At 56.7% G+C, this 57,233-nt stretch carries 52 protein-coding genes, 3 tRNA genes and 1 other annotated feature (1 of these 56 running past the window's edge); of the genes, 30 read left to right on the top strand and 25 right to left on the bottom strand.

The features are described from left to right. Positions 1-2 precede the first annotated feature (2 nt). The gene (locus F3I44_RS09305) at positions 3-1,100 is read right to left on the bottom strand and encodes a diguanylate cyclase (RefSeq protein ID WP_150010963.1); all 1,098 of its coding nucleotides are present in this window, start codon (positions 1,098-1,100) and stop codon (positions 3-5) included. A gap of 231 nt (positions 1,101-1,331) precedes the next feature. Here F3I44_RS09305 and F3I44_RS09300 point away from each other — a divergent pair, with 231 nt between their 5' ends. Continuing rightward, positions 1,332-1,616: a DUF1435 domain-containing protein gene (locus F3I44_RS09300; RefSeq protein WP_150010961.1), complete on the top strand. Its 285-nt coding sequence runs from the start codon at positions 1,332-1,334 to the stop codon at positions 1,614-1,616. 147 nt (positions 1,617-1,763) lie between these two features. Here F3I44_RS09300 and F3I44_RS09295 read toward each other — a convergent pair. From F3I44_RS09295 to rsmC, 4 genes are all read right to left on the bottom strand, one after another. Further along, positions 1,764-1,850, bottom strand: a tRNA-Leu gene (locus F3I44_RS09295). Between the two features lie 28 nt (positions 1,851-1,878). Further along, positions 1,879-1,965 (bottom strand) — tRNA-Leu (locus tag F3I44_RS09290). Between the two features lie 30 nt (positions 1,966-1,995). Next, positions 1,996-2,082: transfer RNA gene (locus F3I44_RS09285), tRNA-Leu, on the bottom strand. 151 nt (positions 2,083-2,233) lie between these two features. Further along, positions 2,234-3,265 (bottom strand): 16S rRNA (guanine(1207)-N(2))-methyltransferase RsmC, encoded by a 1,032-nt coding sequence (gene rsmC / locus F3I44_RS09280; RefSeq protein ID WP_150010959.1) that lies wholly within the window; start codon positions 3,263-3,265, stop codon positions 2,234-2,236. Between the two features lie 106 nt (positions 3,266-3,371). On the opposite strand from rsmC, the gene F3I44_RS09275 reads away from it, so the two are divergent. From F3I44_RS09275 to yjjG, 3 genes are read left to right on the top strand one after another with little or no spacing between them, the layout of a single operon-like run. Beyond that, positions 3,372-3,782 carry a DNA polymerase III subunit psi gene (locus tag F3I44_RS09275; RefSeq protein WP_150010957.1) on the top strand — a complete coding sequence of 137 codons (411 nt, stop codon included), beginning with the start codon at positions 3,372-3,374 and terminating at the stop codon, positions 3,780-3,782. Continuing rightward, a complete protein-coding gene (gene rimI, locus F3I44_RS09270) occupies positions 3,754-4,194 on the top strand; it encodes a ribosomal protein S18-alanine N-acetyltransferase (protein ID WP_150010955.1) in 441 nt (146 codons plus the stop codon). The genes F3I44_RS09275 and rimI overlap by 29 nt, the downstream gene beginning before the upstream one ends. 18 nt (positions 4,195-4,212) lie before the next feature. Beyond that, positions 4,213-4,893, top strand: a complete 681-nt coding sequence (yjjG, locus tag F3I44_RS09265) for a pyrimidine 5'-nucleotidase (RefSeq protein ID WP_150010953.1) — start codon at positions 4,213-4,215, stop codon at positions 4,891-4,893. 90 nt (positions 4,894-4,983) lie between these two features. On the opposite strand, the gene F3I44_RS09260 is transcribed toward yjjG, so the two are convergent. Beyond that, positions 4,984-5,634, bottom strand: coding sequence for a YtjB family periplasmic protein (locus tag F3I44_RS09260; RefSeq protein ID WP_150010951.1), 651 nt, complete (start codon positions 5,632-5,634; stop codon positions 4,984-4,986). Positions 5,635-5,741: 107 nt separating this feature from the next. Here F3I44_RS09260 and serB point away from each other — a divergent pair, with 107 nt between their 5' ends. The 3 genes from serB to nadR all read left to right on the top strand — a co-directional run bounded on the left by serB (position 5,742) and on the right by nadR (position 9,425). Continuing rightward, positions 5,742-6,719, top strand: a complete 978-nt coding sequence (gene serB, locus F3I44_RS09255; RefSeq protein WP_150010949.1) for a phosphoserine phosphatase — start codon at positions 5,742-5,744, stop codon at positions 6,717-6,719. Between the two features lie 13 nt (positions 6,720-6,732). Continuing rightward, entirely contained in the window at positions 6,733-8,115 is a 1,383-nt protein-coding gene (radA, locus tag F3I44_RS09250) for a DNA repair protein RadA (RefSeq protein WP_150010947.1), read from the top strand. Between the two features lie 71 nt (positions 8,116-8,186). Beyond that, complete coding sequence (nadR, locus tag F3I44_RS09245) at positions 8,187-9,425, top strand: multifunctional transcriptional regulator/nicotinamide-nucleotide adenylyltransferase/ribosylnicotinamide kinase NadR (RefSeq protein WP_150010945.1); 1,239 nt, start codon at positions 8,187-8,189, stop codon at positions 9,423-9,425. A gap of 44 nt (positions 9,426-9,469) precedes the next feature. On the opposite strand, the gene F3I44_RS09240 is transcribed toward nadR, so the two are convergent. Further along, on the bottom strand, positions 9,470-10,471 hold the full coding sequence (locus tag F3I44_RS09240) for a zinc-binding alcohol dehydrogenase family protein (protein WP_150010943.1): 1,002 nt from the start codon (positions 10,469-10,471) through the stop codon (positions 9,470-9,472). A 204-nt stretch (positions 10,472-10,675) separates the two neighbouring features. Between F3I44_RS09240 and F3I44_RS09235 the strand changes: the two genes are divergently transcribed. Then, complete coding sequence (locus F3I44_RS09235; RefSeq protein ID WP_150010941.1) at positions 10,676-11,572, top strand: LysR family transcriptional regulator; 897 nt, start codon at positions 10,676-10,678, stop codon at positions 11,570-11,572. Here F3I44_RS09235 and F3I44_RS09230 read toward each other — a convergent pair. The 12 genes from F3I44_RS09230 to atzF form a co-directional block, all read right to left on the bottom strand. Next, positions 11,553-12,155, bottom strand: coding sequence for a putative adenosine monophosphate-protein transferase Fic (locus tag F3I44_RS09230; RefSeq protein WP_150010939.1), 603 nt, complete (start codon positions 12,153-12,155; stop codon positions 11,553-11,555). The genes F3I44_RS09235 and F3I44_RS09230 overlap by 20 nt on opposite strands. Before the next feature lie 12 nt (positions 12,156-12,167). After that, on the bottom strand, positions 12,168-12,332 hold the full coding sequence (locus tag F3I44_RS09225; protein WP_150010937.1) for a YhfG family protein: 165 nt from the start codon (positions 12,330-12,332) through the stop codon (positions 12,168-12,170). 63 nt (positions 12,333-12,395) lie between these two features. Then, positions 12,396-14,063, bottom strand: coding sequence for an energy-dependent translational throttle protein EttA (gene ettA / locus F3I44_RS09220; RefSeq protein WP_150010935.1), 1,668 nt, complete (start codon positions 14,061-14,063; stop codon positions 12,396-12,398). 180 nt (positions 14,064-14,243) lie between these two features. After that, on the bottom strand, positions 14,244-15,008 hold the full coding sequence (deoR, locus tag F3I44_RS09215; protein ID WP_150011013.1) for a DNA-binding transcriptional repressor DeoR: 765 nt from the start codon (positions 15,006-15,008) through the stop codon (positions 14,244-14,246). Positions 15,009-15,386: 378 nt separating this feature from the next. Further along, entirely contained in the window at positions 15,387-16,085 is a 699-nt protein-coding gene (gene urtE / locus F3I44_RS09210) for an urea ABC transporter ATP-binding subunit UrtE (protein WP_150010933.1), read from the bottom strand. Position 16,086: 1 nt separating this feature from the next. Continuing rightward, entirely contained in the window at positions 16,087-16,878 is a 792-nt protein-coding gene (gene urtD, locus F3I44_RS09205) for an urea ABC transporter ATP-binding protein UrtD (protein WP_150010931.1), read from the bottom strand. Then, on the bottom strand, positions 16,875-17,948 hold the full coding sequence (gene urtC, locus F3I44_RS09200; RefSeq protein WP_150010929.1) for an urea ABC transporter permease subunit UrtC: 1,074 nt from the start codon (positions 17,946-17,948) through the stop codon (positions 16,875-16,877). The genes urtD and urtC overlap by 4 nt, the downstream gene beginning before the upstream one ends. Further along, a complete protein-coding gene (gene urtB / locus F3I44_RS09195; protein ID WP_150010927.1) occupies positions 17,948-19,513 on the bottom strand; it encodes an urea ABC transporter permease subunit UrtB in 1,566 nt (521 codons plus the stop codon). The genes urtC and urtB overlap by 1 nt, the downstream gene beginning before the upstream one ends. 99 nt (positions 19,514-19,612) lie before the next feature. Continuing rightward, positions 19,613-20,881, bottom strand: a complete 1,269-nt coding sequence (urtA, locus tag F3I44_RS09190) for an urea ABC transporter substrate-binding protein (protein WP_150011011.1) — start codon at positions 20,879-20,881, stop codon at positions 19,613-19,615. A gap of 27 nt (positions 20,882-20,908) precedes the next feature. Next, positions 20,909-21,610, bottom strand: a complete 702-nt coding sequence (locus tag F3I44_RS09185; protein ID WP_150010925.1) for a GntR family transcriptional regulator — start codon at positions 21,608-21,610, stop codon at positions 20,909-20,911. 9 nt (positions 21,611-21,619) lie between these two features. Then, on the bottom strand, positions 21,620-25,237 hold the full coding sequence (gene uca, locus F3I44_RS09180) for an urea carboxylase (RefSeq protein WP_150010923.1): 3,618 nt from the start codon (positions 25,235-25,237) through the stop codon (positions 21,620-21,622). A gap of 2 nt (positions 25,238-25,239) precedes the next feature. Next, positions 25,240-27,036 (bottom strand): allophanate hydrolase, encoded by a 1,797-nt coding sequence (gene atzF / locus F3I44_RS09175; RefSeq protein ID WP_150010921.1) that lies wholly within the window; start codon positions 27,034-27,036, stop codon positions 25,240-25,242. 270 nt (positions 27,037-27,306) lie between these two features. On the opposite strand from atzF, the gene sltY reads away from it, so the two are divergent. Next, positions 27,307-29,226, top strand: coding sequence for a murein transglycosylase (sltY, locus tag F3I44_RS09170; protein ID WP_150010919.1), 1,920 nt, complete (start codon positions 27,307-27,309; stop codon positions 29,224-29,226). A gap of 45 nt (positions 29,227-29,271) precedes the next feature. Beyond that, positions 29,272-29,592, top strand: coding sequence for a trp operon repressor (trpR, locus tag F3I44_RS09165; protein ID WP_150010917.1), 321 nt, complete (start codon positions 29,272-29,274; stop codon positions 29,590-29,592). On the opposite strand, the gene yjjX is transcribed toward trpR, so the two are convergent. Next, on the bottom strand, positions 29,593-30,111 hold the full coding sequence (yjjX, locus tag F3I44_RS09160; protein WP_150010915.1) for an inosine/xanthosine triphosphatase: 519 nt from the start codon (positions 30,109-30,111) through the stop codon (positions 29,593-29,595). Between the two features lie 203 nt (positions 30,112-30,314). Between yjjX and gpmB the strand changes: the two genes are divergently transcribed. Beyond that, a complete protein-coding gene (gene gpmB / locus F3I44_RS09155; RefSeq protein WP_033731471.1) occupies positions 30,315-30,962 on the top strand; it encodes a 2,3-diphosphoglycerate-dependent phosphoglycerate mutase GpmB in 648 nt (215 codons plus the stop codon). 39 nt (positions 30,963-31,001) lie between these two features. On the opposite strand, the gene robA is transcribed toward gpmB, so the two are convergent. Further along, entirely contained in the window at positions 31,002-31,883 is an 882-nt protein-coding gene (robA, locus tag F3I44_RS09150; RefSeq protein WP_150010913.1) for an MDR efflux pump AcrAB transcriptional activator RobA, read from the bottom strand. A gap of 194 nt (positions 31,884-32,077) precedes the next feature. Between robA and creA the strand changes: the two genes are divergently transcribed. Next, the gene (gene creA / locus F3I44_RS09145) at positions 32,078-32,551 is read left to right on the top strand and encodes a protein CreA (protein ID WP_150010911.1); all 474 of its coding nucleotides are present in this window, start codon (positions 32,078-32,080) and stop codon (positions 32,549-32,551) included. A gap of 72 nt (positions 32,552-32,623) precedes the next feature. Here the strand turns inward: creA and arcA are convergent, their stop codons facing one another. Next, positions 32,624-33,340: a two-component system response regulator ArcA gene (gene arcA, locus F3I44_RS09140; protein ID WP_010253677.1), complete on the bottom strand. Its 717-nt coding sequence runs from the start codon at positions 33,338-33,340 to the stop codon at positions 32,624-32,626. Between the two features lie 609 nt (positions 33,341-33,949). Here arcA and F3I44_RS09135 point away from each other — a divergent pair. The 5 genes from F3I44_RS09135 (at position 33,950) to thrC (ending at position 39,676) form a co-directional block, all read left to right on the top strand. Continuing rightward, positions 33,950-34,654, top strand: coding sequence for a tRNA/rRNA methyltransferase (locus F3I44_RS09135; protein ID WP_150010909.1), 705 nt, complete (start codon positions 33,950-33,952; stop codon positions 34,652-34,654). Positions 34,655-34,842: 188 nt separating this feature from the next. Beyond that, positions 34,843-34,911: a thr operon leader peptide gene (gene thrL / locus F3I44_RS09130; protein ID WP_071822204.1), complete on the top strand. Its 69-nt coding sequence runs from the start codon at positions 34,843-34,845 to the stop codon at positions 34,909-34,911. Continuing rightward, positions 34,850-34,968, top strand: a sequence feature (Thr leader region). (Overlaps the previous gene by 62 nt.) 26 nt (positions 34,969-34,994) lie before the next feature. Further along, positions 34,995-37,457: a bifunctional aspartate kinase/homoserine dehydrogenase I gene (gene thrA, locus F3I44_RS09125; RefSeq protein WP_150010907.1), complete on the top strand. Its 2,463-nt coding sequence runs from the start codon at positions 34,995-34,997 to the stop codon at positions 37,455-37,457. A 2-nt stretch (positions 37,458-37,459) separates the two neighbouring features. Further along, on the top strand, positions 37,460-38,389 hold the full coding sequence (gene thrB, locus F3I44_RS09120) for a homoserine kinase (protein ID WP_013356712.1): 930 nt from the start codon (positions 37,460-37,462) through the stop codon (positions 38,387-38,389). A 3-nt stretch (positions 38,390-38,392) separates the two neighbouring features. Then, a complete protein-coding gene (gene thrC, locus F3I44_RS09115; protein WP_150010905.1) occupies positions 38,393-39,676 on the top strand; it encodes a threonine synthase in 1,284 nt (427 codons plus the stop codon). Positions 39,677-39,736: 60 nt separating this feature from the next. On the opposite strand, the gene yaaA is transcribed toward thrC, so the two are convergent. Then, the gene (yaaA, locus tag F3I44_RS09110; protein WP_150010903.1) at positions 39,737-40,510 is read right to left on the bottom strand and encodes a peroxide stress protein YaaA; all 774 of its coding nucleotides are present in this window, start codon (positions 40,508-40,510) and stop codon (positions 39,737-39,739) included. 209 nt (positions 40,511-40,719) lie between these two features. Between yaaA and tal the strand changes: the two genes are divergently transcribed. The 3 genes from tal to F3I44_RS09095 all read left to right on the top strand — a co-directional run bounded on the left by tal (position 40,720) and on the right by F3I44_RS09095 (position 43,799). Beyond that, complete coding sequence (tal, locus tag F3I44_RS09105; protein WP_013356716.1) at positions 40,720-41,673, top strand: transaldolase; 954 nt, start codon at positions 40,720-40,722, stop codon at positions 41,671-41,673. A 125-nt stretch (positions 41,674-41,798) separates the two neighbouring features. Then, complete coding sequence (mog, locus tag F3I44_RS09100) at positions 41,799-42,386, top strand: molybdopterin adenylyltransferase (RefSeq protein WP_150010901.1); 588 nt, start codon at positions 41,799-41,801, stop codon at positions 42,384-42,386. A 105-nt stretch (positions 42,387-42,491) separates the two neighbouring features. Beyond that, positions 42,492-43,799, top strand: a complete 1,308-nt coding sequence (locus F3I44_RS09095) for an MFS transporter (RefSeq protein ID WP_150010899.1) — start codon at positions 42,492-42,494, stop codon at positions 43,797-43,799. Positions 43,800-43,838: 39 nt separating this feature from the next. Here the strand turns inward: F3I44_RS09095 and satP are convergent, their stop codons facing one another. Next, positions 43,839-44,408, bottom strand: a complete 570-nt coding sequence (gene satP / locus F3I44_RS09090) for an acetate uptake transporter (protein ID WP_150010897.1) — start codon at positions 44,406-44,408, stop codon at positions 43,839-43,841. A gap of 304 nt (positions 44,409-44,712) precedes the next feature. Here satP and dnaK point away from each other — a divergent pair, with 304 nt between their 5' ends. From dnaK to nhaR, 4 genes are all read left to right on the top strand, one after another. Continuing rightward, the gene (gene dnaK, locus F3I44_RS09085) at positions 44,713-46,623 is read left to right on the top strand and encodes a molecular chaperone DnaK (protein WP_150010895.1); all 1,911 of its coding nucleotides are present in this window, start codon (positions 44,713-44,715) and stop codon (positions 46,621-46,623) included. 104 nt (positions 46,624-46,727) lie between these two features. Beyond that, on the top strand, positions 46,728-47,873 hold the full coding sequence (gene dnaJ, locus F3I44_RS09080) for a molecular chaperone DnaJ (RefSeq protein ID WP_135910149.1): 1,146 nt from the start codon (positions 46,728-46,730) through the stop codon (positions 47,871-47,873). A gap of 206 nt (positions 47,874-48,079) precedes the next feature. Then, complete coding sequence (gene nhaA / locus F3I44_RS09075; RefSeq protein WP_150010893.1) at positions 48,080-49,258, top strand: Na+/H+ antiporter NhaA; 1,179 nt, start codon at positions 48,080-48,082, stop codon at positions 49,256-49,258. A 31-nt stretch (positions 49,259-49,289) separates the two neighbouring features. Further along, the gene (gene nhaR / locus F3I44_RS09070) at positions 49,290-50,198 is read left to right on the top strand and encodes a transcriptional activator NhaR (protein WP_150010891.1); all 909 of its coding nucleotides are present in this window, start codon (positions 49,290-49,292) and stop codon (positions 50,196-50,198) included. A 36-nt stretch (positions 50,199-50,234) separates the two neighbouring features. On the opposite strand, the gene rpsT is transcribed toward nhaR, so the two are convergent. Then, a complete protein-coding gene (gene rpsT / locus F3I44_RS09065; protein WP_008925553.1) occupies positions 50,235-50,498 on the bottom strand; it encodes a 30S ribosomal protein S20 in 264 nt (87 codons plus the stop codon). Between the two features lie 306 nt (positions 50,499-50,804). Here rpsT and ribF point away from each other — a divergent pair, with 306 nt between their 5' ends. From ribF to dapB, 6 genes are all read left to right on the top strand, one after another. Continuing rightward, positions 50,805-51,734, top strand: coding sequence for a bifunctional riboflavin kinase/FAD synthetase (ribF, locus tag F3I44_RS09060; RefSeq protein WP_150010889.1), 930 nt, complete (start codon positions 50,805-50,807; stop codon positions 51,732-51,734). Between the two features lie 29 nt (positions 51,735-51,763). Beyond that, a complete protein-coding gene (ileS, locus tag F3I44_RS09055) occupies positions 51,764-54,580 on the top strand; it encodes an isoleucine--tRNA ligase (RefSeq protein WP_150019380.1) in 2,817 nt (938 codons plus the stop codon). Continuing rightward, positions 54,580-55,086 (top strand): signal peptidase II, encoded by a 507-nt coding sequence (gene lspA / locus F3I44_RS09050; protein WP_150010885.1) that lies wholly within the window; start codon positions 54,580-54,582, stop codon positions 55,084-55,086. The genes ileS and lspA overlap by 1 nt, the downstream gene beginning before the upstream one ends. A 3-nt stretch (positions 55,087-55,089) precedes the next feature. Then, positions 55,090-55,560 (top strand): FKBP-type peptidyl-prolyl cis-trans isomerase, encoded by a 471-nt coding sequence (gene fkpB / locus F3I44_RS09045; protein ID WP_150010883.1) that lies wholly within the window; start codon positions 55,090-55,092, stop codon positions 55,558-55,560. Beyond that, positions 55,541-56,494 carry a 4-hydroxy-3-methylbut-2-enyl diphosphate reductase gene (gene ispH, locus F3I44_RS09040; protein WP_150010881.1) on the top strand — a complete coding sequence of 318 codons (954 nt, stop codon included), beginning with the start codon at positions 55,541-55,543 and terminating at the stop codon, positions 56,492-56,494. Before fkpB ends, ispH begins: the two co-directional genes overlap by 20 nt. Before the next feature lie 222 nt (positions 56,495-56,716). Next, positions 56,717-57,233, top strand: partial view of a 4-hydroxy-tetrahydrodipicolinate reductase gene (dapB, locus tag F3I44_RS09035; protein ID WP_150010879.1) — the 5' portion only. It continues 299 nt past the right edge of the window; the window shows 517 of its 816 coding nt (coding positions 1-517); its start codon is at positions 56,717-56,719; its stop codon lies beyond the right edge, outside the window.

The following is a 57,233-nucleotide window of genomic DNA, read 5'->3' as shown; positions in this document are numbered from 1 at the left end:
ACTCAGGCATGTTCGCTGGAAGTCTGAGGCTGCTGTCGGGGCAAATCATCCCAGGCAAGAATGGTATTGCGACCCTGATTTTTAGCCACATATAACGCGCTGTCCGCATTGGCGACCGCCAGATCGAACTCATTATCATAAATGGGTGCGATACCCGCACTAATGGTAACGTGGGTTGAAACGGTCTCATTGAATAGGTGAGGGATTTCTAAATCCAGCACATACTGGCGGATTCGCTCTGCCAGCTTCATGGCGATGGAACTGTTCACATTGGTCATCAGCACCAGGAACTCTTCGCCACCGTAGCGGGTGACGACATCGCGCGAACGCACTGCATCACGAATCGCGACAGAGACCCGCGCCAGCGCCTGATCGCCCATCGCATGTCCATAGTTATCGTTGTAAGCCTTGAAGTGATCGATATCGAGCAGCAGCACGTAGTGGCTGCCGGCATGGTTTTCCAGAATATTATCGAGCCGGTTCTTCAGGCCGCGGCGGTTGTAGAGTCCGGTCAGCGGATCGAGCATGCTGAGATCGCTGAATGTCTCTTTCTCTTCATAGAGCTGATGCATCAGGCGCAGGGTAAAGTTGTCGGCACGGCGGCGCATCAGATGCTGCAGGGAGAAACCGATCAGGGGCAGGGTGATGGTCAGCAGGATCAGCGGCAGATGCTGTCCATCGTCGAGCAGTAATACGGTGAACACCGGCGGCGCGACGTGCAGACAAAATGCACCCAGATAATCGCTCAGTGCGATGGCACTGATAAATAACACACTGATCAAACTGATAATAAGAAAGCCACCATCAAAATAGAACACCTGATGAAAGCGATAATTAATGTGCCAGGCCCAGAGCATGCCCAGCAGAAGTGCCACAGGATTTAACAGGGGAAGTTTTAGTCTGGGCCATATTAAATAGGTAATTAACATGATGCCGCTGAAAGCCGCGACACAAATTACCGGCAGAGTCGCGTCATTGGTCTCATTGCTCATTACGGGCAGCAGATAAAATAGTGAAACGGCGATATTTAAAAAGAGAAAAAGCATCACTGAAAGCCGGTATTTACTCTGTTTCAGTTCTTCATATGATTGTAATTTCATTATAAATACTCGTGACGGCCCTGAAATACCAAAGCGCAAGCCGGCAAAAAAAGATTCTGCCAGAGAGTGAGCAAATTATTGCTGTTGCTGTTATTAAAAGTGTTATCGGCCGCAATCTAGCATTTTCCAACTGGTCTGTCATCTTCGTTGCCGGACGTGAGAAAAACAGGCTGCAAGGCTGTTAAAACTGTCATATGATAATGGGAATGCTTATCATTTGAGGTTTTCGTCATGGGGATAGCGATTATTGCGGCCTGCAGCCTGTGGGGAGTCAGCTGGGCATTGGGTAAAAAACTGGATAGCGCGTGGGGCGTATTGCTGCCCTGCATCGCACTGCCGCTGTTCGCCTTATGGGAACCGAGCTTCAGTCAGTGGCGGATGGTGATGACGGTTGCCCTGCTGCTGACGGTCGTAATGCTGTTCAGCCCGCGTCTGCGTCACTATCTGCTGCTGCCATCCTGTCTGGCGTTAGCAGGCGGACTGGCGGCTATCTCTGTGAATTTTCATCTGATTTAATCAGGGCGGAGCGGCTGAAAATCGTGGTACAGCGTCAAGCGACTGGATGAGCGAAACAGGGCTGAAAAACTAAAGTGAGCAGGGGATAAAACGATACTGCAAGGGAAGCAGAAAGGCATTGCAGGAAAAAACAGAGGATGACAACGTTGGTGCGAAGAGAGGGACTTGAACCCTCACGTCCGTTAAGACACTAACACCTGAAGCTAGCGCGTCTACCAATTCCGCCACCTTCGCATCGAGTTGTCCGTTCATATCACCGCAATGGTGCGAAGAGAGGGACTTGAACCCTCACGTCCGTTAAGACACTAACACCTGAAGCTAGCGCGTCTACCAATTCCGCCACCTTCGCGCAGTGCTCGCGATATGAAACATGTGATTTTGGTGCGAAGAGAGGGACTTGAACCCTCACGTCCGTTAGGACACTAACACCTGAAGCTAGCGCGTCTACCAATTCCGCCACCTTCGCATACCCGTAACACCCTGAGAATGTTACAACCACGGAGGCGCATTCTAGAGATTTTACTCTTTGCGTCAACAACTATTTCGTCGGGCTGAAACGATCGCTGTAAAAAGCAACGTTTTCAGCCCGGCAACGCGGTTGACGGCGGGAAAAGCGCTTAGCGGGTTTTGGCTCCGCGACCGTAGACGGCACGATAAACTTTGAAACGGCCGGTCTGCGCGATAACTTCGTGGCTGCCAAAGGCTTCATCCAGCACCTGTGGGTAGGGCAGGAAGGTGTTTGCGACGATACGCAGTTCGCCACCGGTGTTCAGGTGTTTCACTGCGCCACGGATCAGCGCCTGGGCAGCATCGAGGCTGGTCTGGGTACCTTCATGGAACGGCGGGTTCGAGATAATCATGTCGAAACGACCCGTTACGTCAGAGAAGACGTTGCTGGCGAAGACTTCGCCTTCGATGCCATTGGCGGCCAGCGTCAATTTACTCGCTTCGATGGCAGCCGCGTGCACGTCACACAGCCACAAACGCACTTTAGGCGAACGGGCCGGCAGAGAGGCGGCAATCACGCCTGCGCCACAGCCCATATCCAGCACTTTACCTTTGGTATGCGCAGTAAAGGTCGAGAGCAGCAGGGCACTGCCGCTGTCCAGGCCGTCACGGCTGAAAACGCCAGGCAGGGTATGGATTGTCAGACCATCCAGCTGATACTGATGACCAAAGCTGCTGGCATCAAACTCAGGCTGTTTGTCCAGGCGACCATGGTAGAGACCACAGCGACGCGCGCTGTCGATTTTCTCCAGTTTCACCCACGACTCCACCATGCCTTCGGCACTGCGCACGCCGCTGCGGTTTTCACCGACCACGAACACGTCACAGCCGACCGGCAGCAGAGAGAGCAGGTTCTGTAGCTGGAACTGCACTTCCGGCTTATTCTTGGTCCAGAAGTAGACCAGGGTATCGCAGCCCTGCACATCTTCTGCCTGCGCAACCATGCCGTAACGCGCCTGCTCGCCCATACGGCGGCTCAGGTTTTGCCAGTGATGATATTGCTGGGTGTGAACGCGCGACGAGGCGGTTTCCAGCTGAGCGGGCAGGTCATCCTGCAGATCGCCAGCAAATAAAACATGGCGGGCGGTAAATTCATCACTGTGGCGCAGAATGACTTCGCTGGCCGGGGTTAAAGCAGACATGTAGGGCTCCTGTAAGATCTGAGCGGGGATTATAGAGGTTTGTTGGCGCATGTTCGATGGGTTTGCTAGCATAGCGTCGCATTCAGGCAGCAGAACAGGTAACACCATGACGTCCAGGCGCGACTGGCTTTTACAGCAAATGGGAATTACACAGTACCAGCTGCGCCGCCCGCGCGTGCTTCAGGGCGAAATTGCCGTCACGCTGGCACCGGATACGCAGTTAATTATTGTCGCTGACGCACCGCCCGGTCTGCATGAACCGCTGATGCGCGACGTGCTGCATGCTCTCAATCTGCAACCCGCACAGGTCATGACCGTGACGCCGGATCAGCTGCAAATGCTGCCAGAGACGCTGAACTGCGCGGGCTGGTTACTCGGGGTGGAGAGCGAACAGACTTTCAATGGCGTGGCATTAACCAGCGCCTCTTTCAATGAACTCATCAGCAGCGGCGTCGCCAGACGCGCGCTCTGGCAACAGATGTGTAACCATGACAGCCATCTCTTTACTCACCCCTGACGATCTGGCGCAGGCCTACGCCATTGAGTGTCGTAGTCACGCGTTTCCCTGGAGTGAAAAGACGTTTGCCAGCAATCAGGGCGAGCGCTTTATCAATTTACGTCTCGATGTCGACGGCAAAATGGCCGCTTTTGCCATTACCCAGGTGGTGCTGGACGAAGCCTCGCTGTTTAACATCGCGGTCGATCCCGCCTTTCAGCGCCGGGGATTGGGTCGCGAGCTGTTGCAGCATCTGATCGATGAGTTGATCAAACGCGACGTGCTGACGCTGTGGCTGGAAGTGCGGGCCTCGAACCTGCCCGCCATTGCGCTCTATGAGCAGCTTGGATTCAATCAGGTCAGTCGTCGTCCCAACTATTATCCCACCGCCAGCGGCCGTGAAGATGCCCTTCTCATGGCCCTGACGCCGTAGTGGTGTTAAGGAGCTTTAATGATCGATAACTGGGATTGCATCCTGTTTGATGCGGACGATACCCTTTTTCATTTCGACGCCTATGCCGGTTTGCAGCGCCTGTTCGCCGGATATGACGTGCAGTTCACCGACCAGGATTACAGCGATTATCAGGCGATCAACAAACCGCTGTGGGTCGATTATCAGAACGGCACTATCTCAGCGTTACAGTTGCAGACTCAGCGTTTTAACCACTGGAGCGAAAAGCTCAGCGTGGCGCCAGAGATCCTTAACAGCGGCTTTCTCTCCGCAATGGGGGAGATCTGCACGCCGCTGCCGGGTGCGGTTAGCCTGATGAATCAACTGCATGGCAAGGTAAAGATGGGGATCATTACCAACGGCTTTACCGCGCTGCAGCAGACGCGTCTTGAGCGCACCGGTTTCCGTGATTACTTTTCGGCGCTGGTAATCTCTGAGCAGGTCGGCGTGCCAAAACCGGCGGCAGAGATCTTTGATTATGCGCTGAACCTGATGGGCAATCCGGATCGTCAGCGGGTGCTGATGGTCGGGGATACGCCGGAATCCGATATTCTCGGCGGCATGAATGCCGGGGTGAAAACCTGCTGGCTCGATCATGGCACCCGGCCGTTGCCGGAACATATCAAACCGACCTGGCAGGTCAAATCGCTGGCTGAGCTGGAAGCGCTGCTGATCGGCTAAGGGAAGCTGTCTCGCAAATCCGCAACGTTCCCATAAAAAAGGCCCGCACAGCGGGCCTTTCTCGTTTTATCCTTTCAACAGAGCCGGACATTACTCTTTCTTCGGGTCATCTTCATCCCGATCCTCCTGCACCGGCGTGCTGGCGGTGAGCAGGAACGGTGACTGCTGCCAGCGGGTGCGGCGGTGGCGCAGCAGAGTACGGGAGAGAATAATGCCGATGGCCAGCGCCAGCAGCATCATCAGACGCAGAATATTGGTGGTGTTATCGACCTGATGTGAGTCGGTGACCAGCACATGGGTATCCAGCGTTACGCGCAAAAAGCCCAGCGGGCCATCGGTTCCGGCCAGCGGCTGCACAATCTGGTGGTTGAAATAGCTGCCCGCGCGCTTGCCATCGAGCGCCAGCCGGTCGCGGACATTGATGTTTTCACCGCTGTGCGCCACCAGGCTGCCGTCTCCGTCATACACGGATGCATCCAGAATACGGCTGTTCGCCGTCATCTGATTAAGAATGGCTTCAATCTGATTCCGGTTATTTTCACTGTTGTCCATCAACGGCTTAAGGCTGAACGCCACCTGGCTGGTCAGCGTATGCGCCAGCTCCTCGACCTGCTCAGAACGCGCCGTCTGATGGCCGAGACTGAACCAGGAAGCACCCTGCATCAGCACGACCAGCAGCGCCATCGAGATAAGAACGATCACGGTACGGTGTAAGCGAAATTTCAGTGCGGTTTTAGCCATTAATCATCCGGGTCATATCACAACAGAAAGCCTGGAGATTATGTTGCCAGAAGCGGCGCAGACAAGGTAGCCTCTTGCGTGGTTTTGTTGTCCCTACAGGAGCTCTGATGCCAAATCGTTTAACCTGGTGCGATCTTCCCGCCGATGTCTCCCTCTGGCCGGGTTTGCCCCTTTCTCTTAGCGGTGATGAAGTGATGCCGCTGGATTATCGCGCTGGCCGTACCGGCTGGCTGCTGTATGGCCGCGGGCTGGATAAGCAACGGCTGACCGATTACCAGCACCAGCTGGGTGCGGCGATGGTGATCGTCAGCGCCTGGAACGTCGATGAGTATCAGGTGATTCGCCTGGCGGGATCGCTGACGCCATTTGCCAGCAAGCTGGCGCACGACGCCGGGCTGGACGTAGCGCCGCTGGGCAAAATCCCGCATCTCAAAACGCCAGGCCTGCTGGTCATGGATATGGACTCGACCGCGATTCAGATCGAATGCATCGACGAAATCGCTAAACTGGCGGGCTGCGGCGAGCAGGTAGCGGAAGTGACGGAGCGCGCAATGCGCGGCGAACTCGACTTCACCGCCAGCCTGCGTCAGCGCGTTGCCACGCTGCAGGGCGCAGACGCCAATATTCTCAAACAGGTGCGCGATGCGCTGCCGCTGATGCCCGGCTTAACGACGCTGACGCAGAAATTGCAGGCACTGGGCTGGCAGGTTGCCATCGCGTCCGGCGGCTTTACCTACTACGCCGAATACCTGCGCGACAGGCTGCATCTGTCGGCGGTGGTGGCCAATGAACTCGAAATTCGCGACGGCAAACTGACCGGCAACGTGCTGGGTCCGATTGTCGACGCACAATACAAAGCCGATACCCTGAAGAAGCTGGCGCAGCGTTTTGACATCGCGCCGGAACAGACGGTGGCAATCGGCGACGGGGCCAATGACCTGCTGATGATCAAAGCCTCAGCGCTGGGCATTGCGTTCCATGCTAAACCTAAAGTGAATGAGCAGACTGCGGTCACCATTCGTCATGCCGATTTAATGGGTGTGTTCTGCATCCTCAGCGGCAGCCTGATCCACGAAGAGCGTTAACAGAGGTATTGATTTGGCCAAAGCGGCAAAACGCGCATTTGTCTGTAATGAATGTGGCGCAGATTACCCACGCTGGCAGGGGCAATGCAGCGCCTGTCATGCCTGGAACACCATCACCGAGGTGCGCATCGCCGCCTCGCCCGCCGCTGCACGTAACGAGCGCCTGAGTGGTTATGCCGGCAGCGCTGGCACCAGCCGGGTGCAGAAGCTCTCTGAAATCAGCCTGGAGGCGTTACCGCGTTTCTCGACCAGCTTTAAAGAGTTTGACCGGGTACTGGGCGGCGGCGTCGTGCCGGGCAGTGCCATTCTGATTGGCGGCAGTCCGGGCGCGGGCAAATCCACGCTGCTGCTGCAGGTGATGTGCCGCTTGTCAGAAGGGATGAAAACCCTTTACGTCACCGGAGAAGAGTCACTGCAACAGGTAGCAATGCGCGCCCATCGTCTGGGATTACCCACCGAAAATGTGAATATGCTGTCGGAAACCAGCATTGAGCAGATCTGCCTAATCGCCGAACAGGAGCAGCCGCAACTGATGGTGATCGACTCGATCCAGGTCATGCACATGGCGGAGATCCAGTCATCACCGGGCAGCGTGGCTCAGGTGCGTGAAACCGCCGCTTACCTGACGCGTTTCGCCAAAACGCGCGGCGTGGCGATCATCATGGTCGGCCACGTCACCAAAGATGGCTCGCTGGCCGGACCGAAGGTGCTGGAGCACTGTATTGACTGCTCAGTGCTGCTGGATGGCGATGCCGATTCCCGCTTTCGCACGCTGCGCAGCCATAAAAACCGCTTCGGCGCAGTGAATGAGCTGGGTGTGTTTGCCATGACCGAGCAGGGCATGCGTGAAGTCAGCAACCCGTCCGCTATCTTCCTGTCGCGTGGCGAAGAGGTTACCTCGGGCAGTTCGATTATGGTGCTGTGGGAGGGAACGCGTCCGCTGCTGGTAGAGATTCAGGCGCTGGTCGATCACTCAATGATGGGCAATCCTCGTCGCGTGGCAGTGGGTCTGGAACAGAACCGTCTGGCGATTCTGCTCGCCGTTTTACACCGCCACGGCGGATTGCAGATGGCGGACCAGGATGTGTTCGTCAACGTGGTTGGTGGCGTTAAAGTCACCGAAACCAGTGCGGACCTGGCGCTGATGCTGTCGATGGTGTCGAGCTTGCGCGATCGTCCGCTGCCGCAGGATCTGGTGATCTTCGGCGAAGTGGGGCTGGCCGGTGAGATCCGTCCGGTGCCCAGCGGTCAGGAGCGCATCTCTGAAGCGGCGAAGCATGGTTTCAAACGCGCCATTGTACCGGCGGGGAATGCACCGAAAAAACCGATTGCCGGGATGCAGGTTTTCAGCGCGAAGAAGCTGGCCGATGCGCTGGCGATTCTGGACGATCTGTAACGCGCCTGCGGCCAGCCTGCGTCGCGGGCTGGCCGCTCCCACCTTAACCGCATTGATGCAGGAGGCATGACATGTCGTCGTTTGATTATCTGAAAACGGCCATTCGCCAGCAGGGTCATACGCTGCAACAGGTTGCTGATGCCAGCGGCATGACCAAAGGCTATCTGAGCCAGTTGCTCAATGCCAAAATTAAAAGCCCCAGCGCGCAAAAGCTGGAGGCGCTGCACCGTTTTCTCGGACTGGAGTTTCCGCGCCGCGATAAAACGGTGGGCGTGGTATTTGGTAAATTTTATCCGTTGCATACCGGCCATATCTATCTGATTCAGCGCGCCTGTAGCCAGGTGGATGAGCTGCATATCATTATGGGTTATGACGAGCCGCGCGACCGTGAGCTGTTTGAGAACAGCGCAATGTCACAGCAGCCGACGGTCAGCGATCGCCTGCGCTGGCTGCTGCAGACCTTTAAGTATCAGAAAAATATTCGCATTCACGCCTTTGATGAAGAGGGGATCGAACCCTATCCGCACGGCTGGGATGTGTGGAGTCAAGGCGTCAGCGCGTTTCTCAGCGAGCACGGCATTGCGCCGGACTGTATCTACACCAGCGAAGCGCCCGATGCGGAGATGTACCAGCAGCACCTGGGCATTCAGACCGTGCTGGTCGATCCTAACCGATCCTTTATGAGTATCAGCGGCGCGCAGATTCGTCAGGATCCGTTCCGCTTCTGGGATTACATTCCCACGGAAGTGAAACCGTTCTTTGTGCGTACCGTGGCGATCCTCGGCGGAGAGTCGAGCGGTAAATCGACGCTGGTGAATAAACTCGCCAACATCTTTAACACCACCAGCGCCTGGGAATATGGCCGCGATTATGTCTTTTCCCATCTGGGTGGTGACGAAATGGCGCTGCAATATTCCGATTACGACAAGATCGCGCTGGGCCAGGCGCAGTACATCGATTTCGCCGTCAAATATGCTAATAAAGTGGCGTTTATCGACACCGACTTTGTGACCACGCAGGCGTTTTGTCTCAAATATGAAGGGCGTGAACATCCCTTTGTGCAGGCGTTGATCGATGAATATCGCTTTGATCTGGTGATTCTGCTGGAGAACAACGTGCCCTGGGTTGCGGATGGATTGCGCAGCCTGGGCAGTTCGGTAGATCGGCGGGAGTTTCAGTCGATGCTGGTCACGATGCTGCGGGAAAATAACATCGAATTCCTGCATGTGCAGGAAGATGATTATGACACCCGTTTCCTGCGCTGCATTGAGCTGGTAAAAGCGATGCTGGGCGAGAAAAACGCCCAGTAACGCAAGCTATGACCCGGCTGCTATGCGGTAGCCGGGTCAGGGCATTAATAGACCATCACCACTTTGCCGCGCATGTGGCCTTCCAGCACACGCTGATGGGCGGCGGTTAAGGTCTCAACGCTCAGGCCGTGCAGCGTTTCGCTCAGCGTGGTCTGCAGCTTCCCTTCGTCCAGCAACGCTGATACCGCATCCAGAATCTCGCCCTGACGCGCCATATCCGGTGTATTGAACATGCTGCGGGTATACATCAGCTCGAAGTGCAGTGCCGCACTCTTCAGCTTCAACTGGTCCATCGACAGGGGATGTTCGTTTTCCACGATGGTGCAGATATGACCCTGCGGAGCGATCAGTTTTGCCATAGTTTCCCAGTGACCGTCAGTGTCATTGAGGCAGAAGATATAATCGACCTGCTTGATGCCCTGTTTCTCCAGCTCACCGATCATATCTTTGTAGTTGATCACCAGATCGGCACCGCGATCGCTGCACCACTGCGCGGAATCTTCACGCGAGGCCGTCGCAATGATCTTCACCTTGCTGCGCAGCTTCGCCAGCGGGATCGCCAGCGATCCGACACCGCCTGCACCGCCGACGATCAGCAGAGTCTGATCGTCAGTTGCGCTCTCAAGATTCAGTCGTTCAAACAGGCCTTCCCAGGCGGTCAGGGCCGTCAGCGGGATCGCCGCCGACTGCGCCCAGTCCAGGCTCTCTGGCTTGTGACCGGTGATACGTGAGTCCACCAGTTGCTCAGTGCTGTTACTGCCAGGGCGGGTCAGGTCGCCAGCATAGAAGACTTCATCGCCAGGCTTAAAGTTGCTGACTTTGCTGCCCACTTCCAGCACGACGCCGCTGGCATCCCAGCCGAGAATGCGTGGCTGCTGTAAGCCGTTCTTTTTCGCCCCTTTGTGAACCTTAGTATCGACTGGGTTGACTGATGCGGCTTTGACTTCAACGCGCAGGTCATACTCACCTGGCGTTGGGGTTTCAGGGAAAATTTCAGTGAAGTTTTCAGGATTTTCCGGATTAACTGCGATAGCGCGAATAGACATAACGTTTTCCTGTTTAGTCAGGCCTGGAGCCTGAATTGTGTGGTTACTATTCTGGCCCTGAAGAGTGCTCACACTTTCAGGGGCTGAGCCACGCTGTCCGTGGCAGGCTGCTGTAATGATTCGGAACAGGCTTTAAGTGTAGAACCTGGTTTTAGCGGTGATAAGATGGACAATATTTCATAGAGTGTTCGTCTGAGGTGAACAATGGCGTTTCGTCAGTGGCAGGATATGGCGTTGTTTGCGCTGGTAGCGGAATGCGGTAGCTTTACCGGCGCGGCTGAACGTGCAGGTCTGCCCAAATCGAGCGTCAGTCAGCGCATCAGCCAGCTGGAGCAGCGGCTGGGAATCCGGCTGCTGAACCGCACTACCCGACAGCTCAACCTGACCTTTGCCGGTGAGCGCTATCTGCTGCACTGTCAGGAGATGATGCAGGCCAGTGAGCGCGCCGATCAGGCTATCGCCAGCCTGCGGGAAAACCCCAGCGGGCGCCTGCGCATCACCAGCCCGGCAGGCATTGGTGCCACGTTGCTGGCGCGCTGTAATGCAGCGTTTTTACGTCTTTATCCTGATGTGACGCTGGATGTTTCGATCTCTGATGAGATGCGCGATCTGGTGCAGGAGGGCTTTGATGTGGCGCTGCGCACCGGACAGCCGCAGGAGTCCTCGCTGATTGGCCGGCGGATAGGCAACTGCCCGCGACTGCTGGTTGCGTCACAGCACTATCTTAATCAGCATCCACCATTGCTACATCCACAGCAGCTGTCGGCTCACCGCTGTATTGCGCATCGCGCCTGGAATGAATGGGTATTGCAGCGTGACGATGAGTTCTACCGCTGGCTGCTGCCGCCGGGTCATCTCACCGACAATTTACTCTATGCGCGCGAATCGGCGCTGGGCGATGCGGGCATTACGCTGCTGCCACATTTTCTGACCGATGGCGCGATGGCGGATCCCCGGCTGGTGCCGGTGCTGCCGGAGTGGGAAGTGGAGGGGAATGAGCTGTGGCTGGTCTATCCGGGTCGTAAACTGAATTCACCTGCGCTGGCGCGCTTTATTGAGTTTGCGCTGCAGTCACCGGTGTTCAGGGAGTTTTATCGCTGATTGGCACGATATGGCGCAGAAACAGTGCCGCCATCTTTTGCGGGCCAGACTGATAACCTGCAATATTTGCCGCTAACCAGTCGCTGGCGCTCAGGCCTTTCCAGCTCACCTGATAGCCCGCATGAAGAATAATATGTTCGAACAGAATGCGTAATGCCCGACCGTTTCCTTCCCGGAAGGGATGCAGGATATTGAGCTCGCAATAATACCAGGCAATCTGATGACAGAAGGCTTGATGGTCCTGTTGTTCCAGCAACCTCTCCTTCGCCAGTTTTGCAAATAATCTCTCCGCTTCACGCGCAATAAAAGCCGGCTGGCAAAATCGGGTCTGCCCTTTGCTGATTGATATATCGCGTATCTGTCCTGCCCAGCTATACAGCTCGTTAAACAGGCAGTAATGGATGTGGCACAGCGACTGAAGGGTGAAAGGGGGATGAGAGAGCTTAATGGTGTGAATGGTCAGCGCGGTAACATCACGCTCAGCCTGATCGAGCAGAGTCTGGTCGCGAATATCGTAACGATTAATCAGAACATCGGAATCGGGGTAACAGTAGTGATCTCGCCAGACAAGATAACGATTCACGTTCAGCTCCTGTCACTGCTTATAGCGGCGTCGAACCTGTTTCAGGGTTGATAATTCCACATCGGCTGAAATATGTATCCCCTCAAGCAGTGAACTAGCGGCAAAGTTCGCGACTTTATTCGCTTCATAAATTGCTTCCGCTTTTTTAGCCAATGGACGATCGGCTTTTTTCTTCATTGCGCTCAGACCTTAAAAGTAACAGGTGAAACAGGAGGAGGCCTGAGCCTCCCCCAGAGTCGATTACTTCGTCATACGTTTGTACTTGATGCGCTTCGGCTCCAGCGCGTCAGCGCCGAGGGTACGCTTCTTGTACTCTTCATATTCGGTAAAGTTACCTTCGAAGAATTCGATGTTGCCTTCATCCTGATAATCCAGAATGTGCGTCGCGATACGGTCCAGGAACCAGCGGTCATGCGAGATAACCATCGCACAGCCCGGGAACTCGAGCAGGGCGTTTTCCAGCGCGCGCAGGGTTTCGATGTCCAGGTCGTTGGTTGGTTCATCGAGCAGCAGCATGTTGCCGCCAACCTGCAGCAGCTTCGCGAGGTGCAGACGACCACGCTCACCACCGGAAAGTTCGCCCACGCGTTTGCCCTGATCGACGCCTTTGAAGTTAAAGCGGCCGACATAGGCACGGCTTGGCATTTCGGTGTTTCCGATACGCATGATGTCCTGACCGCCGGAGACTTCTTCCCACACGGTTTTGGAATTGTCCATGCTGTCGCGGAACTGATCGACGGAGGCCAGCTTAACGGTCTCGCCCAGCACAATGCTGCCGGAATCAGGCTGTTCCTGACCTGACATCATACGGAACAGCGTGGATTTACCCGCGCCGTTCGGACCGATAATCCCGACAATCGCGCCTTTTGGCACAGAGAATGAGAGATTGTCAATCAGCACACGGTCGCCATAGGACTTACGCAGATTGCTGACTTCCAGCACTTTGTCACCCAGACGGGCACCTGGCGGAATGAACAGTTCGTTGGTTTCGTTACGCTTCTGGTAGTCGGTATTATTCAGCTCTTCAAAGCGTGCCAGACGGGCTTTGCCTTTCGACTGCTGGCCTTTTGGTCCTTTGCGAACCCACTCCAGCTCTTTCTCAATCGACTTACGACGAGCGGCTTCAGAAGAGGCTTCCTGCGCCAGACGCGCATCTTTCTGCTCCAGCCAGGAGGAGTAGTTGCCTTCCCACGGGATACCTTCACCGCGGTCAAGTTCCAGAATCCAGCCTGCCACGTTATCCAGGAAGTAACGGTCATGCGTAATCGCGACGACGGTACCCTCGAAGTCATGCAGGAAGCGCTCCAGCCAGGCGACAGATTCGGCGTCCAGGTGGTTCGTTGGTTCATCCAGCAGCAGCATGTCTGGTTTTTCCAGCAGCAGGCGGCACAGGGCGACGCGGCGACGTTCACCACCGGAAAGGGTGGCGATTTTCGCGTCCCAGTCCGGCAGGCGCAGCGCATCGGCAGCACGCTCCAGCTGAGTATTCAGGTTGTGACCGTCGTGTGCCTGGATGATCTCTTCCAGACGACCCTGCTCAGCGGCCAGCTTGTCGAAGTCTGCACCCTCTTCGGCATAGAGCGCATAGACTTCGTCGAGACGTTTCAGTGCGCCAACCACTTCTGACAGCGCTTCTTCAACCGACTCACGCACGGTGTGTTCAAGGTTAAGCTGCGGTTCCTGCGGCAGGTAGCCAATCTTGATGCCTGGCTGCGGACGCGCTTCCCCTTCGATGTCTTTATCAATGCCGGCCATGATGCGCAGCAGGGTAGATTTACCCGCACCGTTCAGGCCGAGTACGCCGATTTTTGCGCCAGGGAAGAAGCTGAGCGAGATGTTTTTCAGGATATGACGCTTCGGCGGAACGACTTTGCCGACGCGATGCATGCTATAGACGAATTGAGCCACGTTGGTTTGAGCCTCTGGGTCTGTTGGTCGTTGGAATGATGTCGAAGTTTAGCCTTTTTCACCGTTTAATCCCAGCCGGGGAGCGGCGAATATTCGTGGGGCAGAAGGGATGCCGGACGACGTGCGGGATAACTGACTGATTTCCGCGCTCATTCGCTGACGATAGTGCCGGGGCAGGCCTCAGGGCAGGCGCAGCGGTATCCCCTGCTGTGCCAGCCAGTTTTGTAATGCCTGATCGGGCGCGCTGTCGCTCACCAGCAGATCAAAGCGCTGCAGCTCGGCGATGCGGGCGGGCAGCACTTTGCCATATTTACTGCTGTCCGCTACCAGCACCGACTTTCGGGCGCGCAGCATGGCGTGATGTTTCATCATCAGCTCATTGGTGTTGTAGCAGGTCGCCCCCTGCTCTTTGTCGATGCCCGCCGCAGAGATAAAGGCCAGCGTCGGACAGAGATCGTCCAGAATGGTGTGCACGCCAATCGGCGTAAACAGCGCATTGTCGGCATGAAATTCACCGCCGCTGAGAATCACATTACAGGCCGGTTTCTCTTTCAGGGTCAGAAAGGTGTTCATGGCACAGCAGATGGCGGTAAATGACAGCGTGTCAGGAATGGCATCAACGATATAGGGCAGGGTCGTACCGCAGTCAAAGAAGACCGTATCGTTCTCGCTGATCAGGCTGGCCGCCGTCTGCGCCAGCCGCTGCTTTCTGGCAGCATTCTGACCATGCTGATCGCTGACAAAATAGTGGCCGGCATGACTTTTCGGATCGCTGACGATGTAGCCACCCAGCAGGACCACGCTGGAACCCGGCTCGGTTAAATCGCGGCGAACCGTCATCTCTGAGACGCCCAGCAACTGGGCCGCATCTTTCAGATGCAGTTTGTCGGTGCGTTTAAGCGCCTGCGTCAGCTTGTGAATGCGTTCGTCGCGCCGGGTTTCCATGGTCATCTCTGTTACCTGTCCTGCAGTGCGGAGAAGGGACGCCAGAATCGACGTCGATACGCTACAAACCTCACAGATTTTAATGAGTTGCGTCTCATCCGCCAGGCTGGCAATCAATCTTACCCGCAATCGGTAAGAGCCGCAAACCTCCGCCATGTGCATTCAGGCCGATCGGCCCCGGCTGAGCTGAATGTTTTGCAGGGTTACGCGCAGCCCGACAGGGCAGTTTCAACAGGCCATCTTCTGGCTGCTGCTCCATCAGGTTCAACAGGGGACGACCTGTATTCTGCCCGCCACTCGCTGGCCAGAGGGAGCACGCTGATCGCCCTTGCGAACAGCGCCACTTCTCCGTCGAAACCGGCCTGCTCTGAGCCGGGTTTAAATCGCCACCAGGCCGCGCACACCCTCGGCTTCCATGCTGTCGCCGCGGCCACGCTGCACGATCTCCCCGCGCGACATGACCAGATAGCTGTCCGCCAGCTCCGCCGCGAAGTCATAAAACTGCTCCACCAGCAGGATCGCCATATCGCCCCGTTGCGCCAGCTGGCGGATCACCGCGCCGATCTCTTTGATCACCGAGGGCTGGATCCCTTCGGTCGGCTCATCAAGGATCAACAGCTGGGGCCGACAGGCCAGCGCCCGACCGATCGCCAGCTGCTGCTGCTGGCCGCCAGAGAGATCGCCGCCCCGGCGTGACTTCATCGCCAGCAGCACTGGAAAGAGCTGATAGATCTCCTCCGGCACTTCACGCGCCGCTGCTGCCGGAAAGCGCGACAGGCCCATCAGCAGATTCTCTTCCACCGTCAGACGCGGAAAGATTTCCCGCCCCTGCGGCACCCAGGCGATGCCCGCCTGCACCCGCTGGTGCGGCTTGCGGCCGTTCATCCGCTGCTGTTGCCACTGGATCTCGCCCGACTTCGCCGGAATCAGCCCCATCAGGCACTTCAGCAGCGTGGTTTTCCCCACGCCATTGCGCCCCAGCAGACAGGTAATTTCGCCAATCTTCACCTCAAATGACAGACCGCGCAGAATATGACTGCCGCCATAATATTGATTCAGTTCAGTAACCTGTAACATCTCAGCGCCCCAGATAAACGTCGATAACCTGCTCATTAGCCTGCACTTCGCGCAGCGAACCCTCGGCCAGCACCTGCCCCTGATGCAGCACCGTGACATGGTCAGCGATGGTCTCGACAAAGCCCATGTCATGCTCCACCACCATCAGGGAATGTTTGCCCGCCAGGCTGCGGAACAGCTCGGCGGTGTAGTCCGTCTCTGCGTCGGTCATGCCCGCCGCCGGTTCATCCAGCAGCAGCAGATGCGGCTCCTGTACCAGCAGCATGCCTATCTCCAGAAACTGCTTCTGTCCGTGCGACAGCAGGCCCGCGCGGCGCTGGCGTTCGCCGCCCAGCCGCAGCAGTTTCAGTACTTCATCAATCCGGTCACGCTGTTCGCTATTAAGGCGGGCGCGCAGGCTGGCCCAGACCGATTTATCGGCTTTGAGCGCGATCTCCAGATTCTCGAACACGGTTAACGCCTCAAACACCGTGGGCTTCTGGAACTTACGGCCAATCCCGGCGCGGGCGATCTCGACGGGTGAGAGACGGGTCAGATCGCTGTCCTGGTCATAGATCACGCGACCCGCGTCTGGCCGGGTTTTGCCGGTGATCACATCCATCAGCGTGGTTTTACCCGCGCCGTTGGGGCCGATCACGCAGCGCAGTTCACCGACGCCGATCTGCAGCGAAAGGTCAGTCAGCGCCCGGAAGCCCTCAAATGACACGCTGATCTTCTCCAGTTGCAGCACCGGATCGCGCTGCGCCCGGTGGCGATCCGCCAGCTGGGGTTGGGTAAACAGGGCATCACTCATTTTTTTCTCCGGCGCAGCAGGCCAATCACGCCATGCGGCAGAAACAGCGTGACCAGGATAAACATCAGGCCCAGGAAAAAGAGCCAGTATTCGGGGAAGGCGACGGTGAAGAAGCTGCGTGCGCCGTTAACAATTGCCGCGCCCAGCAGCGGACCAATCAGCGTGCCGCGTCCGCCCAGCGCCACCCAGATCGCCGCTTCTATCGAGTTAGCCGGTGACATCTCGCCCGGATTGATAATGCCGACCTGCGGCACATAGAGCGCCCCGGCCAGGCCGCACAGAACGGCAGAGAGTGTCCAGACAAATAGCTTGAAGCCGCGTGGATCGTAACCACAGAACATCAGGCGGTTTTCGGCATCGCGCACTGCCGTCAGCACCCGGCCAAACCTGCTGCGCGCCAGGGCGAAGCCGATCATCAGACTCAGCAGCAGCAGCAGCACGGTGGCGATAAACAGCCCGATGCGGGTGCCGGTCGCGGTCACCGAAAAGCCGAGCAGGGTGGTAAAGCCGGTAAAGCCGTTGTTGCCGCCAAAACCGGTTTCATTGCGGAAGAACAGCAGCATTCCGGCGTAGGTCAGCGCCTGCGTCATGATGGAGAAGTAGACGCCTTTGATCGTCGAGCGAAAAGCGAAGAAGCCAAACACCAGCGCCAGCAGGCCCGGCACCAGCATGCTCAGGCAGAGCGCCCAGGCGAAATAGTCGGTGCCGGCCCAGAACCAGGGCAGCTCACGCCAGGAGAGAAAGGACATAAAGGCGGGTAAGCCTTCCCCGGCGGCCTGGCGCATCAGGTACATGCCCATGGCGTAGCCGCCCAGCGCAAAGAACAGGCCGTGGCCCAGCGAGAGCAGTCCGGCGTAGCCCCACACCAAATCCAGCGCCACCGCGACCACCGCATAGCAGAGGATTTTGCCGACCAGCGTCAGGGTATAGGTAGAGATCGCCAGCGGATGCGTGGCGGGCAGCAGCGCCAGAAACGGCATCACCAGTAACGCCAGGGTGATCGCCAGGCCGATGCCGATCGTCAGGCGCGGCGCGGTGCGCGCCATGCGAAGCGTGATGGGTTGCGTCATCAGTCTGTCACCCTTCCTTTAACCGCAAACAGTCCCTGCGGACGTTTTTGAATAAACAGCACGATAATCACCAGAATCAGGATCTTACCCAGCACCGCGCCGATCTGCGGCTCCAGCACTTTGTTCAGAATCCCCAGGCTGAACGCGGCAACCACGGTGCCCGCTAGCTGGCCGACGCCACCCAGCACCACGACCAGGAACGAGTCGATGATGTAGCCCTGACCCAGCTCCGGTCCGACGTTTCCGAGCTGTGACAGCGCCACGCCGCCCAGCCCGGCAATGCCGGAGCCGAGTCCGAACGCCAGCATATCGACGCGGCCGGTCGGCACGCCGCAGCACTCCGCCATGGCGCGGTTCTGAGTCACGGCGCGCACGTTCATGCCAAGACGCGTCCGGTTCAGCAGCAGCCAGGTCAGCGCCAGCACAAACACCACAAACAGGATCACCGCAATGCGGTTCCACGGCAGCACCAGATTAGGCAGCAGCTGTAAGCCGCCGGAGAGCCACGACGGGTTCGCCACCTCCAGGTTCTGCGCTCCGAACAGCACCCGCACCAGCTGGATCAGCATCAGGCTGATCCCCCAGGTGGCAAGGAGCGTCTCCAGTGGACGGCCATAGAGATGGCGGATCACCGTGCGCTCCAGCGCCATACCGATGGCGGCAGTGACCATAAAGGCGACAGGCAGTGCCAGCAGCGGATACCAGGCTAAATAGTCCGGCGCAAACTGCTGAAACAGGCTCTGAACCCACCAGGTGGCGTACGCGCCGAGCATCAGCATTTCACCGTGCGCCATGTTGATCACCCCAAGCAGGCCATAGGTGATCGCCAGGCCCAGCGCGGCCAGCAGCAGGATGGAGCCCAGCGACAGGCCGCTAAATGCCTGTCCCAGCAGATCGCCCCACATCAGCCGCTTCTGAATCTGTTGCAGGCTCTCCGCCGCCGCTGCCCGCACCGTGGCGTCCGGCTCATTCGCGGGCTGCGTCAGGCGTTGCAGGCTGGCCTGCGTATTGGGATCGCTGGACTCACCCACCAGTTTTACGGCCCGCAGGCGCACCATCGGTTCGCCATCCGCCAGTTGCAGGTTCGCCAGCGCCAGCGCTAATGCGGCATGTACCCGGCTATCCTGCTCGGCGGCCAGACGCTGTTCCAGCAGCGGCAACTGGTCGGCGGTACCCTCATTCTGCAACTGCTGTGCCGCCCGCAGACGCAGGGCAGCATCACTGCTCACCAGCTGGTGGGCAGCCAGCGCGTTGTTCACCAGCACGCGCAGGCGATTGTTCATAAACAGCTTTTTCAGGTTACCCGCAGGTTGCGATACGGCGTCCAGCGGCTGCAGCGTCGAACCCTGCTGGCTGAACGGCTGTTTGTTCTGGTCGATGACCACGGTTTCGGCCTTCAGCGCTTCCAGCAGCGGCAGGCGATGGCTGTCCGGCGCGGCGGCCCACTGTTGCAACAGCGTGGCCTGCTGGCTGCGGCTGGCGGCGGCAAAGTCAGCCGCCGGTCCGGCGCTGGCAAACAGCGGCAGCAGCAGCAGCAGGCTGAAAAAGCAGCGACATAGATTCATAAAAGGAGCCTCGTTTGGGGAGGTCAGCACGGCAGCCGGATAACCGCTACCGTGCTGCTGCGTCACAGCGGGTGACGCTTTCTCATCAGCAACGCGCGCTTACTGCGCGGTCTTCACCGGGTGATCGGGCTTTTTGTCGTTACCGGCAATGTACGGGCTCCACGGCTGCGCGCGCACCGGCTTATCGGTCTGCCACACCACGCTGAACTGGCCGTTCTCTTCCACTTCGCCAATCATGACCGGCTTATGCAGATGATGGTTGGTCTGATCCATGGTCAGGGTAAAGCCATCCGGCGCTTTAAAGGTCTGACCGGCCATCGCTGCCCGCACTTTGTCCACATCGGTTGTGCCCGCTTTTTCCACCGCCTGCGCCCACATATGGATGCCAACATAAGTCGCTTCCATCGGGTCGTTGGTGACGACGGTAGCCGCATTCGGCAGGTTATGTGCTTTGGCGTAGGCGCGGTAATCGGCGACGAACTTCGCGTTGGTCGGATTATCGATCGACTCGAAATAGTTCCAGGCGGCTAACTGACCCACCAGTGGTTTGGTGTCGATGCCGCGCAGTTCCTCTTCGCCCACTGAGAAGGCGACCACCGGAATGTCAGTGGCTTTGATGCCCTGATTCGCCAGCTCTTTGTAGAACGGTACGTTGGAGTCGCCGTTGATGGTCGAGACCACCGCGGTTTTACCGCCTGCCGCGAATTTTTTGATGTTGGAGACAATGGTCTGGTAGTCGCTGTAACCGAACGGCGTGTAGACCTCTTCGATATCTTTGTCCGCCACGCCTTTGCTGTGGAGGAAGGCGCGCAGGATTTTGTTGGTGGTGCGCGGATAGACGTAGTCGGTGCCCAGCAGGAAGAAGCGTTTTGCGCTGCCGCCATCTTCGCTCATCAGGTATTCCACCGCCGGAATCGCCTGCTGGTTAGGCGCAGCGCCGGTGTAGAAGACGTTGGGTGACATCTCTTCCCCTTCATACTGCACCGGATAGAACAGCAGGCCGTTCAGCTCTTCAAACACCGGCAGCACCGATTTGCGTGACACCGAGGTCCAGCAGCCAAACACCACTGCCGCTTTGTCCTGGGTCAGCAACTGCCGCGCTTTCTCGGCAAACAGCGGCCAGTTTGAGGCGGGATCGACCACCACCGGCTCCAGCTTTTTCCCCAGCACGCCGCCTTTGGCGTTGATCTCATCAATGGTCATCAGCGCCACATCTTTCAGCGGCGTTTCAGAAATCGCCATGGTGCCGGAGAGCGAGTGCATGATCCCCACTTTGATGGTGTCAGCGGCCTGCGCACTCCAGGCAAAACTCAGACTGACAACGGTGGCGGAGAGCGCGAAAGCCTTGATCAACGAACGTCTTTTCATCATTTAAACCCCTGAGTGGTTGTTATGTTATTCGGTAAGCTGGAGCCGTGCCTGCTGGAGGCGGTGCAGGGTGATCTTCCTGACCTCTGCCTTACTGACGGCGATGTGATCGGTCAGGATGCGTTGCGCCTCGGTGGTCTGTTGCTGAAAAATCGCCTGTAAAATCTCTGCATGCTCCTGATAAGTGGCCCAGACGCGGTCATCGCGGGTGAAGTCGAGCCGGCGAATAATGCGGATTTTCTCTGTGAGTTCGGCGTGAATGCGCGCCATCTCCGGATTGCCCGCTGCCGCGACCAGCGTCATGTGAAACGCCTCATCGTGCTGCGACACCACCAGACCCTCGGTGAGCGCCTCTGCCTCACACCAGAACTGGTTCAGTTCGCTTAACAGCGCGGCACACTGCGGCGCGGGCAGAGCGCAGAGGCGTTTTACCGCCTCGCATTCCAGTACGGTGCGCAGGTCATACAGCGATTCGAACCAGGCAAAATCGAAGTTTTTGATCTGCCAGCCGCTGCGGAACCAGACTTCAACAAAGCCTTCGCGCTCCAGCCGGAACAGTGCCTGGCGCACCGGCGTGCGGCTGACCGCCATCCGCCCGGCGATTTCGCTTTCGCTGAAGCGGTCACCCGGCATCAGGCGAAAAGCGAAAATATCGGCCTTCAGCGCCTGATAGACCCGTTCAGCCAGCGCTTCCGGGCGCGCTTTGGGAGATTGAGGATGCGTTGTCATTGCCGCTCCTTATTCCAGCCACAGCAGGTTATCGCCAGGACTGACCGGACGGCCCGTCTGGCAGGCAATGCGCGTTATCCGACCGGCCTGCGGCGCGACAATCGCCAGCTCCATCTTCATCGCCTCGACGATAATCAGCGTCTGTCCTGCGCTGACCGCGTCGCCCGGCTGGACCAGAACTTTCCAGATGTTGCCATTGAGGTCCGCCTGCACCGCCAGCCCGGCATCATCCTTGTCGCTGACGCTGACTTGTGCCTCATCCGCCTCTGGTGCGCTCTGTTCTTCCTGCGCCCAGAGCTGAACTTCCTGTTCAAAGGCGGTGGACTGGCGCTGGCGGAACGCGGCAATCTCAGCGGCGTGGTCGGCGAGGAACTGCTGGTGGGCAGCAAAATCAAACTGCGTCTCTTCAATACGCAGGCTGGCACGGCCTTCGCGGAAATCGTCGCGCAACTGGTTCAGTTCGGTTTCACTCACAGGATAGAAGCGCACCTGATCGAAGAAGCGCAGCAGCCACGGCGCATCGGGCGCAAACTGCGGGTTTTTCAGGAAGGTGTTCCAGATGGGCAGCGTGCGGCCCACCAGCTGATAGCCGCCGGGTGAATCCATGCCGTAGATGCACATGTACATGCCGCCGATGCCGACGGTGCCTTCGGCGGTAAAGGTGCGTGCCGGACTGTATTTAGAACTCAGCAGGCGATGGCGAGGATCGATCGGCACGGCGCAGGGCGCGCCGAGGTAGACATCGCCCAGGCCCAGTACCAGATAGCTGGCGTCGAACAGAGTGTCACGCACCTCATCGCGGCTGCTCAGGCCGTTAATGCGCTGGATAAAGTCCACGTTGTTAGGCAGCCAGGGGGCGCTGGCGCGCACCGTCTCCTGATAGCGGCTGACGGCTCCCAGCGTGGCGCTGTCTTCAAATGCCATCGGCATCCACACCACGCGCGACGGGACTTTCAGCGTGCTGACATCGCCCAGCGTCGCTTCAAGCCTTAGCAGCAGTGACATCAGGGTGGACTGATGAATGATGCGGCTGTCGTAGCGCACCTGCAGTGAGCGCACACCTGGCGACAGCTCCTCGACGCCTGGCTCCGCCTGCGCCGTCAGTGCATTCATCAGCAGGTGTACGCGCAGGCGCAGCGCCAGATCCAGCACGTTGTCGCCATACTCAATCAGCACATATTTGTCGCCCGCCTGGCGATAGACCACCTTTGGCGTACTGCCGGTGGCTTCGATGGCGGCCAGAATCGTGGCGGAGCCGTAGGCGGTTTCGGCCAGCGACGGCACGGCAAAGGTCGGTGGATGTTCAGGCCGCAGGGTTTCAATCAGATGCATCTGCGCTTTTTCCCGCGCCAGCGCATCGTCTGCCGTAATCGGGTGGAAACGGATGGTGTCGCCAGGTTTAACCTGGCCCACTTTCCACAGCTCGGCTTTAGCGATGGTCACCGGACAGACAAAGCCGCCCAGGCTCGGGCCGTCGTGCGTCAGGATCACCGGGAAGTCGCCGGTGAAATTGACCGCGCCGATCGCATATTCACAGTCATGAACGTTGGAGGGGTGCAGGCCCGCTTCGCCGCCGTTGGCGCGGGTCCAGGTCGGTTTCGGACCAACCAGCCGCACGCCGAGGCGATTGGAGTTGTAGTGCACCTGCCAGTCACTGGCAAAGAACTCATCGATGGCGGCCTGGGTGAAGAAGTCTGGTGCGCCGTGCGGGCCGTAGAGCACGCCGATGCGCCATTCGGTGCCGTAGTGGGGAATCAGCGCCGCATCGAGCGGCTGCGGGTCGCTGACCGGAGCAGGCGTGGTGCAGGCTGCCCGTTCAGGCCGTGAGATCGCCAGCATATCGGCCACGCGCAGGGTACGTCCGGCGTGACCGCCAAACTGTCCCAGTGAAAAGGTGCTGCGGCTGCCCAGATACTCCGGCACGTCGAAGCCGTTGCGTACCGCCAGATAGCTGCGGCAGCCCTGCCGCGCGCGTCCCATCGTCAGCGTCTGTCCCGCTTTCACGGCCAGCGGCTGCCAGTAGCTGACCGGTTCACCATCAAGCTGCGCGTCGCAGTCTGCGCCGGTCAGCGCCAGAATAGCATCACAGTGGAAGCGCAGCGTCGGTCCCTGCAGAGTAAATTCCAGGCCTGCGGCTGATTCATGGTTACCAACGATGCGGTTCGCGAGCCGGAACGCGAAATCATCCATCGGGCCGGAAGGCGGCACGCCGATATCCCAGTAGCCGAGGCGGCCCGGATAGTCCTGAACCGAACTGAAGGTGCCGGGTTGCAGCACTTCCACCACGGAGGCGGCAGGGACGACGCTGTCGAGATAGCGCGTCCAGACGTTGCCACTGCGAAACGCGTCGCTGCTGGTAATCTGGCGCAGATAGTCGAGGTTGGTTGCAATGCCATGCAACTGCGTGGCATCCAGCGCCTGATGCAGCTTTTCCAGCGCCGCATCGCGGGTGTCGGCATGGACAATCAGCTTGGCGATCATCGGATCGTAGAAGCTGGAGACCTCACTGCCGGTTTCGATGCCGCTGTCGACCCGAACGCCGTCAGGAAAGGTGACGCCAGTGAGCAGGCCGGGGCTGGGCTGAAAGTTCTTCAGCGGATCTTCTGCGTAGAGCCGCACCTCAATGGCCGAGCCCTGTGGCGACTCCTGCAGACGTGACCAGTCCACCGCATCGCCCGCCGCCACCTGCAGCATGCACTCCACCAGATCGAGTCCGGTGACACATTCGGTAACCGGATGCTCCACCTGCAGACGGGTGTTCACTTCAAGAAAGTAAAAGGCCTGCTGGTCAACGTCGTAGATATACTCCACGGTGCCTGCGCTGCGGTAGTTGACCAGCTCACCGAGCCGTACCGCTGAGGCGAGCAGGGCGTCACGCGTCGCCTGCGACAGCCCGGGTGCAGGCGTCTCTTCCACCACCTTCTGATTGCGGCGCTGCAGGGAGCAGTCGCGTTCGCCCAGCGCCACCACGGTACCGGTGCCGTCACCAAAAATCTGCACTTCAACGTGGCGGGCGCGATCGATACAGCGCTCCAGAAACACGCCTGCATCACTGAAGAACTGCTCGCCCAGACGGCGCACGCTCTCCCAGGCGCTGGCGAGCGCACCGGCGTCGGCGCAGCGCGTCAGGCCAATACCGCCGCCGCCCGCCGTGCTTTTCAGCATTACCGGATAGCCAATGTTATCGGCGGCCTGTAACGCCTCTTCCAGCGAGGCGAGCAGCGGTGTACCAGGTGTCATTGGGACACCTGCACTGGCTGCCAGCTCACGGGCGCGGTGTTTCAGGCCGAACTCACCAATCTGCTGCGCGGTAGGGCCAACAAAGGCGATGCCCGCTGCGTCGCAGGCGTCAGCAAACGACTGGCTTTCAGATAGAAAACCGTAGCCCGGCCAGATCGCCTGCGCGCCACTTTGCCGCGCCGCTGCCAGAATTTTGTCGATACGCAGATAGCTGTCGCTGGCTTTGTCGCCACCCAGCGCGATAGCGATATCGGCCTGCTTAACGTGCTGCGCGTTGCGGTCAGCGTCGGAGTAGACCGCGACGCTTTTCACGCCGAGGCGTTTCAGGGTTCGGATGGCGCGACAGGCAATTTCGCCGCGGTTGGCAATCAGTACGGTGGTGAACATGATCAGTGACTCCCCTGTGATGCCAGCCAGTTGCGCCAGCCGCCCGTTTCAGTAATCTCCAGCGCGCTCTTCAGCGCCGAGCCTTCGCAGATAAAGCCTTTTACCACCCGGCCATCGGTCAGCGTCAGGTTGCCGATACCCAGTGGGGCGGGGATCTCCGCCACAAACTCGCCAAAACGCGCGACCGGGATATCCCACAGTTCAACGGCGATCGCAGCGCCCTGTTCGTCACGCATCAGGCCGGGCTTTTTGATCGCGCCTTCCAGCAGGGCGAAGAGGCGATAGTGTGGCGCGGTCTGCGTTTCTTCGACCCAGACGGCCTTGCGTTCAGTGAGCTGGAAATTAAGCGGCATGCCGGTCAGATGCGCGCCCACGACCGCCAGCCGGACGTGGTCGGGCGAAACGGGTAGAGAAGTGCGCCGGGCCGGGAAGGGCTGGCCGGTCGCGCCCAGCGGCAGAGCGAGCTGCTGCTGCCAGCGAAGACCAAATTCCGCCAGCGCCCGATCGTGCCAGGCAGGTGCAATCAGCGTGATACCCGCCGGGAGATCGTCGTTGCGGAACGGGCCGGGCAGCGCCAGCGCAGAGAGGTCGGCAAGATTGGTGAAGTTGGTATAGGTGCCGAAATGCGAGTTGTAGAGAATCGGCTCCTGCTTCATCTCCTCAAGGGTATGGATGGTGGGCGAGGTGGGCACCACCAGCGCATCAAACTGTGCCAGCGTCTGGTGTATCTGGCGCGTCAGCTCCGCCCGCAGATACTCCGCCTTATAAGCATCGACCGCGCTGTATTTCAGGCCGCTGGCGACGATCTCATGCACCACCGGGTCCATCTCCGCCGGACGATCGAGCATTCCGCCCACCGCCGCCGTGCGTTCGGCGACCCAGGCACCGTAATAGAGCTGTTCAGCCAGCTTGCTGAACGGGGTGAAGTCGATCGGGTGCAGCGTTGCGCCGCTCGTCTGTAATGCTTCCAGCGCCTGATCCCAGGCCGCTTCGGCCGCCGCATCATCAAAAAATTCCGGGTTCAAAGGTACAGCAAAATGGGGATGAACGGGCAGGCTGGCCGGGGCGGTGCGCGGATTCACGCGTGAATAGGCGTCACCGGCATCATAGCCGCCCATGATACTGGCGACGCTAAACGCATCTTCTGCCGTCAGCGCAAACACCGAAAGGGTGTCGTTGAGGCGACAGGCGGGCACCACGCCGCGCGCAGAGAACCAGCCTTTGGTCGGCTTGAGTCCGACTATATTGTTAAAGCCTGCTGGCACGCGGCCTGAACCGGCGGTATCGGTGCCCAGTGAAAAGGCGACCAGCCCGCGCGCCAGCACGGATGCCGAGCCGGAGCTGGAGCCGCCACTGACATAATCAGCATCAAAGGTGTTACTGACCGCACCATAAGGCGAGCGGGTGCCCACCAGACCGGTCGCGAACTGATCGAGGTTGGTTTTGCCGATGACGACTGCGCCAGCGGCTTTCAGTCGGGCGACGGCGACCGCGTCTTCGCTGGCGGTATAGGTAAAGGCAGGGCAGGCGGCGCTGGTGGGCCAGCCCGCCACATCAACGTTGTCTTTGACCGCAAAGGGCACACCAAACAGCGGCAGCGAGCCGGGATCGCGCTCATAGGCCGCCAGCAGTGGCGCAATCTGTGCCGCTAACTGATCCGGTGTCGCGAGATAGATCCAGGCATTATCGTTGGTGTCGAGTGCTGCCAGGTGTGCAGTCAGCAGTGAGGTTATCTGTTGCGGAGCATGTTGATAGCGCTGCTGCCAGGCGGGAAGGGTCAGGCCGAGGGTTGAAGTCATATGAAGAATTCCAGCTGGTATACAAGATGGGATTCAACAGAGCAAAGGATGTGCCACTTTTTAAGACGATGATTTAACAGTTTAATGCGTTCAGTGATAAGATTTTCTGATGATAATTTGCACAATGACGGCGCGTATGCTGTGCGATGACGGTGCGTTTAATGTCCGGGTGCGTAAATTTTGTGAAGAACATGGCAAGAGTCCGGTGGCCCGGTTAGCATAAAAGACTGTCTGGCAACTCGCCAGCGCCCAGCAACAGAGGAGATTTACGTGGTGAAGTGGCGTAACTGGATGATAGGGATCTGTCTGGTCGGTTCGGCCAGCAGCGCATGGGCCGATTCGCTGGATCAACAACGGCAACGTTATCAACAAATTAAACAGGCCTGGGACAGTAACCAGATGGCGACCGTGGATCAGCTGTTGCCGACGCTCCAGGATTATCCGCTCTATCCTTATCTGCAATATCGCCTGCTGGCACAGGATCTCGATCAGGAAACTACCCTGGCCGTGCAGAACTTTATCCGCCAGTATCCGACGTTGCCACCCGCACGCTCGCTCAGTACCCGCTTTATCAACGTGCTGGCCTGGCGTCAGGACTGGCAGGGCGTGCTGAACTTCAGCCCAACCGAACCCAAGCCGGTACAGGCACGCTGTAACTGGTATTACGCTAAATGGGCCACGGGTCAGCAGCAGGCCGCGTTTGATGGCGCGAAGCAGATCTGGCTACGCGGCACGGCGCTGCCCGCCGACTGCGATAAGCTCTTCTCGGTCTGGCAGGCTTCCGGTCAGGTTTCGCCTATTACCATCCTGGAACGTATCCGGCTGGCCATGAAAGCGGGCAACGACAGCCTGGTGAATTATCTGGCGAAGACGTTACCTGCTGACTATCAGACCATGTCTGACGCGATACAGTCCCTGCAACAGGATCCGTTAACGGTCAGCACCTTTGCCAGCGCCGTCGGGCCAACCGACTTCACCCGTCAGGCCACGATTTACGCCTTTACGCGCGTGGCGCGGCAGGATATGGAAAATGCCCGCAGCCTGATTCCGATACTGGTCCGGGCGCAGAAGATGGGACCGGAAGATGAGCAGGCGCTGAAAGAGATTGTGGTCTGGCGCATGATGGGCAGCGATCTCACCTCTGAGCAGGCGCGCTGGCGCGATGCGGTGGTGATGAACAGTGAGTCGACCGCGCTGGTGGAACGCCGGGTGCGTCTGGCGCTTTCTCAGCACGACAGACGCGGTCTGAACACCTGGATCGCCCGTCTGCCGCTGGAAGCCAAAGAGAAAGATGAGTGGCAGTACTGGCAGGCTGATCTGCTGTTTGAGAAAGATCGCAAAGAGGAAGCGGAAGAGATCCTGCGCAAGCTGATGCAGGCGCGTGGCTTCTATCCGATGGTGGCCGCCCAGCGGCTCGGCGTTGACTACCCATTGCAGGTCGATGACGCGCCGAAGCCTGACAGTGCCACGGTGCAGGGACCAGAGCTGGCCCGCGTGCGCGAACTGATGTACTGGGGGCTGGATAATCTGGCACGCAGCGAATGGAGCAATCTGATTGCCAGCCGCAGCCACTCGCAGCAGCAGATGCTGGCGCGTTACGCCAATGAGCAGGACTGGTGGGATCTCAGCGTACAGGCGACCATCACCGCCAAAATGTGGGACAGCCTGAAAGAGCGTTTCCCGCTGGCGTGGCAGAGCGTCTATGAGCGTAACACCGAGGTTAAACAGATCCCGCCGAGCTATGCGATGGCGATTTCGCGTCAGGAAAGCGCCTGGAACCCGAAAGCGCGATCCCCGGTCGGTGCCAGCGGTCTGATGCAGATTATGCCGGCCACGGCGGCGCATACCGTGAAGATGTACAACATTCCAGGCTACAGCAACACCAGCCAGCTGCTGGATCCGGAAACCAATATCCAGATCGGCACCCAGTATCTGGAGTATGTCTATCAGCAGTTTAACCAGAACCGGATTTTCGCCTCCGCGGCCTATAACGCCGGTCCGGGCCGGGTGCGAAGCTGGCAGAAAACCAGTGCAGGTAATCTCGACGCCGTCGCGTTTATTGAGACCATTCCGTTCTCTGAAACGCGCGGCTACGTGAAGAATGTGCTGGCGTATGACGCCTACTATCGTCACTTCATGGGTAAGCCTGACAAGATCCTGTCAGATGCTGAGTGGAATCGCCGTTACTAGCTGTGCTAAGCTTCCGTACTCTTTAGTGAGTACGGAAGCCTCTTCATGACCCATTCTGATTCCCCTTCTACCGATGCGCATCCCCCAGAAGATAGCTGGCAACGCTTTGTCGTGCTGATGCAGCAGGCCTTTGCCGATGGTCATGCCTTGCCACTGATGCAACTGATGATGACGTCTGATGAGCGGGAAGCATTCGGCACCCGACTGCGGATTATCGAAGAGTTGATGAACGGCGAAATGAGCCAGCGTGAGCTGAAAAATGAACTCGGCGTCGGCATCGCGACGATTACCCGCGGCTCTAACAGCCTGAAAGAGGCGCCGCCAGAGCTGAAACGCTGGCTGGAAGCGCATCTGGGACGTGTCTGATTACTGCTGATAGAGCGGATGGACGAACGGGCAGAGCGCCAGAATCAGTGCCTGATGATAGACACTGGAGCGGCTGAGCAGGCCGTTGGTGAACGCACCGATAGCACCCCCCTGGTGTTTGATATTATCGATGCCGGTTAAGTGCGCCATCTCTTCGCCCAGCTCACGGCCTTCGCGCAGGCCTGCCAGCACGACTGGCGGCAGGGTAAAACTGGCCGAGCGCGATTCACCGCGCTGCTTCTGGTTCTCCACCACCATCCAGGCAAATGCGGTGTCATCTTCGATGCCTGCCTCAATCGCCACCCAGAACGCCGCTTCAGGCCGGACCTGGCGGGCATTCATCACACGCTGACGTGCGCCTGTTCGCGTTTCCAGATGGGTTAACGGTTGTGCTGCTACGCCGCTATCGACCTCGACCCCTTCAATATGGCAGGATCCCTCGCCGAAAACGTCGCTGAAAGCCTGAGCAATCGCGTGAATCTTCGCTGGGTTGGTTGTGGCTGCGACAACATGGTACATAATTGATTGAACCCTCAGGTGATTAAGAGCCTGGCCATCAGGCGATTTTACGGGCTGGTCTGAACCTGAGCAGTGCCACGATCCTCGCGTACTCCGTGTACGCCGGGTTATTCCGCGCGCTCCGTGTCCAGACTGCCTGCAACAATGACGCCTGATGGGGCAGGCTCTGAGACGATTTTTGTCGCAGTATAACGGAAACTAACATGCTACAGGTCTATCTTGTTCGTCACGGTGAAACGGTATGGAATGCGGAACGCCGCATTCAGGGGCAATCCGACAGTCCGCTGACGGAAAAAGGTGAGCAACAGGCTTATCAGGTGGGTGAGCGCGTCAAACATCTGGGCATCACGCACGTGATTGCCAGCGATCTGGGGCGTACGCGCCGTACCGCGGAGATTATTGCGGACGCGTGCGGATGCGCAGTGACGCTGGATCCGCGGCTGCGTGAACTGAATATGGGCGTGCTGGAGAAGCGTCCGCTGGATGGCTTAACGGCGGAGGAAGAGCAGTGGCGCGCCACGCTGGTCAACGGCACCGAAGGTGGTCGTATTCCAGAAGGCGAGTCGATGACGGAGATGGCGACCCGCATGCACGCTGCGCTGAATGCCTGCCTCGAACTGCCTGCCGGAAGCCGTCCGCTGCTGGTGAGTCACGGTATGGCGCTGGGATCGCTGGTCAGTACGATTCTCGGTCTGCCCGCGTATGCGGAACGTCGCCTGCGACTGCGTAACTGCTCAATCTCTCGTGTCGATTATCAGCAGAGTGCCTGGCTGGCAGAAGGGTGGATTGTGGAGACGGCGGGGGATATTTCCCATCTTGATGCGCCTGCGCTCGACGAGCTGCAACGCTGATGTCGTGAACGCTGCCGTCTGATGACGGCAGCGTTCACCTTAGCTGGCGACGGGCTGGCGGCGAATAGGGATCAGATATTCGCACCGGATCTCAGTCGGTGGCTCGCTACGCTTTTTACCACCATGAGTATAAAAGCGTTCGATGTCCTGTCCCTGACGACGGGTCAGTCCCAGCGTTGGCATGCAGGTGCCGTAGAGCAGCAGGATAAACTCCTGCAGATTGACGCGCGGGCCGGTGTAGGTGAACTGCACGTAATCGCCCGCTTCCAGAATAACACTCTGGCCGGAGTGCAGGTTTACCGCGCTGTCAGCAGGCACCGCCGTAGTGTAGAGAATCTCCTGCTCATCATCTTTCTCCTGGCTGGCACGCACCTGATGAAGGCCATACAGCACCGGCGGAACCGTGTCCGTTTCCAGCAGGAACTGCTTCCAGAAGTGAATTCGCATCTCGTCGCGATAGCTGGAAATCTGCTCCAGAATACAGGTGTAGTTCTGGGTTTGTCCTACCAATACCGTTTCCGGCAGGGTAACGAAAGTGGGTTCTGGCTGCGTCTCATCGTCCAGCCGAATCGGGGGACGAATACCGAATGAGTTCCAGTCGGAAGCGCGACGATACCAGGCCGGTGTCTGAGCAAACTGCTTTTTGAATGCGCGAGTAAAAGTTTGCTGTGAATCAAAACGATACTGCAGTGCGATGTCCAGAATCGGGCGACTGGTCAGGCGCAACGCGACAGCCGCTTTCGACAGACGACGCGCACGGATATAGGCACCTATTGCGTGACCGGTTACGTCCTTGAACATCCTTTGTAAATGCCATTTAGAGTAACCGGCTTTCTGGGCAACATTGTCCAGTGAAAGGGGTTGATCCAGATGGCTCTCCAGCCAGACAAGCAAATCGCGAATGATACCGGCTTGGTCCATAAAACATCCTCATACTCTGGTGGTGCAGCTAAACGCATTCGAAGAATATTAGCACTCATTGCTCAAAAGACGTGGGCCGTTTTCCGGGGAAGGTTGTGCTAAATCAGTACGGGCTTTAACCCGTTTTAGTTTGGTCATTAATTCGATTGACAGTACATTACATTCTCATCTATTCCATTTGCAATGGTAACTCCATGACAATAACGCGTCTTATGATCGCTGCGCTGACCACGCTGACCTTTTCCAGCCCGCTGCTTGCCGAACAGATTGGCTCTGTTGATACGGTGTTCAAGATATTCGGGCCTGACCACAAAATCATTGTTGAAGCATTCGATGACCCGGACGTTAAAAATGTAACCTGTTATATCAGCAGGGCGAAGACCGGCGGTATTAAAGGCGGACTGGGGCTGGCAGAAGATACCTCTGATGCCGCGATTTCCTGTCAGCAGGTAGGTCCGGTCGAACTGAGTGATAAAATTGCGCAGGGCAAAGCGGAGGGCGAAGTGGTCTTCCGCCAGCGTACCTCTCTAATCTTTAAGAAGTTGCAGGTTGTACGCTTCTTCGACAAAAAGCGCAATGCTCTGGTCTATCTGACCTACTCCGATAAAGTGGTCGACGGCTCACCGAAAAATGCGCTCAGCGCCGTGCCGATTATGCCGTGGCGCTGATTAAACGGCCGTATTGAGCGCAAAAAAAACGCCCGCAGGGGCGTTTTTTTAGTTATCGCATCTGACAGCTGATTAATCCTGCAGATCACCACAGAAGCGATAACCTTCACCATGGATGGTGGCGATGATCTCAGGCGTGTCCGGCGTAGATTCGAAATGCTTGCGGATACGACGGATGGTGACATCAACGGTGCGATCGTGCGGCTTAAGGTCGCGACCGGTCATTTTTTTCAGCAGGTCGGCACGGGTCTGAATTTTGCCTGGGTTTTCGCAGAAGTGCAGCATGGCGCGGAACTCACTGCGTGGCAATTTGTAGTGCTCGCCGTTCGGGTTGATCAGTGAGCGGCTGTTGATATCCAGCTCCCAACCGTTAAATTTATAACTCTCAACCTGACGGCGCTCTTCACCTGGCATCGCCAGGTTCATGGTGCGCGACAGCAGGTTGCGGGCACGAATCGTCAGCTCACGCGGGTTAAACGGTTTGGTGATGTAGTCGTCAGCGCCAATTTCCAGACCGAGAATTTTATCGACTTCGTTGTCACGTCCGGTCAGGAACATCAGGGCGACATTGGCCTGCTCACGCAGTTCACGGGCCAGCAACAGGCCGTTTTTGCCGGGCAGGTTGATGTCCATGATGACCAGGTTAACGTCATTGTCGGTCAGCACCTGATGCATTTCAGCACCATCAGTCGCCTCGTACACCACATAACCTTCCGCCTCAAAAATGCTTTTGAGGGTATTACGCGTGACCAGTTCGTCTTCAACGATAAGAATGTGCGGGGTCTGCATGTTTAGCTACCTAAAATTTGCCAACAAATTGAAAACAGGGCGTACAGCGGTATGGCGTTCTCCATCATCGAGAGCGGCGGGCCGCGCTGAACCGTTGTACGAAATCATATTTTGATAAGCCATCTATCAACGTCAACAACAGGTTTAGCTCAGCCAGTCAGGATGAAAATTGCATGCCCCGGGCGTTAATGATAATGGCGCATATCCTAACTGTATTAACAGCAACCTAACAGCACCAACTACAACCGATAAGCATAAAAACAACGCTTCGTTGACTTATATCAAATGCAATTGTAGCACGTTAACACTTTTGTGAAAAACTTCTCGCAGATTGCCTGTTTAGCTCACAAAAAGCATCATTTACGTTACATTTATTACGCTTGTGACCCAAAATGAAACCAGTTGGTAATCACATTCTATCTCTTTGAAGTTAAATATATTAATAACGATTTCTTTAATAAGGCGGGTTTCGGCGATAAAAATATTCAGGACATCACTTTTTACTGGTTTTAACATTGTTAACACCCGATTTTCTTATTACCTTCTGACAACTGAATCATTAACAGCCATGTTAATATGGCGTTATGTAAATGGACCAATGGAATAAATATGCTTTTTCCCCTGATTCTCGTCTCGCCCGCGCGGCCAGAAAATATCGGCGCTGCGGCGCGTGCCATGAAAACCATGGGGTTCAGCCAGCTGCGCATCGTTGCCAGCGACGCCTGGCAGGATCCGGCAGCGCGGCGGGTAGCCCATGGCGCAGGTGAGATCCTCGATAATGTTCAGACCTTTGCTACCCTGACCGAGGCATTAGCGGATATCGATTTTTCGGTCGCGACGACGGCACGCAGCCGGGCAAAGTTCCGTTATTACGCCACACCAGAGCAGGTTGAAACGCAACTGCTGGAAAAGCGTCAGTGGGTCAACAGTATGGCGCTGGTGTTTGGCCGCGAAGATAGCGGGCTGACCAACGAGGAGCTGGAGCAGGTCGATCTGCTGACCGGCATCCCGATGGCAAATGATTATCCCTCACTGAATCTCGGTCAGGCAGTGATGGTTTACTGCTATCAGCTATCGAAGCTGAATCAGGTCGAAGCGCCGGTAGCGTCCGTTGCCGACGGGCAGCAGCTGCAGGCGCTGCGTCAGCGTTTCCATCAGCTGCTGGCGCAACTCGACGTCAGTGATGATGAGAAGCTCTCAGACTGGATCGATCAGCGAGTGGGTCTGCTGGAACAGCGTGACAGCGCGATGCTGCATCGTCTGCTGCACGATATTGAAAAAAAACTCACAGATAAATCCTCGGCAAAAAGCTGATTTTACAGCAACAGATCGCAGGAAATTTCTGCATTGCAAACGATCGAACAGTGTTTTGCGGTTTGACCGGAGGCTGTGCGCAGTGGTGGAAATCTATCCGCCAGACAAATCGGGTTGACTTAATGTGCGCTTTGCTTTACTTCTGGAAGCAAGACGGACAGACAAAAACAGACAGAAAATAAATCTAAATGCGTAAAATCAGCCTGAACACCACAATTATTACCACCACCATTACCTCAGGTAACGGTGCGGGCTGACGCATACAGGAAAAACAGAAAAAAAGCCCGCACCTAAACAGTGCGGGCTTTTTTTTCGGCTTAAATTCAGGAGAGTTAATATTATGCGAGTGCTGAAATTCGGCGGGACCTCGGTAGCGAATGCGGAGCGTTTTCTTCGCGTCGCTGACATTCTGGAAAGCAATGCGCAACAAGGACAGGTTGCAACCGTGCTCTCTGCACCTGCGAAGATCACTAACCATCTGGTGGCGATGATTGAAAAAACTATCAGTGGTCAGGACGCTTTGCCGAATATCAGCGACGCCGAACGCATCTTCAGCGAGCTGCTGCAGGGGCTGGCAGCCGCGCAGCCGGGCTTTGAGTTTGATCGACTGAAAACCCGCGTGGACCTGGAGTTTGCGCAGCTGAAGCAGGTACTGCACGGCATCAGCCTGCTGGGGCAGTGCCCGGACAGCGTCAACGCAGCGATTATCTGTCGTGGTGAAAAACTCTCGATTGCAATCATGGAAGCGCTGCTACAGGCGCGCGGTCATGAGGTCAGCGTGATTGATCCGGTTGAGAAATTGCTGGCGGTCGGCCACTACCTCGAATCCACTGTCGATATCCCTGAATCAACCCGCCGTATTGAAGCGAGCCAAATCCCGCCGCAGAACATGATCCTGATGGCGGGCTTTACCGCCGGCAACGAGCGCGGTGAGCTGGTGGTGCTGGGCCGCAATGGCTCTGATTATTCAGCGGCTGTGCTGGCCGCCTGTCTGCGCGCCGACTGCTGCGAAATCTGGACCGATGTGGATGGCGTTTATACCTGCGATCCGCGCCAGGTGCCGGATGCGCGCCTGCTGAAATCGATGTCCTATCAGGAGGCGATGGAGCTCTCCTATTTCGGGGCCAAGGTGCTGCATCCCCGCACCATTGCGCCCATCGCGCAGTTCCAGATCCCGTGCCTGATCAAAAACACCGCCAATCCGCAGGCGCCCGGCACCCTGATTGGTGCCGAAGGCGCGCAGGATGAAAATCCGGTGAAAGGCATCACCAACCTGAATAACATGGCGATGGTTAACGTCTCCGGTCCCGGCATGAAAGGGATGGTCGGAATGGCGGCCAGAGTCTTTGCGGCGATGTCGCGCACTGGCATTTCCGTGGTGCTGATCACCCAATCCTCGTCTGAATACAGCATCAGCTTCTGCGTGCCGCAGAGCGAGCTGGCGCGGGCGCGTCACGTGCTGGAAGAGGAGTTCTATCTTGAGCTGAAAGATGGCCTGCTGGATCCGCTGGGTATCATTGAAAACCTCGCGGTGATTTCGGTGGTGGGCGATGGCATGCGTACCCTGCGTGGCATCTCAGCAAAATTCTTCTCGGCGCTGGCACGTGCGAATATCAATATCGTGGCGATTGCGCAGGGCTCCTCTGAGCGCTCCATTTCGGTGGTGGTGAATAATGACGAAGTGATCACCGGGGTGCGCGTGGTGCATCAGATGCTGTTCGCCACCGATCAGGTTATCGAAGTTTTTGTGGTGGGCGTCGGCGGCGTCGGCGGTGCGCTGCTGGATCAGTTACATCGCCAGCAGGCGTGGCTGAAGCAGAAGCATATCGACCTGCGGGTCTGCGGCATCGCCAACTCGCATGCGCTGTTAACGAATGTCCACGGCATCGATTTAAGCAACTGGCAGGCGGCACTCGCCGAAGCGAAAGAGCCGTTCAATCTCGGACGCCTGACCCGTCTGGTGAAAGAGTATCACCTGCTTAACCCGGTGATTGTGGATTGTACCTCCAGCCAGGCCGTTGCCGATCAGTACGCGGATTTCCTCAGCGAGGGCTTCCACGTGGTAACGCCGAACAAAAAGGCGAATACCTCCTCCTGGAATTACTATCAGCAGATGCGCGCCGCCGCCGCCAAATCACGACGTAAATTTCTTTATGATACCAACGTCGGTGCCGGACTGCCGGTCATCGAAAACCTGCAGAACCTGATGAACGCGGGTGATGAACTGCTGCGCTTCTCCGGTATCCTTTCGGGATCGCTGTCGTTCATCTTCGGCAAGCTGGACGAAGGGATCTCGCTGTCGCAAGCCACTAACATGGCGCGTGAGATGGGCTTCACCGAGCCCGATCCGCGTGACGATCTCGCTGGCACTGATGTGGCGCGTAAGTTGCTGATCCTGGCACGCGAAGCAGGCCATCAGCTGGAGCTGAGTGATATTGAGATTGAGCCGCTGCTGCCCGCCAGCCTGGTCGACATTCAGGATGTGGAGCAGTTTATGCAGCGTCTGCCTGAGCTGGATAACGCCTTTGCCGACCGCGTCGCACAGGCACAGAATGAGGGCAAAGTGCTGCGCTACGTGGGCGTGATTGAAGAGGGCGGCGTCTGCAAAGTGAAGATCGACGCCGTTGACGGCAACGATCCGCTCTATAAAGTAAAAAACGGCGAAAATGCGCTGGCGTTTTACAGCCGCTACTATCAGCCAATTCCGCTGGTGCTGCGCGGATACGGTGCAGGAAATGATGTCACAGCGGCCGGTGTTTTTGCCGACCTGCTGCGCACGCTGTCATGGAAGTTGGGAGTTTAATCATGGTAAAAATTTACGCACCGGCCTCGATTGGTAACGTCAGCGTCGGCTTCGATGTGCTGGGCGCGGCGGTTTCGCCGGTAGATGGCTCCCTGCTGGGTGACTGCGTCTCCGTTGAAGCGGCAGAACAATTTTCACTGACCAACGCCGGACGTTTTGTCAGTAAGCTGCCCGCCGATCCTAAAGAGAATATCGTTTATCAGTGCTGGCAGCGTTTCTGCGAGGCGATTGGCAAAGAGATCCCGGTGGCGATGACCCTGGAGAAGAATATGCCTATCGGCTCCGGTCTGGGCTCCAGCGCCTGCTCGGTGGTGGCAGGTCTGATGGCAATGAACGAATTCTGCGGCAAGCCACTCAGTGACAGCACGCTACTGACGCTGATGGGTGAGCTGGAAGGGCGAATCTCCGGCAGCGTACATTATGATAATGTCGCGCCCTGCTTCCTCGGCGGCATTCAGCTGATGCTTCAGGAGAATGACATCATCAGCCAGGCGGTGCCAGGCTTTGACGACTGGCTGTGGGTGATGGCCTACCCAGGCATTAAAGTGTCGACTGCCGAAGCGCGCGCCATTTTACCGGCGCAATACCGCAAAGAAGACTGTATCAAACATGGCCGGCTGCTGGCCGGCTTCATTCACGCCTGTCATACGCGTCAGCCGCAGCTGGCCGCTAAACTTATGCAGGATGTGATTGCCGAACCTTACCGGACCCGGCTGCTGCCAGGCTTCGCCGAGGCGCGGCAGGCCGCGAAAGAGATTGGTGCACTGGCGTGCGGCATCTCCGGCTCTGGTCCGACACTTTTCGCCGTTTGCAATCAAATGGAAACGGCACAGCGGATGGCTGACTGGCTGAGCCAGCACTATCTGCAGAATGATGAAGGCTTCGTCCATATCTGCCGTCTCGACACGGCTGGCGCACGACAATTGGGATAACGCATGAAACTCTACAATCTTAAGGATCACAACGAGCAGGTCAGCTTCGCCCAGGCGGTGAAACAGGGGCTGGGATCGCAGCAGGGTCTGTTCTTTCCGCTGGAACTGCCAGAGTTTGAACTGACCGACATCGACGCGATGCTGGAGATGGATTTTGTCAGCCGCAGCAGCAAAATTCTCTCGGCTTTTATTGGTGACGAGATTCCGGCCCATCAGCTGCATGAGCGTGTTAAAGCCGCTTTTGCTTTTCCGGCCCCGGTGAAACAGGTCAGCGAAGATATCGCCTGTCTGGAGCTGTTCCACGGTCCGACGCTGGCGTTTAAAGACTTCGGTGGCCGTTTCATGGCGCAGATGCTGTCATATGTCTCAGGCTCAGATGAGCAGATCACCATTCTGACCGCCACCTCCGGTGATACCGGCGCGGCCGTGGCGCACGCCTTCTACGGCATGAAGAACGTGCGCGTGGTGATCCTCTATCCGCAGGGAAAAATCAGTCCGCTACAGGAGAAACTCTTCTGTACCCTGGGTGGCAACATCCAAACCATCGCTATCGACGGTGATTTTGATGCCTGCCAGTCGCTGGTCAAACAGGCGTTTGATGATGAAGAGCTGAAAAAGACAATCGGCCTGAACTCGGCGAACTCTATTAACATCAGCCGCCTGCTCGCGCAGATCTGCTACTACTTTGAAGCAGTCGCGCAGCTGCCGCAGGAAAAACGTAATCAGCTGGTGGTTTCTGTGCCAAGCGGCAACTTTGGCGATTTGACGGCAGGTCTGCTGGCGAAATCGCTGGGTCTGCCGATCAAACGCTTTATCGCCGCCACTAACGCCAATGACACGGTGCCGCGCTTCCTTGGCAACGGCGAATGGCAGCCTAACCTGACGGTCGCGACCCTGTCGAATGCGATGGATGTCAGCCAGCCGAACAACTGGCCGCGTGTGGAAGAGCTGTTCCGCCGTAAAACCTGGCGCTTAACCGATCTCGCCTGTGGTGCGGTCTCTGATGAGACCACGCGCGCCGCAATGCGTGAACTGGCTGAGATTGGCTACGTTTCCGAGCCGCATGCCGCCATCGCCTGGCGTCTGCTGCGCGATCAGCTGCAGGAAGGGGAATATGGTGTGTTCCTCGGTACCGCACACCCTGCGAAATTCCGCGAAAGCGTGGAAGCGATTCTTGAACAGACTCTGACATTGCCGCCAGAGTTAGCGGAGCGCGCTGACCTGCCGCTCCTGTCGCACAAGATGAAGGCGGACTTCGCCTCACTGCGGGCGTTCCTGCTGAAGTAGTTCTGTAAATGGCTTCCCGGCGGGAAGCCCATTTACAAAGAGTACATTACGCGCGGGGTATTACTGCTCCGCGCGCTTAAAGACCAGCTCGCTCTCACTGCTGCTGGCTGCATCAAAACCATAACCATCCAGATCAAACGCCTTAAGCTGCTCCGGCTTTGTCAGGCGCTGCTGAATCACATAGCGACTCATCAGGCCGCGCGCCTTTTTGGCGTAGAAGCTGATGACTTTGTAGCTGCCATTTTTCTCGTCGAGGAAGACCGGCTTAATCATTTGTGCCTTCAGCTTCTTCGGCTTAACGGCTCTGAAATATTCGTCCGAGGCGAGGTTAATCAGAACCTCATCACCCTGTTCCGCCAGCGCGGTATTCAGTGTTTCAGTGATAACATCACCCCAGAAGGTGTAGAGATCTTTGCCCGCCGGATTGGCCAGGCGAATGCCCATCTCCAGTCGGTAAGGCTGCATGAGATCGAGCGGACGCAGCACGCCATACAGACCTGACAGCATACGCAGATGCTGCTGAGCAAAATTGAAATCCTCATCACTGAAGGTTTCAGCCTGCAGACCTGTGTAGACATCACCTTTGAACGCCAGAATGGCCTGACGGGCATTCTGCGGAGAAAAATCGGGGTGCCAGCTGTTAAATCGTTCGGCATTGAGGTGCGCCAGTTTGTCGCTGATGCCCATTAATGAGGCGATGCTGGCGGGTGACAGCTCGCGCGCAATCTCAATTAGCTGTTGTGATTTTTCTAACAGCGCAGGCTGGGTGAAACGCGTGGTCGCCAGCGGGCTTTCATAATCGAGCGTCTTGGCAGGAGAGATCACCATCAACATTGTTGCTTCCTCGGTTAATGCCTGGTTTAACAGGGCATTGGCTGCTTATCAGGCTCTGCAGTGTACCAAAAAAGCCGGAAAGAATGACGAATCACACCTATTTGTTCGCGCTATCGTAAACGGCATTCCCTGACCTTGCGCGACCGTTGGCGCGTGATATTATCGCAACAGCCTTTTTTCACACTGATAGTTAACTAAGAGAAAAGAACATGACGGACAAACTTACCTCCCTGCGTCAGCTCACCACCGTCGTCGCTGACACCGGTGATATCGCAGCCATGAAGCTGTATCAGCCGCAGGACGCTACCACCAACCCTTCTCTGATTCTTAACGCCGCACAAATTCCTGAATACCGTAAACTGATCGATGAAGCGATTGGCTGGGCGCGTGAGCAGAGCAGCAACAAAGAAGAGCAACTGCAGCTGGTTTCTGACAAGCTGGCCGTAAACATTGGTCTGGAAATCCTGAAGCTGATCCCAGGCCGTATCTCGACTGAAGTCGATGCGCGTCTCTCTTACGACACCGAAGGCAGCATCGCAAAAGCCCGCAGCCTGATCAAACTCTACAATGATGCCGGTATCAGCAATGATCGCATCCTGATCAAACTGGCCTCTACCTGGCAGGGCATCCGTGCTGCAGAGCAGCTGGAAAAAGAGGGTATCAACTGTAACCTGACGCTGCTGTTCTCCTTTGCTCAGGCGCGTGCCTGTGCCGAAGCCGGCGTATTCCTGATCTCTCCGTTTGTGGGGCGTATCCTCGACTGGTACAAAGCCAACACCGATAAGAAAGAGTATGCCGCGCACGAAGATCCAGGCGTGGTTTCAGTCTCTGAGATCTACAACTACTACAAGCAGCACGGTTATGAAACCGTGGTGATGGGCGCGAGCTTCCGTAACGTCGGCGAAATCATCGAGCTGGCCGGCTGTGACCGTCTGACTATTTCGCCTGCGCTGCTGAAAGAGCTGGCAGAGAGCGAAGGCACCCTGGAGCGTAAACTGAGCTACAGCGGCGAAGTGAAAGCGCGTCCGGCCCGCATGACCGAGTCTGAGTTCCTGTGGCAGCACAACCAGGATCCCATGGCAGTGGCGAAGCTGGCAGAAGGTATCCGCAACTTTGCCGTTGATCAGGGCAAACTTGAGAAGATGCTGGCAGAACTGCTGTAATCTGCTGACCGTGGCGGCGCGGGCTGCCACGGTTTTCTCTTTTCCGACCCTTTCACTTTATATTATCCTTTCTGCTATTCCTCTTTTACTCCACCGCACCGCGGTAAATCACAGCGAAGCTCATCATGAATACATTACGCATTGGCCTGATTTCGGTCTCCGATCGCGCCGCGAACGGCATCTATCAGGATCAGGGGATTCCCGCGCTGGAGAGCTGGCTTGGTAGCGCAATCAGCAGCCCGTTTGAGATTGAATCCCGGCTGGTACCGGACGAGCAGCCGATGATTGAGCACGCAATTTGCGAACTGGTCGATGAACGTTTTTGCCATCTGGTGTTAACCACCGGCGGCACCGGTCCGGCCCGACGCGATGTCACGCCCGACGCCACCTTAGCGGTTGCCGATCGGGAAATGCCTGGCTTTGGCGAGCAGATGCGTCAGATCAGCCTGCAGTTCGTGCCGACCGCAATTCTGTCGCGTCAGGTCGGGGTGATCCGCAAACAGTCGCTGATCCTCAATCTGCCCGGCCAGCCAAAGTCGATCAAAGAGACGCTGGAAGGGCTGAAGGATGAGCTGGGCAACGTAAAAGTGCACGGTATCTTTGCTTCTGTACCTTATTGTTTACAGCTGCTGGAAGGGCCTTACGTTGAGACGCATCCCGATGTCGTAGCAGCTTTTCGGCCTAAAAGCGCGATACGTGAGATAAATAACTAAATATTCCCCATTTCAGGCATAAGCTATAGTCCTGCTGGTGTGGCAAATGATTGACGATATAGTAAGGGTATCTTTACAGCCTCACTTTTTTGCCTCTGGACTATTATGAATCCGACTCATACGCAGCGTCTGACTGGTAAGGATTACAAAACCCTGGCGCTGGCCGCGCTGGGCGGCGCGCTGGAATTTTACGACTTCATCATCTTTGTCTTCTTCGCCACCGTGATTGGCGAACTCTTTTTCCCCTCAGATATCCCGGAATGGCTGCGTCAGTTGCAGACGTTTGCCATTTTTGCCGCAGGCTATCTGGCTCGTCCACTGGGCGGCATCATAATGGCGCATTTTGGCGACAAGCTCGGGCGCAAAAAGATGTTCAGCCTGAGTATTCTGCTGATGGCGCTGCCAACTCTCATGATGGGCGCTTTACCTACCTGGCAGACGATTGGCATTGCTGCGCCACTGCTGATGCTGCTGATGCGGATGCTGCAGGGCGCGGCGATTGGCGGTGAAGTGCCAGGAGCGTGGGTGTTTGTTGCTGAGCACGTGCCCTATAAACGTATCGGCATCGCCTGCGGCACGCTGACGGCCGGGCTGACCATCGGCATTTTACTGGGGTCGCTGGTGGCGACGCTGGTCAATACCTCGATGTCGCAGCAGGCAATACATGACGGCGGCTGGCGTATTCCGTTCTTCCTCGGTGGCGTGTTTGGTCTGCTCGCAATGTACCTGCGGCGCTGGCTGCATGAGACGCCGGTGTTTGTTGAGATGCAGCAGCGTAAAGCGCTGGCTGAAACCCTGCCGCTGAAGACGGTGCTGGCGGAGCATAAAAAGTCGGTTGTGATCTCCATGCTGCTGACCTGGCTGCTCTCCGCCTGCATCGTGGTCGTGATCCTGATGTCACCGGTCTGGCTGCAGAAGCAGCTGGGCATCGCACCCGCGCTGACCCTGCAGGCCAACAGTATCGCCACCGTGATGCTCTGCATCGGCTGCATTGTTGCCGGACTCGCTGTCGATCGCTTTGGTGCCAGCCGTACGTTATGTGTCGGCAGCCTGCTGCTGGCACTCTGTAGCTGGCAGTTCTATCACCTGACTGCCCTCTATCCGCAGCAACTCTTTCTGCTCTATGGTATGGCGGGCCTGAGTGTCGGTATTGTCGGCGTCGTGCCCTTTGTGATGGTGCGGGCCTTCCCGGCAGAGGTGCGTTTTACCGGTCTCTCGTTTTCCTACAACCTTTCCTATGCCATCTTTGGCGGGCTGACCCCGATCTTTGTGTCGCTGCTGATGAATGTCTCCGTGATGGGGCCGTGCTGGTATGTGATGGCGCTGGCACTGGTAGGATTGCTGACCGGGATCTGGCTGCGGCGCGATGTCAGCCACGAGCCAGGCCTGCATCAGGAGATTAAGTCGTTGTAAGGGGATGACGCGGAGCCAGACTCCGCGTCTTTTTCAGACTTAATGCGCCTTTGCGCCAATCGGCAGAAGCGTGCGGCCAAAGGTTTCGTTAAGCACTTCACCCATTGCAAGATAGCAGGCGCTGGCACCACAAAGTATGCCGACCCATCCCGCAGACACCTCCAGCGAAGGCAGGTGCATAAGGTGAGCCACGGCCAGCAGCAAAAACAGCAGAGTGAGTGAGCCAAAGACAAACTGCAGCATCCGCGCACCTTTCAGCGTGCCCACGAACATGAACAGTGTGAAGATGCCCCAGAGTGCCAGCCAGGCACCCAGAAAGCGTTCATCAGGCGCTTTCGCCAGACCCATCTGCGGTAACAGCAAAATCGCCACAAAGCTTAACCAGAACATGCCGTAAGAGGTAAAGGCGGTCAGCCCAAAGGTGTTGTTCTTTTTAAACTCCAGCAGACCGGCCAGCACCTGTGCGATCCCGCCATAAAAAATCCCCATCGCTAAAATTGCCACGTCCATGTCAAACAGACCCGTGTTGTGCAGGTTCAGCAAAATTGTTGTCATGCCAAATCCCATTAAGCCCAGCGGGGCAGGATTAGCCAGCGTTGAATTCGCCATAGTTCCTCGGCAGTAAGATGATTGTTAATGAAATAAAAGGACTTCAGCCTGCTCACAGAAAGGAGCAAGGCGACGCATCATATTCAGCGGGGTAACCGTGTTCTTTGATCCCGGCAGGGCCAGAGGTAGAAAAATTTTTTTTGGTTTAGCCCTTGATGCGCATCGAAGCGGCCCCATTTACTTGTCATCGAGCGTTGTGAACGTTGGAAAAAAAGCATGTGCTGGCAGGTTGAATGCAAACAACCCGCCCACATAAAAGGTTCACAACCCAAATTGGCAACGAATTTAAGTGGGAGATGTTTAGATGGGTAAGATTATTGGTATTGACCTGGGTACAACCAACTCTTGTGTTGCGATCATGGATGGCACTAAAGCACGCGTGCTGGAAAATGCCGAGGGCGATCGCACCACGCCTTCAATTATTGCGTATACACAGGATGGCGAAATTCTGGTCGGTCAACCGGCTAAACGTCAGGCAGTGACCAACCCGCAGAATACCCTGTTCGCAATTAAGCGTCTGATCGGTCGTCGCTTCCAGGACGAAGAAGTGCAGCGTGATATTAAAATCATGCCGTACAAAATCACCGGCGCTGACAATGGCGACGCATGGCTGGAAGTGAAAGGCCAGAGAATGGCACCACCGCAGATCTCTGCTGAAGTGCTGAAAAAAATGAAAAAGACCGCCGAAGATTACCTCGGTGAGCCAGTGACCGAAGCGGTTATTACCGTACCGGCCTACTTCAACGATGCGCAGCGTCAGGCGACCAAAGATGCCGGCCGTATCGCGGGTCTGGAAGTCAAACGTATCATTAACGAACCGACTGCTGCAGCACTGGCATACGGTCTGGACAAAGGCCAGGGCAACCGCACCATCGCGGTTTATGACCTGGGTGGCGGTACCTTCGATATCTCAATCATTGAGATCGACGAAGTTGACGGCGAAAAGACCTTTGAAGTTCTGGCAACCAACGGTGACACCCACCTGGGTGGTGAAGACTTCGACAGCCGCCTGATTAACTATCTGGTTGCTGAATTCAAGAAAGACCAGGGCATCGATCTGCACAATGATCCACTGGCGATGCAGCGTCTGAAAGAAGCGGCAGAGAAAGCGAAAATCGAACTTTCTTCTGCACAGCAGACCGACGTTAACCTGCCATACATTACGGCAGATGCGACCGGTCCTAAGCACCTGAACATCAAAGTGACCCGCTCTAAACTGGAGTCACTGGTTGAAGATCTGGTTGCACGCTCAATCGCGCCTCTGAAAGTTGCGCTGCAGGATGCGGGCCTGTCTGTATCAGACATCAACGACGTTATCCTGGTCGGTGGTCAGACTCGTATGCCACTGGTTCAGGCAAAAGTAACTGAATTCTTCGGCAAAGAGCCACGTAAAGACGTGAACCCGGACGAAGCTGTTGCCGTTGGTGCTGCGGTTCAGGGTGGTGTACTGGGTGGCGACGTGAAAGACGTGCTGCTGCTGGACGTAACCCCACTGTCACTGGGTATCGAAACCATGGGTGGCGTGATGACGTCGCTGATCAGCAAGAACACCACCATCCCAACCAAGCACAGCCAGGTCTTCTCGACGGCTGAAGATAACCAGTCAGCGGTGACCATTCATGTGCTGCAGGGTGAGCGTAAACGCGCCAATGACAACAAGTCACTGGGTCAGTTCAACCTCGACGGTATCCAGAATGCGCCACGCGGTATGCCACAGATCGAAGTCACCTTCGACATCGATGCGGATGGTATCCTGCATGTATCGGCGAAAGACAAGAACAGCGGTAAAGAGCAGAAGATCACCATCAAAGCCTCTTCAGGCCTGAGCGATGAAGAGATCCAGAAAATGGTGCGTGATGCAGAAGCGAACGCTGAATCGGACCGCAAGTTCGAAGAGCTGGTACAGACGCGCAACCAGGGTGACCAGATTGCCCACAGCACGCGTAAGCAGCTGGACGAAGCAGGCGACAAACTGTCAGCTGATGACAAAGCGCCAATCGAAGCCGCTCTGACCGCGCTGGAAACTGCGCTGAAAGGCGAAGACAAAGCGGAAATCGACGCCAAAATGCAGGCGCTGATGGAAGTGTCTGGCAAACTGATGGAAGCAGCACAGCAGTCTCAGGCGGGTGCAGCGGATGCCGGTGACGCGTCAGCGAAGAAAGATGACGACGTTGTCGATGCTGAATTCGAAGAAGTGAAAGACAACAAGAAATAATTGCCCCTGACCGGGCGCGACGGTTGGCCTGACAGCCGTTGAAACCAGCACGGGCGTAGGAGATCTCTCCACGCCCGTGCGATCATGTTAAGGGCTAAAAAAACATGGCGAAGAGTGATTACTACGAGATTTTAGGCGTCGCCAAATCCGCGGACGAGCGTGAAATCAAAAAGGCTTATAAACGCCTGGCAATGAAATTTCACCCGGACCGCAATCCCGGTGACAAAGAAGCCGAAGCTAAATTCAAAGAGGTCAAGGAAGCCTACGAAATCCTGACCGATGCGCAGAAGCGTGCGGCCTACGATCAGTATGGTCATGCAGCCTTTGAACAGGGTGGCATGGGTGGCGGTGGATTCGGCGGCGGCGGCTTTGGCGGCGGCGGTGCAGACTTCAGCGATATCTTTGGCGACGTATTCGGTGACATCTTTGGTGGTGGACGCCGTCAGCGCGCCTCACGTGGCGCCGATTTACGCTACAACATGGAGCTGTCGCTGGAAGAAGCGGTACGCGGCGTGACCAAAGAGATCCGCATTCCAACCCTGGAAGAGTGTGATGTCTGCCACGGCAGCGGCGCGAAAGCGGGAACGCAGCCACAAACCTGTTCAACCTGTCATGGAGCAGGCCAGGTGCAGATGCGCCAGGGCTTCTTCACCGTACAGCAGGCCTGTCCGACCTGTCATGGTCGCGGCTCGGTGATTAAAGACCCGTGCAATGCCTGTCATGGTCATGGCCGCGTTGAGAAGTCGAAGACGCTGTCAGTGAAAATCCCGGCTGGGGTGGACACCGGTGACCGTATTCGTCTGAGTGGTGAAGGTGAAGCCGGTGAGCAGGGCGCACCAGCCGGCGATCTCTACGTCCAGGTATCGGTGAAGAAACACCCGATCTTCGAGCGTGAAGAGAACAATCTCTACTGCGAAGTGCCAATCAACTTTGCGATGGCGGCGCTGGGCGGCGAGATTGAAGTGCCGACACTGGATGGTCGCGTGAAGCTGAAAGTGCCGTCAGAAACCCAGACCGGCAAGCTGTTCCGCATGCGCGGACGTGGCGTCAAATCAGTACGTGGCGGCGCAGTCGGCGACCTGTTATGTCGTGTCGTGGTGGAGACACCGGTCAGCCTGAATGAGAAACAGAAGGCGCTGTTGCGTGAACTCGAAGAGAGTTTTGGCGGCCCAAGCGGTGAGCACAACAGCCCGCGCTCCAAGAGCTTCTTCGACGGTGTGAAAAAATTCTTTGATGATCTCACCCGCTAAAGGGTAAGGGATAAACGGAGCCTCAGGCTCCGTTTTTTTTGCCGTTTATAAGCCGTTACGCATACAGACTGTATAGCAGGCGGGAGTGCCTGTCTCCAGCAACGGCTCGGTAAAAGCGAAGTAAAGGCCTGGTATAAGCTGCTTTTAACGATCTATGTGAGTCGTTACACTTATTCACTTTCTATCGCCGATCAGGAAGATAAACGTTGAATAAGCCTCGTAAACTCAGAAACCTCTTCAAGAGCTTCATTGAAAGTGACGCCAGTAACGGCATGATACTCATTCTGGCGGCAGTGGCGGCCATGATTCTCGCCAATACAGCTGAGACCGCCGGTGGCTACCAGGCGTTGCTAAATGAACCTGTTCAGATCCGCTTTGGTGCGCTGGATATCAGCAAAAATCTGCTGTTATGGATAAACGATGCGCTGATGGCGCTGTTTTTCCTGCTGATAGGACTGGAAGTAAAGCGTGAGCTGATGGTCGGCGAACTGGCAAGCCGCGAAAAAGCGATCTTTCCTGTCATCGCAGCATTAGGTGGCATGGCGCTGCCTGCCCTTATCTTCCTGGCTTTCAACCATGGTGATGAGATTGCCCGCAATGGCTGGGCCATTCCCACGGCAACGGATATCGCTTTTGCACTGGGCGTACTGGCCCTGCTCGGCAGCCGTGTTCCTGCTGCGCTGAAAGTTTTTCTGATGGCACTGGCGATTATCGATGACCTGGGGGCGATTGTGATTATCGCCCTGTTCTATACCAGCGGTCTGTCGGTGCTCTCTCTGGGCGTGGCGGCAGCGGCGATTTTGGTGCTGGCCCTGCTGAATTACTTTAACGTCCGTAAAATCTCCATCTATATTCTGGTTGGCATTGTGCTCTGGACCGCCGTGCTTAAGTCGGGCGTCCATGCAACGCTGGCCGGTGTTATCGTGGGCTTCTTTGTGCCGCTGGAAAAGCGAGAGGGGCATTCGCCATCGGAGCATCTGGCACACGGCCTGATGCCATGGGTGAACTGGCTGATTCTGCCACTGTTTGCCTTCGCCAATGCTGGTATTTCGCTCGCGGGTATTACGCTGAGCAATATCCTTTCGCCTGAACCGTCAGGCATCATCTTTGGCCTGTTAATCGGTAAACCATTGGGCATAACCCTGTTCTGCTGGCTGGCAGTCAGGTTAAAGCTGGCGGTATTACCTGCTGGCACCACTATCCGCGATATCATGGCGATCGGCGTACTGTGTGGTATCGGCTTCACGATGTCGATATTCATCAGTTCACTGGCCTTTGACGCAGCCCATGAGCAGCTGGTGACGTTTTCTAAACTGGGAATTCTGACCGGTTCTCTGCTATCCGCCGTGATTGGATACACCCTGTTGCGGATCAAATTGCGGTAATGGAGAGGAGGCGAAAGCCTCCTTCTTTTCAATGAGTCACATTAATTACAATCATCTTTACTATTTCTGGCACGCCTGTCGCGCGGGCTCGATAGCGGGTGCAGCTGAAGCGCTCTCACTGACGCCTCAGACCATTACCGGGCAGATTAAGGTGCTGGAAGAGCGCCTGCAGGGTAAGCTGTTCCGGCGTCAGGGAAGAGGTCTGGTGCCGACTGAACTGGGGCAGTTGGTGTTCCGCTACGCTGACCGCATGTTTATGCTGGGTCAGGAGATGCTGGATATCGTTAACTACCGCAAAGAGTCTCATCTGCTGCTGGATGTGGGGGTGGCAGATGCCCTCTCAAAGCAACGGGTCAGCAAGGTGCTGGAGACGGCGGTGGCGGCAGAGGAGAAAATCCATCTGCGCTGTTTTGAATCGACCCACGAAATGCTGCTGGAGCAACTCAGTCAGCATAAGCTGGATATGATTATTTCTGACTGCTCCATCGATCCCACCCAGCAGGAAGGGCTGTTTTCGGTAAAGCTGGGGGAGTGCCCGATCAGTTTCTGGTCCGCTCAGCCGATTACCGATTACTCTTTTCCGGGCTGTCTGGAGACATACCCACTCCTCATTCCGGGTCGCCGCTCAATGCTGGGGCGTAGAATCCTTAACTGGATCACGACTCAGGGGCTGCAGGTGGAGATTCTGGGTGAGTTTGATGATGCGGCGCTGATGCACGCATTTGGTGCGCGTCAGAAGGCAATTTTTGTAGCAGCAGCGCTGGACGGTTGTCAGCAGGAGGGGATTTATGAAGTTGCTCGGCTTGATGCCGTTTCAGAGGAGTATCACATACTCTTCTCCGAGCGGATGATTCAGCATCCGGCGGTGCAGCGTCTCTGTCAGGCTGACTTCAGCGCACTCTTCCCTCACCAGAGTACAGACGAAAAAAAACCGGCGTAAGCCGGCTTTTTCAACAAAGCGATGAACAACGGGCGATTAAGCCAGTTTGTTGATCTGTGCAGTCAGGTTTGATTTATAACGTGCAGCTTTGTTTTTGTGGATCAGACCTTTAGCGGCCTGACGATCCACGAGTGGTTGCATTTCATTGAATGCGTTCTGCGCAGCAGCTTTGTCGCCTGAAGCGATCGCCGCGTATACTTTCTTAACGAAGGTACGCATCATTGAGCGGCGGCTAGCGTTGTGCTTGCGGCGTTTCTCAGATGTTACGGCGCGTTTCTTAGCTGATTTGATATTAGCCAAGGTCCAACTCCCAAATGTGTTCTATAGAGACAAATCAAAGGCCGAGGACTATGCCCTTCTAACCTGATTTTGTCAATGGATTTGTGCAAATAAGCGTCGCTCTGTGAGCAGCACTCGGTTACGTATTTGATGGCGCAAGATTCTACCAGCTTCCCCTCACTGAATACAGTATTTCGCGACAAAATTCTTAACAGACGCATCTGCAACAGGAAATGCAGCGCCTGAAGCATGAAAGGCGTGCTGACGGGTTAACCTGAGTCGCTTTCAAGGGTATAATCCGCCGATTTCCACCGGTTTGGGCCAGCCATGAAGTTTATCCGCGGTATTCATAATCTTAACGAGCAGCATCGCGGCTGCGTTCTGACCATTGGTAATTTCGATGGCGTACACCGCGGGCATCAGGCGCTGATGTCCCGGCTGTGTGAAGAGGGACGTAAGCGTCATCTGCCGGTCGTGGTCATGGTGTTTGAGCCACAGCCGCTGGAGCTGTTTGCCGGTGATAAAGCCCCGGCACGCCTGACGCGCCTGCGTGAAAAATTGCGCTACATGGCGGAAGCCGGCGTCGATAAAGTGCTGTGTGTGCGGTTTGACCGTCGCTTTGCAGCGCTGTCCGCCCAGCGTTTTATCAGTGACCTGCTGGTCGACAAGCTGGACGTAAAGTACCTCGCAGTCGGCGATGATTTCCGCTTCGGCGCTGGTCGCCAGGGGGATTTCCTGTTATTACAGAAAGCAGGTGCGGAGTATGGTTTTGAGGTCGTGAGCACCGAAACCTTCTGTGACGGCGGGAAGCGAATCAGCAGCACAGCCGTGCGTCAGGCGCTGGCCGCAGATGATTTAGCGCTGGCGCAGTCGCTGTTAGGTCATCCTTTCACCATTTCCGGCCGCGTCGTGCACGGTGATGCACTGGGACGCACGCTGGGTTTCCCCACTGCGAACCTTCCTTTACGCCGCAGCGTCTCACCGGTGAAAGGGGTCTATGCGGTGGAGGTGCAGGGGCTGACGCCTGAGCCACTGCCGGGTGTCGCCAATATCGGTACCCGTCCGACCGTAAAAGGTTTACGCCAGCAGCTTGAAGTTCACCTGCTCGACATCAATATGGATCTCTATGGTCGTCACATTGATGTGGTGCTGAAACAGAAAATACGAAACGAGCAGCGCTTTGCCTCACTGGAGGCGTTGAAAGAACAAATTGCGAACGATGTGGTAACGGCCCGGCAGTTCTTTGGGCTGCTTTAACCTGAGCGAAAAACGGAATCGAGAATCTGATGAGTGACTATAAATCTACCCTGAATTTGCCGGAAACGGGATTCCCGATGCGTGGCGATCTGGCCAAACGCGAACCGGGAATGTTGCAACGCTGGTATGCCGACAACCTGTACGGCATCATCCGCGAAGCCAAAAAAGGGAAAAAAACCTTTATCCTGCATGATGGCCCTCCGTATGCGAACGGCAGCATTCATATTGGTCACTCTGTTAACAAGATTCTGAAAGACATTATCGTGAAGTCGAAAGGCATGGCGGGTTATGACTCGCCGTATGTGCCGGGCTGGGACTGTCACGGTCTGCCAATTGAACACAAAGTTGAGCAGATGATCGGCAAGCCAGGCGAGAAAGTCACCGCCGCAGAATTCCGTGCCGCGTGCCGCAAGTACGCAGCTGAACAGGTTGAAGGCCAGAAGGCAGACTTTATCCGTCTGGGCGTGCTGGGCGACTGGGATCGTCCTTACCTGACTATGGATTTTGGCACCGAAGCCAATATCATCCGTGCGCTGGGTAAAATCATCGGCAACGGCCACTTGCATAAAGGCGCGAAGCCGGTGCACTGGTGTCTGGATTGCCGCTCAGCCTTAGCAGAAGCGGAAGTCGAGTATTACGACAAAACCTCTCCGTCAATTGATGTGATGTTCAACGCCATCGATGCCGACGCGGTGCGTCAGGCATTTGGTGTATCACAGGTCAATGGCCCAATCTCACTGGTGATCTGGACAACGACGCCGTGGACATTACCGGCTAACCGCGCCATCTCTCTGCATCCTGAATTTGAGTACCAGTTGATCCAGATCGAGGGCCGTGCCCTGATCCTGGCGAAAGAGCTGGTTGAGAGCGTCATGAAACGCGCCGGTGTCAGCGAATGGCAGGTACTGGGCGAATGCAAAGGCGCTGCGCTGGAGCTGCAGAAATTCCAGCATCCGTTCCTGGCGCTGAAGTCGCTGGTGGTGCTGGGCGATCACGTAACGCTTGACGCGGGTACCGGTGCAGTTCACACCGCACCAGGCCACGGTCCGGATGACTACGTCATCGGTCAGAAATATGGCATCGAAACGGCAAATCCGGTCGGACCGGATGGCACCTATCTGCCAGGCACGTATCCGACGCTGGATGGGATTAACGTCTTTAAAGCCAACGACATGATCGTTGAGCTGCTGAAAGAGAAAGGCGCGCTGCTGCATGTTGAGAAACTGCTGCACAGCTACCCGCACTGCTGGCGTCACAAAACGCCGATCATCTTCCGTGCCACGCCACAGTGGTTCATCAGCATGGATCAGAAAGGCCTGCGTGCGCAGTCGCTGAAAGAGATCAAAGGCGTGCAATGGATCCCAGACTGGGGCCAGGCGCGTATCGAATCCATGGTGGCGAACCGTCCCGACTGGTGTATCTCACGTCAGCGTACCTGGGGCGTGCCGATGGCGCTGTTCGTTCACAAAGAGAGCGAAGAGCTGCACCCGGACACGCTGGCGCTGATGGAGAAAGTGGCGCAGCGCGTTGAGCAGGAAGGCATACAGGCCTGGTGGGATCTTGATCCGCGCGAACTGATGGGCGACGACGCCGATCATTACGTTAAAGTGCCGGATACGCTGGATGTCTGGTTTGACTCCGGTTCTACCAGCTATTCCGTGGTGGATGCGCGTCCTGAATTTGGCGGACATGCACCAGACCTCTATCTGGAAGGCTCCGATCAGCATCGCGGCTGGTTTATGTCCTCGCTGATGATCTCTACGGCGATGAAAGGCAAAGCGCCATATCGTCAGGTACTGACGCACGGTTTCACCGTGGATGGTCAGGGCCGCAAGATGTCGAAGTCGATCGGCAACACCGTTGCGCCGCAGGATGTAATGAACAAGCTGGGCGCTGATATTCTGCGTCTGTGGGTGGCCTCAACCGACTACTCGGGCGAAATGGCGGTTTCCGATGAGATCCTCAAGCGCTCTGCCGATGCCTACCGTCGTATCCGTAACACCGCGCGTTTCCTGCTGGCTAACCTCAGCGGCTTCAACCCGGCCACCGATCTGGTGAAACCGGAAGAGATGGTCGTAGTGGATCGCTGGGCAGTGGGTCGCGCACAGGCTGCACAGGCCGATATCGTCGCCTCCTATGAGAACTACGATTTCCATGAAGTGATCCAGCGTCTGATGCAGTTCTGCTCGATTGAGATGGGCAGCTTCTATCTCGACATCATCAAGGATCGTCAGTACACCGCGAAAGGCGATGGCCTTGCACGTCGCAGCTGCCAGACCGCACTGTGGCATATCGTCGAAGCGCTGGTGCGCTGGATGGCACCAATCATGTCCTTTACGGCGGATGAGATTTGGGGCTATCTGCCAGGCGAACGTGCGCAGTATGTCTTCACCGAAGAGTGGTATCAGGGTCTGTTTGGCCTGGCGGAAGATGAAGCGCTGAATGACGCCTATTGGGCTGAGCTGCTGAAAGTGCGTGGCGAAGTGAACAAGGTGATCGAGCAGGCGCGTGCGGATAAACGTATCGGTGGTGCACTGGAAGCGACGGTGACGCTCTATGCCGATCCGGAGCTGGCCGCAAAACTCCAGGCGTTGGGCAATGAACTGCGCTTTGTGCTGCTGACCTCTGGCGCACAGGTGGCGGATTACGACCTGGCGAACGACGAAGCGCAGCAGAGTGAACTACTGAAAGGTCTGAAAATCGCGCTGCACAAGGCGGAAGGCGAGAAATGTCAGCGCTGCTGGCATTACACTACTGACGTCGGACAGAATCCTGAGCATGCTGAGGTCTGTGGTCGTTGTTACAGTAACGTAGCCGGTGACGGCGAACAGCGTGAATTTGCCTGATGCGTAAACCTATTTTATCAACCGGATTGCGCTGGCTGTGGCTGGTGCTGGTGGTGATTGTTGTCGACTTCGCCAGCAAGCAGTGGGTGATGAACAACATGATGCTGCATGAAACCCAGCCACTGATGCCCTACCTGAATCTGTTCTACGCGCACAACTACGGCGCGGCGTTCAGTTTCCTGGCTGACAAAGGTGGCTGGCAGCGCTGGTTCTTTGCGGGCATCGCATTGGCTATCGTGATCTCACTGGTCGTGATGATGTACCGTAATCATGCCAGCCAGAAGATCGCGAACATTGCCTATGCCCTGATTATCGGCGGCGCGGTAGGCAATCTGTTTGACCGCTCATACCATGGCTTTGTGGTCGATTTTATCGATTTTTATGTCGGTAACTGGCACTTCGCTACATTTAATATCGCTGACTGCGGCATCTGTATTGGTGCGGCATTGGTGGTGCTGGAGGGCTTTTTCAGCCCGAACGGCAAACAGGCTAAACAGAAAGGGTAAGTGATGACTGAGTCCGTACAGCGCGAAAGCGCGGTGTTGGTGCATTTTACGCTGAAGCTGGAAGATGGCTCGACGGCGGAATCGACCCGTGCAAACGGCAAGCCCGCGCTGTTCCGTCTCGGTGATGGCAGCCTCTCTGCAGCACTTGAGCAGGCACTGCTGGGGCTGAAAGCGGGTGAAACCAAACAGTTCACTCTGGCACCGGAAGATGCCTTTGGTGGCGTCAGTCCTGACCTGATTCAGTATTTCTCGCGTCGGGACTTTATCGACGCAGGTGAACCGGAAGTGGGTGCCATCATGCTGTTCAGTGGCATGGGCGGCAGTGAAATGCCAGGCGTGATCCGTGAAGTCTCCGGTGATTCTATCACCGTGGATTTCAACCACCCGCTGGCAGGTCGTCGTATTCAGTTTGATGTAGAGGTGCTGGAAATCGATCCGGCACTGGAGGCGAACGATGCAAATCCTGTTAGCTAATCCGCGCGGTTTCTGCGCTGGCGTTGATCGCGCCATCAGTATTGTTGAGCGCGCGCTGGAGATGTATGGCGCGCCCATCTACGTCCGCCACGAAGTGGTGCATAACCGCTACGTGGTGAACAGCCTGCGTGAGCGCGGTGCTATCTTCATTGAAGAGATCAGTGAAGTGCCGGATGACGCGATTCTGATCTTCTCTGCGCATGGTGTTTCACAGGCGGTGCGTGCCGAAGCCAAAGCGCGCAATCTGACCATGCTGTTCGACGCTACCTGTCCGCTGGTGACCAAAGTGCATATGGAAGTGGCGCGTGCCAGCCGTAAGGGCGTGGAAGCAATACTGATTGGTCATGCGGGGCATCCGGAAGTCGAGGGCACCATGGGGCAGTACAACAACCCCAATGGTGGCATGTATCTGGTGGAGTCCCCGGAAGATGTCTTCAGACTGACCGTCAAAGACGAAAACAATCTGAGCTTCATGACGCAGACCACGCTGTCGGTGGATGACACCTCTGACATCATTGATGCCCTGCGTCAGCGTTTCCCGGCAATCATCGGGCCGCGTAAAGATGATATCTGCTACGCCACCACTAACCGTCAGGAAGCCGTTCGCACTCTGGCGAAAGATGCAGAAGTGGTGCTGGTGGTGGGGTCGAAGAACTCCTCGAACTCTAACCGTCTGGCCGAGCTGGCACAGCGTGCCGGTAAACTTGCGAAGCTGATCGACTCTGCGGATGATATTCAGGAAGAGTGGGTAAAAGGCGTGGCCTGCATCGGCGTTACCGCGGGTGCCTCAGCCCCCGATATTCTGGTGCAGCAGGTGATCCAGCGGCTGCGTGAGCTGGGTGGCGAAGCGGCGATTGAGCTGATTGGTCGTGAAGAAAATATCGTCTTCGAAGTGCCTAAAGAGCTGCGTGTCGAAGTACGCAACGTGCATTAACTCATAGATATAACTGATAAAAAGGCCGACTCTGTTCGGCCTTTTTTGTTTTTCTGGTCTGACTAAAACGCCAATGTTTGTGGTGGTGATTGCTTTTACTGATAATCACAGGCGGCTGGCATAAAATTCTTATTATCACTGATTAATAGTGGCGTGACTGTTAACTCGTCGTTAACCTGATGACGCTTTGGATGCATAGTTTTGTTTTAGGAATGAATAAATATGAACACTATCCGGATTGCTATTGTGGGCGCGCCGGGCCGAATGGGCCGTAATCTGATTAAGGCGACGCAGCAGGCAGAGGGCGTAGAACTGGGTGCAGCTCTGGCACGCCCGGGTTCATCGCTGACCGGCAGCGACGCGGGTGAATTAGCGGGCATCGGCAAGAACGGCATTCTCATCGCTGACGATTTACGCACGGTGATAAACGACTTTGATGTGCTAATCGACTTCACCCGCCCGGAGGGCACGCTGGAGTATATGGCCATCTGCCGTGAGCAGGGTAAAGCGATGGTCATTGGCACGACCGGTTTTGATGAGGCAGGCAAGGCGGCCATTCGCACGGCGGCAGAAGATATCGCTATCGTATTCGCCGCGAACTTCAGTGTGGGGGTTAACCTGGTGCTGAAGCTGCTGGAGAAGGCCGCAAAAGTGATGGGCGAGTACGCGGACATTGAGATCGTTGAAGCACACCACCGCCATAAAGTAGATGCGCCGTCTGGCACCGCGCTGGCGATGG

Origin of the sequence: Pantoea sp. F_5, from assembly GCF_008631595.1 — a bacterium.
In the GTDB taxonomy this organism is placed as follows: Bacteria; Pseudomonadota; Gammaproteobacteria; order Enterobacterales; family Enterobacteriaceae; genus Pantoea; species Pantoea gossypiicola.
Note: the sequence above shows the minus strand (reverse complement) of the source record. Positions and strands in the feature narration are given on the sequence as shown.

Coding starts and splice junctions, on each gene's coding strand:
- thrC (WP_150010905.1), top strand. CDS start 38,393: ATGAAACTCTACAATCTTAAGGATCACAACGAGCAGGTCAGCTTCGCC.
- F3I44_RS09300 (WP_150010961.1), top strand. CDS start 1,332: ATGGGGATAGCGATTATTGCGGCCTGCAGCCTGTGGGGAGTCAGCTGG.
- F3I44_RS09305 (WP_150010963.1), bottom strand. CDS start 1,100: ATGAAATTACAATCATATGAAGAACTGAAACAGAGTAAATACCGGCTT.
- F3I44_RS09095 (WP_150010899.1), top strand. CDS start 42,492: ATGAATCCGACTCATACGCAGCGTCTGACTGGTAAGGATTACAAAACC.
- fkpB (WP_150010883.1), top strand. CDS start 55,090: ATGACTGAGTCCGTACAGCGCGAAAGCGCGGTGTTGGTGCATTTTACG.
- rimI (WP_150010955.1), top strand. CDS start 3,754: ATGACAGCCATCTCTTTACTCACCCCTGACGATCTGGCGCAGGCCTAC.
- F3I44_RS09135 (WP_150010909.1), top strand. CDS start 33,950: ATGCTTTTTCCCCTGATTCTCGTCTCGCCCGCGCGGCCAGAAAATATC.
- yaaA (WP_150010903.1), bottom strand. CDS start 40,510: ATGTTGATGGTGATCTCTCCTGCCAAGACGCTCGATTATGAAAGCCCG.
- creA (WP_150010911.1), top strand. CDS start 32,078: ATGACAATAACGCGTCTTATGATCGCTGCGCTGACCACGCTGACCTTT.
- mog (WP_150010901.1), top strand. CDS start 41,799: ATGAATACATTACGCATTGGCCTGATTTCGGTCTCCGATCGCGCCGCG.
- ribF (WP_150010889.1), top strand. CDS start 50,805: ATGAAGTTTATCCGCGGTATTCATAATCTTAACGAGCAGCATCGCGGC.
- thrA (WP_150010907.1), top strand. CDS start 34,995: ATGCGAGTGCTGAAATTCGGCGGGACCTCGGTAGCGAATGCGGAGCGT.
- F3I44_RS09225 (WP_150010937.1), bottom strand. CDS start 12,332: ATGAAGAAAAAAGCCGATCGTCCATTGGCTAAAAAAGCGGAAGCAATT.
- thrB (WP_013356712.1), top strand. CDS start 37,460: ATGGTAAAAATTTACGCACCGGCCTCGATTGGTAACGTCAGCGTCGGC.
- urtE (WP_150010933.1), bottom strand. CDS start 16,085: ATGTTACAGGTTACTGAACTGAATCAATATTATGGCGGCAGTCATATT.
- urtC (WP_150010929.1), bottom strand. CDS start 17,948: ATGACGCAACCCATCACGCTTCGCATGGCGCGCACCGCGCCGCGCCTG.
- deoR (WP_150011013.1), bottom strand. CDS start 15,008: ATGGAAACCCGGCGCGACGAACGCATTCACAAGCTGACGCAGGCGCTT.
- F3I44_RS09235 (WP_150010941.1), top strand. CDS start 10,676: ATGGCGTTTCGTCAGTGGCAGGATATGGCGTTGTTTGCGCTGGTAGCG.
- ispH (WP_150010881.1), top strand. CDS start 55,541: ATGCAAATCCTGTTAGCTAATCCGCGCGGTTTCTGCGCTGGCGTTGAT.
- F3I44_RS09240 (WP_150010943.1), bottom strand. CDS start 10,471: ATGTCTATTCGCGCTATCGCAGTTAATCCGGAAAATCCTGAAAACTTC.
- ileS (WP_150019380.1), top strand. CDS start 51,764: ATGAGTGACTATAAATCTACCCTGAATTTGCCGGAAACGGGATTCCCG.
- urtD (WP_150010931.1), bottom strand. CDS start 16,878: ATGAGTGATGCCCTGTTTACCCAACCCCAGCTGGCGGATCGCCACCGG.
- trpR (WP_150010917.1), top strand. CDS start 29,272: ATGACCCATTCTGATTCCCCTTCTACCGATGCGCATCCCCCAGAAGAT.
- yjjG (WP_150010953.1), top strand. CDS start 4,213: ATGATCGATAACTGGGATTGCATCCTGTTTGATGCGGACGATACCCTT.
- lspA (WP_150010885.1), top strand. CDS start 54,580: ATGCGTAAACCTATTTTATCAACCGGATTGCGCTGGCTGTGGCTGGTG.
- nadR (WP_150010945.1), top strand. CDS start 8,187: ATGTCGTCGTTTGATTATCTGAAAACGGCCATTCGCCAGCAGGGTCAT.
- rsmC (WP_150010959.1), bottom strand. CDS start 3,265: ATGTCTGCTTTAACCCCGGCCAGCGAAGTCATTCTGCGCCACAGTGAT.
- urtB (WP_150010927.1), bottom strand. CDS start 19,513: ATGAATCTATGTCGCTGCTTTTTCAGCCTGCTGCTGCTGCTGCCGCTG.
- F3I44_RS09185 (WP_150010925.1), bottom strand. CDS start 21,610: ATGACAACGCATCCTCAATCTCCCAAAGCGCGCCCGGAAGCGCTGGCT.
- urtA (WP_150011011.1), bottom strand. CDS start 20,881: ATGAAAAGACGTTCGTTGATCAAGGCTTTCGCGCTCTCCGCCACCGTT.
- nhaR (WP_150010891.1), top strand. CDS start 49,290: ATGAGTCACATTAATTACAATCATCTTTACTATTTCTGGCACGCCTGT.
- uca (WP_150010923.1), bottom strand. CDS start 25,237: ATGTTCACCACCGTACTGATTGCCAACCGCGGCGAAATTGCCTGTCGC.
- F3I44_RS09275 (WP_150010957.1), top strand. CDS start 3,372: ATGACGTCCAGGCGCGACTGGCTTTTACAGCAAATGGGAATTACACAG.
- tal (WP_013356716.1), top strand. CDS start 40,720: ATGACGGACAAACTTACCTCCCTGCGTCAGCTCACCACCGTCGTCGCT.
- dnaK (WP_150010895.1), top strand. CDS start 44,713: ATGGGTAAGATTATTGGTATTGACCTGGGTACAACCAACTCTTGTGTT.
- arcA (WP_010253677.1), bottom strand. CDS start 33,340: ATGCAGACCCCGCACATTCTTATCGTTGAAGACGAACTGGTCACGCGT.
- dnaJ (WP_135910149.1), top strand. CDS start 46,728: ATGGCGAAGAGTGATTACTACGAGATTTTAGGCGTCGCCAAATCCGCG.
- satP (WP_150010897.1), bottom strand. CDS start 44,408: ATGGCGAATTCAACGCTGGCTAATCCTGCCCCGCTGGGCTTAATGGGA.
- F3I44_RS09260 (WP_150010951.1), bottom strand. CDS start 5,634: ATGGCTAAAACCGCACTGAAATTTCGCTTACACCGTACCGTGATCGTT.
- serB (WP_150010949.1), top strand. CDS start 5,742: ATGCCAAATCGTTTAACCTGGTGCGATCTTCCCGCCGATGTCTCCCTC.
- gpmB (WP_033731471.1), top strand. CDS start 30,315: ATGCTACAGGTCTATCTTGTTCGTCACGGTGAAACGGTATGGAATGCG.
- robA (WP_150010913.1), bottom strand. CDS start 31,883: ATGGACCAAGCCGGTATCATTCGCGATTTGCTTGTCTGGCTGGAGAGC.
- atzF (WP_150010921.1), bottom strand. CDS start 27,036: ATGACTTCAACCCTCGGCCTGACCCTTCCCGCCTGGCAGCAGCGCTAT.
- yjjX (WP_150010915.1), bottom strand. CDS start 30,111: ATGTACCATGTTGTCGCAGCCACAACCAACCCAGCGAAGATTCACGCG.